Here is a 57,671-nt window from a genome sequence, read left to right as displayed (position 1 = left end):
CTTGTTTGGCATCGCTGCGTAAAGTGTCACGTAGCGCCAATAAACCAATAAACTTCTCATCTTCCAAAACTGCGACGGCTGTTTTGCCACCGCTTTCCAACTGGTCAAGCTGTGTTTGCCATTCGTCAGACAATAAGGTGGGTGACAACTTACTGGGCGCACTGACGCGGACGGTCAGACCGTTAACCACACCTTCAACGCCCACTCCCGCCAACGCGCGACGCTCACCCGCCAGTGGTAACATTGGGGTGTTCTGTTGTGCGCGTTGCATAATAGCAACCGCCAGCGGATGGTGTGATCCTACCTCGACCGCTGCTGCCAAGGTTAACAGGCGGATTTCACTCACGCCGGATACGGGCAGAATATCGGTAACTTTCGGTTTACCTTCCGTCAGGGTACCGGTTTTGTCGAAGGCGACAGTCTGAATGCGGCCAAGTTGTTCAAGTGCCGCGCCACCTTTAATCAGTGCACCGCGTCGTGTTGCAGCGGCCAACGCCGAAGTAATTGCTGCTGGCGTGGAAATGACTAATGCACACGGGCAACCAATCAACAGTAGTGTCAGACCCCGGTAAATCCAGCTTTCCCAAGGTTCGGCGAAAACTAAAGGCGGTACCAATATGACCAGCGCCGAGAGAAACATGATCGCCGGAGTATACACACGACTGAAACGATCAATGAAACGTTCAATAGGCGCGCGACGCTCTTCTGCTAATTCAATGAGTTGCAGAATACGGTCGATGGCATTATTGCCGGGTTCCGAGATCACCCGCATTTCAATGGCGCGATCGACCGACAAGCACCCAGCCGCCACTTTTTCGCCTTTCAGACGCTCAACAGGGATTGATTCCCCGGTAAGGGCACTTTCATCGAAACTGGCAAAAGGGGCCATTAATTCGGCATCTGCAGGCAGGCGGGCACCCGGTGCAATTTCAATAGTATCGCCAGGGCGCAAACTGGCGACAGGAACCTGTCTGCGCTCACCCTCTTTTAACAGCAAGGCTTCTTCCGGCACCAATGCCATCAATGCCGTTATCCCACGGCGCGCACGGTTTGCGGCATAGGATTCGAGCAATTCGCCGATCATAAACAGCAGCAATACCATCGCCGCTTCAGCGGTTGCGCCGATAAACACCGCGCCGATAGCGGCCACGCTCATCAAGGTTTCGATGGCAAAAGGTGTACCGGTGCGGATAAGTTTCCAGGCTTTGGTCGTAACGGGGATCAGCCCGACAAGTGTTGTTGCGGTGAATGCAAACTCACTTAGTGCAGGGCTAAATAATGAAATCCCCCAACTGATAAGCATCAGTGTGGTTAATAATGCTATTGGTAAATATTCACGAAAGCGCGATTCTGGCTCAGTGACTTTGTTTTCAGAAGTTGATTGGGTATCTATCAGGCTGAATCCAGCCTGTAGCACGGCCTGCTGAACTTGGACGCGAATATCCGAGCGCGCATCCACGACCAATTTTTGCGTAGCAAATAGCACTTTTGCCTTTTCAATGCCGGCCAGACCACTGAGGGCATTTTCAATCTTGCGAGCACAGCTTGGGCAGTCCATCCCCTTGACCTGCCAGCTAAATCGCGGGTTGCCAGAAGGCATAGCTGCCGTAAGTATGTCGCTTTCGTCATCATCCTCATTAGTGTGATTCTGACTACAACTCTCATTATTATGTGAGTGTTCACTTACTGAATTTGAGCTGTCATTGCTGGCGCTAGCCTTTTGTTGGCTGCTACAACCGGTTTGTTGTTTGGCATGAGTATGACCACAGCCGCAATTGCTGTGTGTATCAGTTGAATTCTTATGTTCAGAATGTGAATGCATGGTGCCTCCTGGTCAGGATTTAACAGGTATGGCAGCACTCTACACCTTGGAGTCAACTCCAGAGTCAAGGGGTGAATGAGAAGACTTACTAAACAGGCTGTTATGATTCGGAGGAAAGTCATCACTAAAGGAAAGCATCTTGTACTTGAGGTACCAACTCCGTCCCTGGAGCTGTCAAGCACATCAATCGGTTAAATAATGTGTTACCGCACTCACTTAATTACAAATACAGCGATCTGACAATCAGGAAGTGGCCAACAAAATAGCATCCAGCGACGATTGCGTCAGAAGCCCGAAAAGAAAAACGGTAGCGGTTCAACAGCCAGATAGTATGTGAAACCAACAATAACACCGTGCCTGCCAGCAATGAGAAGCTCAGATCCGTGCTACGGGCAAAGTACTGTTCACCGGCCATCCACACCATCAATAACGTCATGCCAATAAGGGCGATCACTGGCCAGCGCATCTCTTCCAACTGTGTCCAGATTGTCGCCAACAGCAATACACCGACGATGATCAAAACCAAGGGAAGTGGCCAGAACAGCGTGAATGTCATCTGGCTGGCAAAACTGAGGGTATACAGCAAATGAGAGAGGAAGAAAGCACCCAGAGCATAAAGTAAGCGCTCACTGGGTAGCAGCAATAGTGCATCAGCAACCAGCGTTGCCAGCAAGCCCAATACAATCAGATAGCCCGCAGGGCCAAGGATAGGTGCTTGCCAGGCAAGGAGCAGTAACAGTAACAGTGTGACAGGTTTGAATACCCAACGCTGCCAGCGTGGGCCCCGGTAAGTTGCATCAACAAACAACCAACCAGAAAAGAATACAGCAAGGAATGGCCAGCTCATTATTTATCCTTTTTCTATACAGGTTTTAGCAAAAGTACCTGTGTTGTAATGATAATCCGCAACGCTAATGACTCTGGGTATAGATCTGTTAAGTGTAAGGGATGGAAGCAAAGAGTGATAGCTAAGCGACAGTGATCAGCATAATTTGTGCCACTTAATGCGTAACAGTCCGCATAATCAGATTTAGGCGCAGAATCGGTTTGCGGAGGTCTTGGTCTTGTCTGGCCCGCATGTTATGTTAATGCCGATTTCCTTTCGCTAAATCAAAGGATAGAGGCAGTAACATCATGGCCAATGAACAATTACTTTATCGTATCCAGTTTATAAATAACGGTAAGAATTATCAGCTTTATGTCCGTGAGGTTGGCCCAAGTACTTTATTTGGGTTTATTGAAATTGCTGATTTTGTCTTCGATAGCCAATCAACATTGCTGGTCGATCCTTCAACCGAAAAACTGAAAACAGAATTTTCGGGTGTTAACCGTAGCTATATCCCCCTTCATTCGGTGATTCGTATCGATGCTGTGACCGAAAAGGGTAGCGCCCGGATCTCTGAATTAGGCAGTAACGTGATGAGCTTCCCCTATCTACCGGGTCATAAATCCTGAGTGATAGTCTTTCGACTCCATGTTTATTGATGGTAAATTATTTTGTAACTAATTGTATAAAAACAATTATCAATTTAAAAGCCAAATGGTCGCGTATGAGTAAACTGCCGTTATTATTTATTGCCGTGGTGGTATTGATAGCAGTGCTGGCAACTCGTCAGTACTGGCAAAAAAAACGGCAGGATGCAGCAAATGACCGCGCTCCAGTGCGTAGTTTGCAAGTTGAAGTTTTTGATAAAAAACAGCTATTATTTCCGGATCGTCGCTCACGCCAGCGTGAGGAGATTGTGGCTGAAGAAAAACGCTATGAAGTGTATTTTCGGCCACTTCTCAGTGAGATAGAGATAAAAAATGACAGTAAAATCAAAATGATACTGCCAAAGAAGGAATATAACCGTATTGAACTCGGTGTACAGGGAAGGCTACGTTTACAAGGTACCCGCTATATTAGTTTTACCCCAAATTCAGTCACCCAATAAATAACCTGCCGCTATGATAACTTGCAAAGTAATACGGTGGCGGATGGCACTACTTTTTAGGTAATGGCGGTTGTTTTTTTTGCCAAGCCAGTAATTCGAAAACGCCAAATACGAAAATTTTAAATTGTTGTAACCCACTGATGGGTTGGTCTTTGGGTTGGGTGGATCTAAGCAATACCAGTTGTAGGCCATGCATCAAAACCATAAATATCATAGCAACATTAATAAAATATTTTAAAGGCGTAGGGAACGGTTGAAGCAGGTTTAACAGTAAGAAAAACCATATTCCTAACATCAATAACCGGCCAAGATTAATCCACATGGTATTGCTCCTGTTATTTAATTGATTCCGCGTCTTGGTGCGTCTCTTTGCTACGAATATAGAGGCGATAGGAAACCTGGCCAGCAATTTTCTCCCGATGTAACTGCCAACTAGCAGGGACATCGGCCGCCGCGCTTTCTGCCTCCGCTTCAACATAAATCCAGGCATCAGCTTTCAGCCAGTTAAATTGCTCCAGTAAATTGATGGTTTCAGCCAATAAACCTTTACGAAAAGGGGGGTCAAGGAATACCAGATCGAAAGGTTGCCCCGGTTGAGCCAGCCATTGTAAAGAATTGGTATGCACTACTTGCCCATTTTCGGCACTCAGTAACGTCAGGTTGTTGCTTAATTGCTTAGCGACATGCCGATCAGCCTCCAACAGCACGGCCGTACCGGCATAACGGGACAGCGCTTCCAGCCCCAACGCGCCACTGCCCGCAAAGCAATCCAGGCATCGGGCACCTTGAATCATGGGTGCAAGCCAGTTAAACAATGTTTCCCTGACCCGATCGGTGGTAGGACGTAGCCCCGGGCTATCGGGCACTGGCAATTTGCGCCCTCGCCATTTACCGCCAATGATGCGGATTTGCCCTGCGGACTGTTGTGGCGCTTGTTTGACTATCGGTCGCTTTGCTGTAGGTCGCTTTGCCATGGTTCGCTTTACTTGAAAATTGGCCAGTATTGCAGCGCTGAATAAAAGAGTTAGCTGCTATTCTACCTATGTGTGCAGTGTGGGGGAAACGTTAAACCTTTGTTGATTGAATTCACAATAGAAACCAGCATCGTGTGCGTGTTGCTGTTCAGGGGAAAGTGATAGACTTGCGAACTATGATCTTATTTATGCAAACCCAACGTAATTAGAGTCCAAAATGGCAAAAGAAAAAAAACGTGGATTTTTTTCCTGGCTGGGTCTTGGCCGTCAGAATGAAGAATCAACAACAGGGCCATTGGCTACTGAAAAAGAAGCTGTCGCTGAGCCAATCGAAGAGCCGGCCATCAGCGAAAAACAGGCTGAAATCGTACCTGAAAGCACGCCCGCCGAGGTAGAACCACACCAACAGGTGGCTGAGCATCCTGCTGCAACTCCAGGTGAGTGGGATAGCGCTGCTGTCAGTGAGGCTGCTGTTGAAATACTGCCTGAAGTGGATACTGAACCCACGGCGCAGAGAGTTGAAGATCCCATCGATTTCTCTGCGGACCCTCAGTATTTACAACATCATTTCTCACAACGTCTGAGTGATGACGATAATATTACTGAATGGGATGAAGGCACCGTTAATGCGCCAGAGCTGCCGTTGATGGAAGATAACATCGTTATCGATACACCGGCGCGGCAGGAGCCAGTGGAAGAATTGCAGACTGAGATCGTCAAGGAATCTGCTGCCGTTAAAGAAGTCATTGTTGTTGAAGAAGAAATTACAGTTGAAGACGACATTGAGCTTGAAACTCAAGAAGAAATCGTACCGGTAGCCGCTCAGGAGCAAGAGCGACCCACCAAAGAAGGCTTTTTCGCCCGCTTAAAACGCAGCTTAATCAAAACCAAGCAGAATCTTGGTTCCGGTTTTATGGGGCTGTTCAGTGGTAAGAAAATTGACGACGATCTGTTTGAAGAGTTAGAAGAACAACTCCTGATCGCCGACGTTGGTGTCGAAACCACCCGTAAAATCATTACCTCTCTGACTGAGCATGCCAGCCGTAAGCAGCTAAAAGATGCGGAAGCGCTGTATGGCAAGCTCAAAGAGGAAATGTCTGAAATTCTGTCTAAAGTAGACAAACCATTGGATGTCAGTGGTAAAAGTCCATTTGTCATTTTAATGGTTGGCGTGAATGGCGTGGGTAAAACCACCACTATCGGTAAACTGGCGCGTCAATTCCAGGCTGAGGGCAAATCTGTCATGCTGGCAGCGGGTGATACTTTCCGTGCCGCTGCGGTAGAACAACTGCAAGTCTGGGGTGATCGCAACAAGATAGCTGTCGTGGCTCAGCATACCGGTGCAGACTCCGCTTCGGTGATTTTCGATGCTATTCAGGCCGCTAAAGCCCGTGGCATTGACGTACTGTTGGCAGATACTGCCGGGCGTCTGCAAAACAAAGCCCACCTGATGGAAGAGCTGAAGAAGATTGTCCGAGTGATGAAAAAGCTGGACGGCGACGCCCCTCATGAGGTTATGCTGACGTTGGATGCCAGTACCGGACAAAATGCGGTTAGTCAGGCGAAACTGTTTAATGAAGCTGTCGGTCTGACCGGAATTACGCTGACTAAGCTGGATGGTACCGCCAAGGGCGGAGTGATTTTTGCCATCGCAGACCAGTTCGGTATCCCAATCCGTTATATCGGTGTTGGGGAAGGTATAGAAGATTTGCGGCCATTTAAGGCTGACGATTTTATTGAGGCTCTTTTTGCCCGAGAGGATTAATACGGATGATTCGCTTTGAACAGGTCAGTAAAGCTTATCTGGGCGGTCGGCAGGCGCTGCAAGGGGTAGATTTTCATCTGCGTCCGGCGGAAATGGCGTTTCTGACTGGCCACTCTGGCGCAGGGAAAAGTACCCTGCTGAAACTGATTTGTGGTATCGAGCGCCCCAGTGCCGGCCATATTTGGTTTGGTGGTCATGATATCAGCCGCTTGAAAAGCCGTGAAGTGCCGTTCCTGCGCCGCCAGATCGGAATGATCTTCCAGGATCACCATCTGTTGTTGGACAGAACGGTCTATGACAATGTTGCCATGCCATTGATTATCGCCGGAGCCAGTACTGAAGACATCCGCCGCAGGGTGTCCGCAGCACTGGATAAAGTGGGGTTGTTGGATAAGGCGAAGAACTTCCCTATTCAACTTTCTGGTGGTGAACAACAGCGCGTTGGTATTGCCAGGGCGGTGGTGAATAAGCCCACAGTATTACTGGCAGATGAGCCAACCGGTAACCTGGATGATGCATTATCTGAAGGCATTTTACGTTTGTTTGAAGAATTTAACCGTGTGGGTGTCACCGTGTTGATGGCAACTCACGATACGTCGTTGATTGCCCGGCGGCGCTACCCGATTCTGACGCTGAGTCAGGGGCGGATGTCAGGAGCGCATGATGGCGAATAACGCGCAGAAAGCAAAAACCAAAGCGCTGAAAGGCGGTTGGCGCGAGCAGTGGCGCTATTCGTGGGTTAATGCTATTGCCGATATGATGCGGCAACCACTGGCGACGCTGCTAACTGTGATGGTGATTGCCATCTCACTGACACTGCCAAGTGTGTGCTATATCGTGTGGAAGAATGTCACTCAGGCAGCAGACCAATGGTATCCGACCCCACAGCTGACGGTCTATCTGGATAAAGCTCTGGATGATAATGCGGCTGAAAATGTGGTGACCACACTAAAAGCGGAAGCCGGTGTCGAGAAAGTTAACTACTTGTCGCGGGAAGAAGCGATGGGTGAGTTCCGCAACTGGTCCGGTTTTGGTGGTGCATTGGATATGCTGGAAGAAAACCCACTGCCAGCCGTTGCCATCATTACACCTAAGTTGGATTTCCAAAGCTCGGGGGCATTGGATACCCTGCGTGATCGGGTCAGCAAGGTGGAAGGCGTTGCTGAAGTTCGTATGGATGACAGCTGGTTTGCCCGTTTGGCAGCACTGACTGGCCTGGTGGGGCAGGTTGCAGCCATGATTGGCGTGTTGATGGTGGTCGCTGTGTTTCTGGTCATTGGTAATAGTGTGCGCCTGAGCATTTTCAGTCGTCGGGATACCATTAATGTAATGAAGCTGATTGGTGCTACCGATGGGTTTATCCTCCGGCCTTTCTTGAACGGCGGGGCGATGCTGGGCTTCGGTGGTGCAGTGTTATCGCTGATTCTATCTGAAGGGTTGGTGTGGAAGCTTGGTTCGGTTGTTACGCAGGTGGCAACGGTGTTCGGTACCCGTTTTACATTGCATGGTTTGAGCTGGGATGAGTGCCTACTGTTGGTTCTGGTCTCCACCATGATCGGCTGGATCGCTGCCTGGCTGGCGACGGTTCAACATTTACGCCGATTTACACCGCAGTAATGAATGTTTGTTATACTCTTTTCCTATAGTGTTCGGTTAAAGCAGGGAAAGAGGTGTTGTTCTCAGTCAATTCCATCTATTCTGCCTGATACGCATGATGGATTGCCTGCTAAGGATCTATACTCAAAAAGTGTGATCCAGGATGAACTTTTACGGCAATAATTAGTCATAGAACACAGTGAAATATTAAGGTGTCCGGCGCTTGAATCTGTTTAAACAGATGCTAAAATATTGGCGCTGGGATAAACCGCACTATTACCCAATAGATTTCAAGGTGCAGGAAGGTGGCAAGTAAGAGCCGCCAATACACCCGCAGTTTGAAAAATGACAGGTATAAACAAGCAATGAGAGGGTTTTGAATGACCAAAGAAATGCAAACTTTAGCCTTAGTACCCCAAGGTAGTCTGGAAGCCTATATTCGGGCTGCCAACACCTATCCGATGCTGACTGCAGAGGAAGAGCGGGAGCTGGCTGAACGGCTGCATTACCAGGGCGATCTGGAGGCGGCTAAACAGCTTATCCTGTCTCACCTGCGCTTTGTCGCTCATGTTGCCCGCAACTATTCCGGGTATGGTTTGCCGCAGGCTGACCTTATTCAGGAAGGTAATATTGGCTTGATGAAAGCGGTTCGTCGTTTTAACCCTGAAGTCGGGGTACGTCTGGTGTCCTTCGCTGTACACTGGATCAAAGCAGAAATTCACGAATATGTTCTGCGTAACTGGCGGATTGTAAAAGTTGCGACCACAAAAGCTCAGCGTAAATTGTTCTTCAATCTGCGTAAAACCAAGCAGCGTCTGGGTTGGTTTAATCAGGATGAAGTGGAGCTGGTTGCCAAAGAACTGGGTGTGACCAGTAAAGATGTTCGCGAGATGGAATCACGCATGTCCGCGCAGGATATGACATTCGATCCATCTCCAGATGACGAAGCTCGTGATGGCCAATCTATGGCACCCGTCCTGTATTTGCAGGATAAAACCTCTGACTTTGCCGACGGCATCGAAGAGGATAACTGGGATAACCACGCGGCAGATAAACTGTCTTATGCGATGGAAGGGTTGGACGAACGTAGCCAGCATATTATTCGTGCTCGTTGGCTGGACGATGACAACAAGTCAACATTGCAGGAACTGGCAGATCAGTATGGCGTATCTGCTGAACGTGTTCGTCAGCTTGAAAAGAATGCGATGAAAAAATTACGAATGGCGATTGAGGCCTAATACAGCGATACAAATGCTGTATGACTGATAAAAAGGGCGATATTATTATCGCCCTTTTGCTTTTCTGGCATTCGCGTTGGTGAAACCAGCGCTGTTATTATCGCTGCCAGCCCCGCGTGCCGCGGCTAAAACCACAGGCGCGCATAAAGCCATCCATTGCTTCACTGTTTGCCGCGGTCACCTGCGTATCCTGCAATTGCCAATATTGCACTACTGGTAGCTGGCGCAGCGTTTCTTCAATTAGATATAATCCCACACCGCGACGGCGCGTCACTTCTCTGACACACAAATCCTGCAGCTCCCCCTGCAGACCGTCAACAGTAACTTTAACCGCACCTAACAGACGTTCATTAAAACGCGCAGCAAACAGCGGCTTACCTTCGGTGATCCACTGTTGCCAGGCTGTGGGCTGTTGCTCAGGCCAAATCTTCGCTAAATCGATAAGATCCTGATGAGTAAGGGTTGTTAATCGTTCAATTGTCAATTTCATCGTCGATAGACCACAAAAATATAAGGGGAATAAGGCTGTGGTTTATTGTACTAGATCACCGGCCAGAGAGTTGTGTAAGTTTTTCTGTACGTTCATGGGTGAAAATGTTTTTTCACTACTGCATTTTCCGAGTTTTACCCGAGTAAAAGTTCACATAACCAGCACAACTCACTAGCAATTGCCTAAAACCCATTCAATTTAATCCTAATTTTATGCTGTTTACACCGCTTGTTTCTGCTTGTCTCAGTTGATTTGCAGCATAAAACTCCTGTTTAATGGCATGAAAAATAAAGTCTTATTAGAAAAAATATCACTTTTCAGACTAAATCATTATTACATATGAATAAAACGTTAAGACCAACACAATAAGCACGTTCACAATGACAGATGGGGAATTCGCGGATGAAATTAACAAAAGGTAAAATGTTGCTGGCTGGGTGTATCGCTATGGCAATGAGCCATTCTGTACTGGCGAAAGACATTAAAGTCGCCATTGTTGGCGCGATGTCTGGTCCAGTTGCCCAATATGGTGACATGGAATTTACCGGTGCACGTCAGGCTATTGCTGATATTAACGCCAAAGGTGGCATCAACGGCGATAAACTGGTTGGTGTGGAATACGATGACGCCTGCGATCCGAAACAAGCGGTAGCTGTTGCTAACAAGGTGATTAACGACGGTATCCGTTATGTTATCGGCCACCTGTGTTCTTCTTCAACTCAGCCTGCTTCAGATATTTATGAAGATGAAGGCGTGATCATGATTACCCCTGCGGCGACAAACGCTGATCTGACCACTCGTGGTTACAAAATGATCATGCGCACCACCGGTTTGGATTCCGATCAAGGCCCAACCGCGGCCAAATATATCCTTGAAACTATTAAACCTAAACGTATCGCGGTGGTACACGATAAACAGCAATACGGTGAAGGTTTGGCGCGATCGGTCCGTGACAGCCTGAAAAAGCAAGGTACAGAACCGGTGTTGTTTGAGGGTGTGACTGCGGGTGATAAAGATTTCTCCACCTTGGTTGCTCGTCTGAAGAAAGAGAACGTTGATTTCGTCTATTTCGGTGGTTACTACCCAGAGATGGGGCAAATTCTACGCCAGGCTAAGCAAGCGGGCCTGACAGCACGCTTTATGGGTCCTGAGGGAGTGGGTAACTCCTCACTGTCTAACATCGCCGGTGACGCTTCTGAAGGTATGCTGGTGACACTGCCTAAACGTTATGATCAGGTTCCTGCTAACCAACCTATTGTTGATGCGTTGAAAGCGAAAAAACTGGACCCGACTGGCCCATTCGTCTGGACTACCTATGCGGCACTGCAATCGCTGACCACGGCTATGGAACGTAGCGGCAGTCAGGAACCCGCTGATTTGGTCAAAGATCTGAAAACCGGTAAGCCGGTTGAAACAGTGATGGGGCCATTGAGCTGGGATGATAAAGGCGATCTGAAAGGGTTTGAGTTCGGTATTTTTGAATGGCATGCGGACGGTTCTTCTACCGCAGTCAAATAACAATAATATTAGAATTATCAAGTTTTAGGGTTGCTGTTGCAGCAATCCGGCCCCTTTTACCAACTGCATCCCCCCAGCTTTCGGGGGGACTTCCTCTCTGCACACAGTAGATAAGGCGCAGTTGTCTAGGGCAGCCAGACAAGTGAATCAAAGGGTTAGGGTATGTCAGAGCAGTTTCTTTATTTTCTGCAACAGATGTTCAACGGGGTTACGTTGGGCAGCACGTATGCGCTGATCGCCATTGGTTACACCATGGTGTACGGCATTATCGGCATGATCAACTTCGCTCACGGCGAAGTGTATATGATCAGCAGCTACGTTTCATTTATCGTGATCGCCGCATTGATGATGGTGGGGATCGACGCCAGTTGGTTATTGATCGGATCTGCTTTTCTCGTCTCGATAGTGATCGCCAGTACTTATGGCTGGAGTATTGAACGGGTGGCCTATAAACCGGTTCGTAGCTCCAAACGTTTGATCGCACTGATCTCAGCGATCGGGATGTCTATATTCCTACAAAACTACGTCAGCCTGACGCAAGGCTCGCGTGATCTGGCGCTCCCGAGTTTGGTGACTGGTCAGTGGACCTTAGCCGAAACCAACGGTTTTGCTGCGACCATCAGCACCATGCAACTGACTATTTGGATAGTCACCTTCTTGGCGATGCTGGCCTTAACACTGTTTATCCGCTATTCCCGTATGGGGCGGGCGTGCCGGGCCTGTGCTGAAGATTTGAAAATGGCCAGCCTGCTGGGCATTAATACTGACCGGGTTATCTCGCTGACCTTTGTTATCGGGGCACTAATGGCCGCGGTGGCGGGCGTATTGCTTGGCCAGTTCTATGGTGTGATTAACCCATATATCGGCTTTATGGCCGGTATGAAAGCCTTCACTGCAGCAGTATTGGGCGGTATCGGCAGTATTCCAGGCGCGATGATCGGTGGTTTGATTCTGGGTGTGGCTGAAGCCCTGACTTCTGCTTATTTCAGTACAGAATACAAAGATGCAGTCTCATTCGGACTTCTGATTGTTGTGCTGTTAGTCATGCCTACGGGGATCTTAGGCCGTCCGGAGGTTGAAAAAGTATGAAACAACTCAACTTCGTTAACGCCATTATTTCCAGTTTTGTTCTGCTCGTCCTGGCCTCGTTTGTGATGGGATTGCAGTTGCAGTTAGATGGCACCAAACTTATCGTACAAGGTGCGGCAGAAGTTCGCTGGCTGTGGATTGGCGCGGGTTGTCTTGTGGTCTTTTGCTTCCAACTGGTGCGTCCGCTCATACAGCAAAGTATAAAAAAAATCTCTGGTCCTGCATGGGTATTACCTAGCTTTGATGGCACCACACCTCGGCAGAAGTTATTAGCCGCAGCAATTATTATTGCCGCTATCGCCTGGCCGTTTCTGGTCTCTCGAGGTTCGGTAGATATCGCCACCCTGACACTGATTTACGTCATGCTGGGGCTAGGTTTGAATGTCGTTGTTGGGCTATCGGGCCTGCTAGTACTGGGGTACGGTGGGTTTTATGCCATTGGCGCTTATACCTATGCTCTGTTGAATCACTATTACGGTTTTGGCTTTTGGGAGAGTTTACCACTGGCGGGGATAGTCGCGGCACTGTCTGGTTTCTTACTGGGTTTCCCGGTATTACGGCTACGTGGTGATTATCTGGCTATCGTGACACTGGGTTTCGGTGAAATTGTCCGTATTTTGCTGCTCAACAATACGGAAATTACTGGCGGCCCGAACGGTATCAGCCAAATTCCTAAACCAACATTATTTGGTTTGGAGTTCAACCGCACTGCGAAAGGCGAGGGTTGGGATACCTTCCACAATTTCTTTGGCTTGGCTTATGATCCTAGTGACCGCATTATTTTCCTCTATCTGGTCGCGTTATTATTGGTGATTCTGACCCTGTTTGTGATTAACCGGTTGCTACGTATGCCGTTGGGACGGGCATGGGAAGCACTACGCGAAGATGAAATAGCCTGCCGTTCACTGGGCCTCAGCCCAACCAAAATCAAGCTGACAGCGTTTACCATCAGTGCTGCATTTGCCGGTTTTGCTGGCACATTATTCGCCGCCCGACAGGGTTTTGTCAGCCCGGAGTCCTTCACCTTTGTTGAGTCGGCTTTCGTGCTGGCGATTGTGGTATTAGGCGGGATGGGGTCGCAATTCGCTGTCATTTTGGCTGCTGTAATCTTGGTGGTTTCGCGCGAATTAATGCGTGATCTTAATGCTTACAGTATGTTGCTGTTGGGTGCATTGATGGTATTGATGATGATATGGCGTCCACAAGGTTTGCTGCCAATGAAACGGCCACAGTTGAAGCTAAAAGTGGCAGATATTAAGGCTAAGCAGGGGGATCAAGCATGAGTGCGCAACCTTTGTTAGCCGTTGAGGGACTGTCGATGCGCTTTGGTGGGTTACTGGCGGTGAACAACGTTGGTTTAACCCTCAATCAAGGCGAGATTGTTTCGCTGATTGGCCCGAACGGGGCTGGCAAAACCACCATTTTTAACTGTCTGACCGGTTTTTATCGTCCAACTGGCGGCACCATTAAGTTACGTGATCGTCATCTTGAAGGGCTTCCTGGTCAGATGATTGCTCGTATGGGCGTGGTTCGGACTTTCCAGCACGTGCGGTTGTTCCGTGAGATGACGGTGGTGGAGAATCTGCTGGTAGCTCAGCATCAGCATCTCAAAAGTGGTGTTTTTGCTGGCTTGCTGAAAACGCCGGGCTTTAGGCGTGCAGAGGCTGATGCGTTGGAACGGTCGGCAACCTGGTTGGAGCGTGTCGGGCTATTGGACTTGGCCAATCGACAGGCAGGGAATCTGTCCTATGGTCAGCAACGGCGCTTGGAAATTGCTCGTTGTATGGTGACCCGTCCTGAGTTATTGATGTTAGATGAACCGGCGGCAGGCTTGAATCCGAAAGAAACTGATGAACTGAATCGGTTGATTATGGAGTTGCGTGATCAACATCAGGTATCGGTGCTGTTAATTGAGCATGATATGAAACTGGTGATGGGGATTTCTGATCGTATCTATGTGGTGAATCAGGGAACACCGTTAGCACAAGGCATACCCGCAGAAATTCGCAATAACCCGGATGTGATTCGGGCCTACTTGGGTGAGTAACCTTATTTTAGCTAAATGGAAAATGGGCGAGGGATAAACATAGTATGTTGTCATTTAATAAAGTTTCAGCCCATTACGGCAAAATTCAGGCATTGCACCAGGTTAGTCTACATATTCAACAAGGTGAGATAGTTACGCTGATTGGTGCCAACGGTGCGGGTAAAACTACACTATTGGGAACATTATGTGGCGAGCCACGCGCGACTGAGGGCAGTATTGTTTTCGGTGAGCAGGATATTACTGACTGGCAGACTGCGCGCATTATGCGTGAGGCGATTGCTATTGTGCCGGAAGGCCGCCGAGTATTTGCGCGTATGACCGTTGAAGAGAATCTGGCGATGGGGGGATTTTTTGCCGATCGTCAGCAATACCAGCAGCGTATTGAACGGGTTTATGATTTGTTCCCACGGTTGTTTGAACGGCGTGTTCAGCGCGCCGGAACCATGTCAGGTGGTGAGCAACAGATGTTGGCGATAGGCCGTGCGCTGATGAGCCAGCCAAAATTGCTGCTGTTGGATGAACCTTCATTAGGATTAGCACCGATCATCATTCTGCAAATATTTGATACGATTCAACAATTGCGGGAAGAGGGGATGACCATTTTCCTGGTTGAGCAGAACGCAAATCAGGCTTTGAAATTGGCAGACCGTGGTTATGTGCTGGAGAATGGCCGCATTGTCCTGGAAGATACGGGTGCTGCTTTGCTGGCGAATGAAGCGGTACGCTCCGCTTATTTGGGCGGTTAAGTATTCGGTTGTTTTAATGTTGGATGGTAAGGTAAGGCCCGTTATCGGGCCTTATTTATTATGAGTCCCCAGTTATCGGATAAGCTTTATGATAAAGGCGTAATGGTAAAATTCAATGTGTCGCTATAGCTGCCTTTATCAGTTGTCTCCGTGCTAAAGAGGTTAATTTCGGCACTGAAGCAAATATTTTCATTTACTGACTGCTCTGGTATTTGGTGCAGGGTTGCTAATTCCATCATGCGACCGTAACTATTGGGGAATTGATCGACGGAACCATCGTAGTTGAACTGCTCTATCTGGTAATGAATAACTTTATCACCATCTTTTAATTGGAAGTAATTACTATTTGGGGATAACCCATTCAAATTGTTGATCTGTATATTATACTTAGCCGTCTCTCGTATCCCCCTTGTTTGGTAATTAATACAAAACTCAACCTGTTCGTGATTTATTGAATGGGTATCTGTATTGAGTAGTTCATCCAGTTGAATCGCCCCTAATTGCCATGTTGCTGGTGATAGACTGAATTTAGGGTCAATTGTCATCTCATCGGGTGCCCCGCTAGTCTGGGGATAGAAATGTGCGCATTGTTTACCTGATGAGCCAAAAGAGACACCATTTGATGAAAATAAAGAATACTGCTGTTCACCTATATTAAGTACGCCACCCACTGTTGCACCTATTCTGATAGATTGAAGAGCATTAGCAGCAATTCTGAACGACACATCATAGTATGTATTGCTAAATACATCTGAGCCTCCATCAAATTTTATGTTTTGAGTATTATTGTTCGTACTGATGGGGTTAATTCCATTGAGATAAATATCACTAATAGCATGAGATGGAATGCTTAAATCTGGCGTACCATCAGTTTTATAAACATAAATAGAGAGCATGGCTTGATTTGGGGTCAATGTAATGGCTTCGCTATTAGGGATGTTACCCCTACCCTGATTATATTGTATTTTATGAGGGTCAAATGGTGTGTCCGCATGATGAGCGCGAAAAGAAACCTGCACGCTATTATCTTCTAATACTGTTATAGAACAGTTAGAATATCGCTGGATATAGGGATAGAAGTAGGGGTTGGCTATCGCTATTGGTTGTATTATCAACCACAATAACCCCATAAAGAATAGTTTATTTTTAACCTTCACTTGATTGTCTCTCCATGACTGTCAGTTATTTTTTTCAGCTATTTGTTTCAAACAATAATGTCAATTGCCCGTGATATTTTCCCGCAGTATTTTTCCCGCGAGGTGCCTGTGCGGAAATCTGCAATAAATAGTGAGTGCTGGTTTGACGGCTTGTACTGTTATCGACATAAAATGTTTCGGGGATGGCCGACAATAGGCGTAGATTGGTGTGATCACTTCCCCAGCGTATTTCAGCAGGAGAGAACTCTTGATGATCCTGAATGTTAGACACCATTGGATGACCCTGCTGAGTAACGCCACGCAAAATAATTGCGTGGCGGGTGAGTATCAGCGGGTTTTTCACTGAGATACGATATCCATCTTGCTCGTGTAATTTTACGGTTATCGGGACTTCCGTCTGATAAATCGAGGGATTTTCTACATTACTTTTTAGTTGGATACGGTTGTACCAACCACCCCCTGGTTTTTCGACCTTAATTAGAGGTTGTGTAATCACATCTAATTTGACTTCAATACCTCCCAATGGAATAGCATCTGCCTTAACCTGCAAGGGAAGTAATAGGGATAGGACGACTATTTTGATTATGTTCATCATGTTCCTTATCTTTAACCCGCTGAGCATCGCAAGTTAAACGTTTTATCCTCAACCATCCCGTTAATATGCCTGGCTGCCAGTTGCCGATGCTGATCGGGATAAAGATTAAAATCATTGATAATCTGCCCTTGGGCCGCTAATTGGTGCCACTGTAGACGGATATTGCCGGTATTGTGTAATTCCACGGCTCCGTTAATACAGCGGTGCGACCATTGGGGTTGCAGGGCGTCAGGTAGGTGCCTAACCAGCCCCATATAACTTAGTTGCACACCCAATACAGCACCATTACCGTTGACGTTCCGGTTATGCACCGGAGTCACCGCTAATCGATAAACCTGCTCTTTATCAGGTGTGCTAAGTGCTTTCAGAAATATTTTCCCGCTCTGTTTTGGCCCAAGAGTCAGTTTTGCTGGAGCAGCAAACAGCGTGGGTTGCGGTTGCTCGCCGACCGGGGTTAGTGACTCCAGCTCAGGTAACTCACCTGGGTTATTGAGTCGATACAGTTGCACCGTGACGTACTGAGGTTCTGAACCATGATTGATTACCGTGACCACCGTACTCTCCTGTTGGATTTCCAGGACATGTGGCTGAATATCTATTGCGGCCAAAGTACCGAGTGGCAGAAGACTAGTCGCAACGAACAGTAAAGGTTTCATTATCGGCTTCACCGCTAAGTTGTTTGGCTGACAGGCTGACAGGCTGACTGGTATGCCGGGATACAGATTCAGGCTGTCGGTTAGGGTTGGGTTATTACTTGATTTCAATTGCGTAAATTTGCTATGGACTGTGCCGATGGAGGTCAGCGTGAGAGTACCGCTCGGCAAGCATTGATGTTGCCAGTGACGAGTTTGAGCGGCCAAGGGCGGCACATGATGAACCAATACTCCATAACCAATACTGATGGTCATTGGTGTGTGGATTTTGTTTTTGTCTTCACTATTCCCGACAGCTTTAATATCAACGACTGGATTGATATAAAGGCGATATAGGGTTTCTTGAGCCGGAGATTTTAAAGGCAATAACTTAATGTCACGTTTCTGCTTTGGCCCTAAGGTGATCCGGTTAGGGTTAAAAATCATTTCAGGTTGGCTGATATCACTTATTAGTGTCTTTTGTTCCGGGGTTACTCCGGGGTTATCCACTCGTTGTAACGTGATATCCAGATAAAGCGGTTTATCACCACTGTTATAAACCTGCACGGTTCGATGCTGATCCAACGCTTCGACTGTGGTGCGGGTAGGGATAGCCATTAATTGCCCATAGGTTGCGGTAATTGAGGCCAGCAGTAAGGCGATAGTGGAGAATAAATAAGCGTATTTCATAACTATTCCTGTCGGTATTAATCCAAATGACAAAGGTAAATGTGATCGTGTTGCTGGCGCATATCGCAGCGGTAACGGGTGAATTGGCCTTGGACAGTGATGTTTTTTAGCATGACATCTGAGTTAATGGAGAACAGGCCATTAGGGTGAACGGTGTCGCCCGTTTCATGGATAACTCCGCTAACAGGTTGCCCGTGCGGGTCTTTGAAAAAACCGCTGTAAAGCAGGTTCAGTGTGATATTGGCTTTGCTCGAAAATACTTGTCCAGGGTGAGCGCGGACGATGCTGACCGGCAACTGAATATTCATATCTATGTCACTACGGTCATTATGAGTCCGAACAAAGAAACGGTCTTGGTAGCGGGGAACCGGTATTACATAAATACCGTTACCCGTTATCGGATGACCTTCGGCGCGGAAGCTGTAGGGCGTGTCGGCTAAGTTGGGTGTCTCTATCAGTAATGCGGTTCCGCTGTAGCTGCTGCGGCCTAATGCTATCCCTTGCGGGCTGATGGCTAGCATACTGTTATAGTTGATGCCACCGTTGGCTATTTTGTTATCAACCCCCATTCGTACAGAGACGTCTCCTCTGCTGCCGCTGCGATTAGCAAAACTGCCGAAACTGTTTGTTTTACCGCTGGTACTGCCATCAACACCGAAGGCGCTGGTGCCATAGTTATCGCTAAACTCTTTTTGATAACTGGCACTGGTAGTCAGCGTCTGCTGGGCATAGGCACTATTGATACTGGCGCTACTTTTGAGCAGGGATAGGCTGGTATTGAGGAAGATTCCGTAATTATTTTGGCTGCTCCATTGCCCCCCTTTTTGTACCCCGAGGGATAGGGCCAGCCCAAATTGTGGTTGCCGCCAGTCCCAGCGACTTTGGATACGATGTTGTTTGCTATTTTTATATTGATTGAATTGATAACTCAGTTGGGTTGGCCCAAAACGACGGCTATAAGAAGCCGATGTGCTGCCATCATTAGGCGCGTATATTGATACATCCGGTGTTTGGTAACGGGCTACGGATGCATACCCCAGACCAGAATTCCCACCCGTCAGGCGCAAATATCCCCCACTGTGTTTTTCGCCAGACATCAGACCCAACGTGGGGGTGAGATCAACATCAAACAGGTTCCAAGGGCGAGATGCATTACCCTCGACGGCCCAGTGTTTGGCGGTGTCTTTAAGTAGCGTAATAGTGGTTTGCAGGCTGTTAAGATTCATGCTGCGGCCAAATTGCATCAGGTGAGGGTGATTATTGCTACGCATCGCGCCGTTACCTAGGGTAAGGAACCAACCATTATTAGTTTGTGTACCGATATTGCTGATGGTTTGGCTGTCCTGATTGATCACTTTCCCGGTGCGATCCACTAAACGAATCTCAACGTTGTAATAGCCGCCCGGCAGTTGGCTGTAATCAATTTCATTGCGCCCCAGTTGCGCGGGAATACGGCGGATGAGTTGGTTATCACGGTAAATTTCAAAATCACCATCGCTGGTGGCATATAGCACTAAACTACCTGCCGAGGGCTTATCAATGGCCAAATAGTTTTGGCTACCCAGTGTTATGAATTGGTCTAAGGCTGGATTGATCAGGGTATGAATACTACCCGCGCTATTATCCAGGTTGTTTTGCCGGCCAGCCCGTAAATAGTGTGCCTGAAAGTTCTTTTGCAGATACCAACTGCCAATGCCCATTTGGGTCTGTTGCCAGTATTGCGGTTGATTTGCGAATGAGCCATTATTCTTCATGCGAGTGGTATTATAAAACCAATTGGCAGAGCCAAAAGATTGGAAGGGCAGACCGAGGTATCCTTGCCCTCTGGCTGAAACTGCGCGGTAATTTTTTGCTGTTATGCGCAGGTCAACGAATTGATTATGTACCACCCCCCAGGAGGTTACCGGCATTAGATAGTGATTGCTGTTATTGGTTATTGTTACCACATGATTAACTTTATCTACGGTAATTCGATGGCCTGATAAGATATAGTCACAGCCATTTTGGCACTGTAAATAAGGTATTTGAGGTAGAATACGCTCTAATAATATAATGGATTGTTCATCAATATGGTTATCACGATATTGCTGTTGGTCGAAGCTTAACTGTTGCTTTTTATCTGAAAAGAATAATGGGCTAGGTAAGGTTACTCCGTCTAATATACCGAGCAATTGCAGGGTGTTATGTTCTTCCACGGCGGAAAACCCGGCGGGAACTAAATGTTCAAAAGTTATATCTTCGGCGTGAGCTACATTAAATGCTGCAACCGATAAAATAAACAGAGTGGCCTGGTTTATTATTGTTTTTTTTGTCATTGGATTCCATTCCATTGATAACTATGGCGACATGCTTACTCCCTTGGATGATATATTTTTTATTTTAATGGCTCTGGTTACACCATTGCGTTATATATTTTTCAAAAGGAGCATGCAGTCAGGATGTTACCTCCTGACTGTATGTATTAAATATAAGGAAGTTATGATGTTTTACTTAATTAGATATGTTCTTCAATAACAAACTTGGCAATGCCTGAATATATTTCTCCAGCGACAGCACCTTGAGGTTCCTTAGCGCTTATTTTTAGTTCAAGAATGGCTTCATTGTTAATTAAATCAAAGAATTGATTTAATTGTCGCGCACCGCCAAGGATATTAACCGGAGACTGTAATTGTTTACCATCTATTGTTATTAGGTGATGGGTAAACGTATCATTTTTCCCATTTTTCAAGGAAAAGTCTTCCAGAAGTGCAATTTTAACCTTGTTAGCGCCGCTGGCTTTTATTTTAATGTTTTCTTGGTGAGTATGTGTTCCGTCGTTATTATTAGTATCATAACTAAGTGTGATATTATTGAGTTCACTGTCGTTAGCCTTGCTCAAGCTTACTTTTGAGTGGATTTCAGTCTCAACATGAATATCTTTATTTAGCGGTTGAGCATAGGCGCTGCTACTAGAAAATACAGCCATGGTTATAATGGAAAGTAGAGTTTTTTTCATCACAGATACCTGATAGTCCGTTATATAAAATCCTTGCCAGAATGGAAAGGTGTTGATGATTCTTGTGGCTTATATGTTGTATGTAGCAATGATAACGAGGGCGTTAAATAATGCGTAAATATAACATTCCTCACAAGCCGGGCAGAACACTAACATGCTTACCAACATTAATTCAATAATGATTAACGCGAATTAATTAAAGAAAAGTAATTTATATTTATTTATTGAATGAACAACTGATGAGTATATTTAATTATTGTTGTCTGCGTGCGTAAATAGGAATATTACTAACCTGCTTTCGTCACGGACCTGTCATTTTTCTGTCATATCAATCGTATATTTCTGTCATGAAATAGTGTCATGTTTGCTTGCGAACAAAAAATGATTTATTTCGCTCACTTGTTGCGATTAATTGATGTGAGCCAGACCGATTTATTCAGGGGCCAGATATGTTTAACAATACTATTCGTAAAACGTCGATTTTTAGCGCACTGAGTTTGGCATTGAGTGCCAATGCTATGGCGGTGACCGAGATTCCTTTTTGGCATTCAATGGAGGGGGAGCTAGGTGTCGAAGTTAATTCATTAGCTGACCGCTTTAACCAGTCTCATACCGATTATAAAATCGTGCCGGTTTATAAAGGCAACTACGAGCAGAGTCTGGCTGCGGGAATTGCCGCTTTCCGCTCCGGTAAAGCCCCGGCGATTTTGCAAGTGTATGAAGTGGGTACTGCCACCATGATGGCCAGCAAGGCAATTAAGCCGGTATATCAGGTATTTAAAGACGCCGATATCAAATTTGATGAGTCTGTTTTTGTCCCTACGGTGGCAGGCTATTACACTGATGCCAAAACCGGCCATTTATTGTCTCAGCCATTTAACAGCTCCACACCAGTGCTGTATTACAACAAAGATGCGTTCAAAAAAGCGGGTCTGAACCCGGATCAACCGCCTAAAACCTGGCAAGAACTTGCCGCAGATACCGCCAAATTACGGGCTGTGGGATCACCCTGTGGTTACGCCAGCGGCTGGCAAGGCTGGATTCAAATTGAGAACTTCAGTGCATGGCATGGTCAACCCATTGCCAGCCGTAACAATGGTTTTGATGGTACCGATGCGGTACTGGAATTTAATAAGCCAGTACAGGTTAAGCACATCCAGTTGCTGTCAGATATGAATAAAAAAGGTGATTTCACCTATTTTGGCCGTAAAGATGAATCGACTGCCAAGTTCTATAACGGTGATTGTGCCATTACCACCGCCTCTTCCGGTTCGCTGGCTGATATCCGCCATTACGCCAAATTTAACTATGGTGTTGGCATGATGCCTTACGACGCTGACGAGAAAAATGCGCCACAAAACGCCATTATCGGCGGTGCCAGCCTGTGGGTGATGGAGGGCAAAGATAAAGACACTTACCAAGGCGTAGCTGAATTCCTGCAATACTTGGCTCAGCCAGAAATTGCTGCCGAATGGCACCAAAAGACGGGCTATCTGCCAATCACTACTGCCGCCTACGAGCTAACCCGGCAGCAAGGTTTCTATGAGAAGAACCCAGGTGCTGATGTCGCCACTCGCCAGATGCTGAACAAGCCGCCATTGCCTTACACCAAAGGCTTACGTTTGGGCAATATGCCGCAAATTCGTACGGTGGTGGATGAAGAGTTGGAAGGCGTGTGGACCGGTAAGAAAACGGCTCAGGAAGCGTTGGATAACGCGGTGAAGCGGGGTGATGTGCTGTTGCGCCGTTTCGAGCAAGCAAACAAGTAACGTTATTTGGCTACTTTACTTGTCAGTTTGGGATTGGGTAGTGCTCGGGCTTCTCACGTACGATATGCACGCTACGGAGCCTGTGCGCTGGCCGCACCCAAACTGGAAAATCAACGAGTTATATTGTGTCGTAAGTAACACCACGTTAGATAAACGGTTAATTCTATGTCATCTTCCCGTCCCGGTTTCTCCTGTAGTTGGTTACCTTACCTGTTGGTATTGCCTCAACTGGCGATAACGGCTGTTTTCTTCCTATGGCCTGCGGGGGAAGCGCTGTGGTACTCAGTGCAAATGCTGGATCCATTTGGCCTCTCCAGCGAATTTGTCGGCCTGAACAATTTTATTCAGCTATTTCAGGATGAATATTATTTAGCCTCGTTTTACACCACGCTGATTTTCAGTGCGCTGGTGGCGGGCATTGGCCTGATTGTTTCGTTATTTTTGGCCGCGATGGTGGATTATGTCGTGCGTGGCAGCCGTATCTATCAAACATTAATGATTTTGCCTTATGCCGTGGCCCCTGCGGTGGCAGCGGTGTTGTGGATCTTTTTGTTTAGTCCGGGGCTGGGTTTGATAACCCATTTTCTGGCCACGCTCGGTTACAACTGGAATCACGCACAAAACAGTGGGCAGGCGATGTTTCTGGTGGTTCTGGCCTCGGTGTGGAAGCAAATCAGTTACAACTTTTTGTTCTTTTTGGCCGCACTACAATCCATTCCTCGCTCATTAGTTGAGGCTGCGGCTATTGATGGGGCGGGTCCGATACGCCGTTTCTTCAATCTGGTATTGCCACTGATCTCGCCGGTTAGCTTCTTCCTGCTGGTGGTGAATCTGGTCTATGCCTTCTTCGACACGTTCCCGGTTATTGATGCGGCGACCGGCGGTGGCCCGATGCAGGCAACCACGACCCTCATTTATAAAATTTACCGCGAAGGTTTTGCCGGACTGGATTTATCCAGCTCTGCCGCCCAGTCGGTGGTGCTGATGTTACTGGTGATTGGTTTGACGGTTATCCAGTTCCGCTTTATTGAGCGTAAGGTGCGTTACCAATGATTGAGAATCGTCGCGGACTGGATGTTTTTTGTCATGTCATGCTGATTATCGGCGTGCTGCTGATCTTGTTCCCGCTGTATGTGGCTTTTGTGGCCGCCTCGCTGGATGACACTCAAGTGTTTCAGGTGCCAATGACCCTGATCCCTGGGCCATATTTGTGGCAGAACATCAGTCACATTTGGCACACCGGCGTGGGTAATAACAGCGCACCCTTCGGGCTAATGCTGTTTAACAGTTTTGTGATGGCTTTTGCGATTACCGTCGGCAAAATCACGGTATCGATGCTGTCTGCTTATGCCATCGTCTATTTCCGCTTCCCGCTACGCAATCTATTCTTCTGGCTAATTTTTCTCACGCTGATGCTACCGGTAGAAGTGCGTATTTTCCCGACTATTCAGGTGATTGCGAACCTGAATATGTTAGACAGCTACACCGGTCTGACCTTGCCACTGATGGCGTCGGCCACCGCAACGTTCTTATTCCGTCAGTTTTTTATGACCTTGCCGGATGAGTTATTGGAAGCGGCGCGAATTGATGGCGCAGGCGCGATGCGCTTTTTCTGGGACATCGTATTGCCGCTGTCAAAAACTAATTTGGCCGCGCTGTTTGTTATCACTTTTATCTATGGCTGGAACCAATATCTCTGGCCAATCCTGATTACCAGCGATGCCTCTATGGGCACGGCAGTAGCGGGGATTAGAAGCATGATTTCTAGCTCGGGTGCGCCAACCCAGTGGAATCAGGTGATGGCAGCGATGATCCTAACTTTAATTCCACCGGTCGCGGTGGTCCTTCTGATGCAGCGTTGGTTTGTACGCGGCCTGGTAGACAGTGAGAAGTAATCTGATATGGCATGTTTAAAGCTTCAGGCAGTAACCAAATCTTATGACGGCGTGACGCCGGTGATTAAACACATTGATTTAGATGTCGCTGATGGCGAATTCATCGTCATGGTTGGCCCCTCTGGTTGTGGTAAATCGACACTACTGCGTATGGTTGCGGGGCTAGAGCGCACTACCAGCGGGGATATCTATATTGATAACCAGCGGGTAACGGATCTGGAGCCTAAAGACCGCGGCATCGCCATGGTCTTTCAGAACTACGCGCTGTATCCCCACATGAGTGTGTTTGACAACATGGCCTATGGCCTGAAAATCCGTGGTTTTGGCAAAGAGCAGATCCGTCAACGAGTCGATGAAGCTGCGCGTATTCTGGAACTGCAACCACTGCTCAAACGCAAGCCGCGTGAGCTCTCCGGTGGCCAGCGGCAAAGGGTGGCGATGGGGCGCGCCATTGTGCGTGAACCCGCGGTTTTCCTGTTCGATGAGCCACTTTCCAATCTGGATGCTAAGTTACGGGTACAGATGCGCCTTGAACTGCAACAATTGCACCGCCGGCTAAAAACCACCAGCTTGTATGTTACGCATGATCAGGTTGAGGCGATGACACTGGCACAACGGGTGATCGTGATGAACAAAGGTGTGGCGGAGCAAATTGGTACGCCAAGTGATGTGTATCAACGGCCTGCATCACTGTTTGTCGCCAGTTTTATCGGCTCTCCCGCCATGAATCTGTTAGCCGGAACCGTTAGCCCGGATGGGCGGTCATTTATTTTATCTGATGGGCTGATTTTGCCGCTGGACGTTCCACGGCCACAATGGGCTGATCGCCGCTTGACCCTGGGGATCCGCCCGGAGCATATTCAACAAACAACCTCAGCACAGGGGGTGCCGATGGTGTTATTGAACCTAGAATTGTTAGGCGCGGATAATCTGGCGCACGGTCTATGGGGCGGGCAGAGTGTTATTGCGCGTTTATCCCACGAGGAAATGCCTGCTGCGGGCAGTACACTGCATTTATACTTACCGCCAACAGCGCTGCACTTTTTTGATTCAGATAGCGGACTACGGATGGAATTATGACTAAAGACTGGCCTTATCCTTCGATTGTTGCCCATCGCGGTGGCGGTTCACTTGCGCCGGAAAATACCTTGGTCGCCATCGATGTCGGTGCTCGCCATGGCCACAAGATGATTGAGTTTGATGCCAAATTATCGCAAGACGGCCAGATATTTCTCCTGCATGACGACACACTGGAGCGAACCAGCAATGGCTGGGGTGTGGCCGGAGATTTACCCTGGGAAAAGCTGATTCAGTTGGATGCAGGTGATTGGTACAGCCCCACATTTCAGGGGGAGCGCTTGCCTCTGCTCTCGGAGGTAGCTGCCCGCTGTATTCAGCACGGCATGGCGGCTAATATTGAAATTAAACCGACCACCGGTGTTGAAATTCCTACCGGTCGGGCCATTGCTTTGGCGGCGCGCCTATTGTGGCAAGATCAGGCGATCCCACCCTTGTTGTCGTCATTTTCGATTGAGGCACTGGCAGCGGCACAGCTTGCGGCACCTGAGTTACCCCGAGGCTTGCTGCTGGATAAATGGGACGACAACTGGCCGGCACTCACCCGTCAGTTGGATTGTGTTTCTTTGCATATTAATCATAAACAACTGACAACAGAGCGGGTGGCGTTACTCAAAGCGGCTGGGTTACGTCTTTTGGCCTATACCGTGAATCAACCGGCTCGTGCGCAGGAATTGTTAAATTGGGGCGTTGACTGTATCTGTACTGACCGTATAGATTTGATTGGTACGGACTTTATCGGCTGCTGACCTCATCCTATAAGTTATTCCTGCCCGCCATAATAAACAGGTCAGCCATTCTTACCTTTTCGGGCTGACCTGGCCCGGTTTGACAGGAAGTGAACCATGCCCGTTTTTGTTATTTCGCTCTGGCACCAGATTGTCTTATCTTCACCGTTGTTTGTTCTACTCGCGCTGGGTTACTGCTTGGTGCGATTTGGTCAATGGCCGTCTACCATTACCGATGGTCTGACCCGCTTTGTTTTCTCCCTCGCGTTGCCTGCTATGTTGTTCCGCATGATGTGTGATTTCTCAACGCGCCCAGCAGTTGACGCCCGTTTGTTGATTGCCTTTTTTGGCAGTTGCCTGGTGGTGTTTGTTATTGGGCGGATTATTGCCAACCGAGTATTTCATCTGGATGGTGTGTCCGGTTCAGTATTTGCCCTCGGTGGGATTTTTTCCAACAACGTCATGTTAGGGCTGCCGATCGCCACTATTATGCTGGGGGAAAAATCTATCCCGGCGGTGGCATTGGTCTTGGTGTTTAACGGCCTGATTTTGTGGACATTGGTGACGATTTCGGTGGAATGGGCGCGCAATGGTTCACCAACAATGGCAGGCTTTGTGAAAACGGCCCGCAGCGTACTGACCAACCCACTGATTATCGGTATTATTTCCGGCACATTATTCAGCCTGACCGGTTTGCAATTGCCGCAGTTTATCGACCAACCGGTAACGATGCTGGGTCAGGTAGCTCCGCCGCTGTCACTGATCGTATTAGGGATGGGGTTGGCGGAATACCGCGTGACCGAAGGCTGGCAAATTAGCAGCGCGATCTGTTTTCTCAAATTGATTGTGCAGCCAATGGTGATTTGGGTACTGGCATGGGCGATGGGCTTGCCAGCGCTGGAAACCCAAGTGGTGGTATTACTGGGATCGATGGCAACTGGTGTGAATGTTTATCTGATGTCACGTCAGTTTAATGTGCTGACCGGCCCTGCGGCTGCCAGCTTGGTGATGTCTACGGTGCTGGCCGCCGTTACCACGCCGCTGATCCTGACGATTATCGGGGCGGGAATGTAACTACCGAGCGGCTCAATAAATCATTTGGGGCAGTGCCAGAGATAAAAATCGCTCAAATGGGTTAAATATAAGCAGATGTAAACCGGGTTCGTGTAAAACTTGTGTTCCACTTCCGCTACAATTGCACTTTATCATCTCAATAAGTCAATTTATCGTGTTGCTACTGGTTGTTACCACCATCTTATGGGCATTTTCTTTTAGCCTGATTGGCGAATATTTGGCAGGGCAGGTGGATAGTTGGTTCTCTGTGCTGATGCGCGTCGGGCTGGCCGCGTTGGTCTTTTTACCGTTCCTGCGCTGGCGAAACATCAACTGGCGGGTGATCCTGCTGTATATGGCTGTGGGGGCAATCCAGTTAGGTATCATGTACTTGTTCAGCTTCCGTGCGTATCTCTACCTGACCGTACCGGAATTTTTGCTGTTCACCGTGATGACCCCGCTGTATGTCACTTTGATCTATGATGTGCTGCGACGCCAGCGCCTGCGTTGGAGCTATGCCTTAAGCGCATTACTGGCGGTATTGGGGGCGGGCATTATTCGCTATGACCACCTGAGCGAACACTTTTGGTGGGGATTGCTGCTGGTACAGGCGGCAAATATCTGCTTTGCCATTGGGCAAGTGGGTTATAAGCGGCTAATGGAAGTCCATCCGATCCCGCAGCATGTGGCATTTTCATGGTTTTATGTCGGCGCTTTGGTCGTCGCTGTCATCGCCTGGTTTGCCTTCGGTAACCCACAAAAATTGCCTACCACATCATTGCAATGGGGCGTGCTGGTCTGGCTTGGTATCGGTGCCTCGGCATTGGGCTACTTTATGTGGAACTATGGCGCGACACAAGTTGATGCCGGTACCTTGGGTATTATGAATAACGTGCATGTGCCGGCTGGGTTACTGGTGAATCTGGCTCTTTGGCAAGAAAAGCCCCATTGGCCCAGCTTTATCATTGGAGCGACGGTGATAATGGCTTCGTTATGGGTACACCGGCGTTGGATCGCTCCGCATTCTTTACAAACGGCAGACTCTCGCAGGCGTGCTGCCGGGCCGAACGAATAAAAGCCTCAGTGACCGGTTGACGCTGTTCTCCATCACGGACTGCGGCGTATAACCGGCTCCATAAACCCTTTCCCAGTGTTTTCGTCACCACCAATCCCTGACGTTCAAAACTCTCCACCACCCAGTGTGGCAGGGCAGCGATCCCCATTCTTGCTGACACCATTTGAATAAGCAGCAAAGTATTATCCACGTTTTTCAACTGCGGAGTAATGCCCGCCGGTTGCAGGAAATGCCGCCAGATATCTAACCGCTGCCGCTGAACCGGGTAAATCATCAATACTTCTGGTGCTAAATCTTCTGGTTCGATACGGGCTTTATTCGCCAATGGGTGGTCCGGTGCCAGGACTAAACGCACCTCAAAATCAAACATTGGCGAATAGTGCAAACCACTGCGCGGCAGAATATCTGATGTCAGAACCAGATCCAGCTCCCCTTGCTGCAACGCAGGTTGTGGATCGAAAGTTACGCCTGATCGGAAGTCCATCGCCACTTGCGGCCAACTTTGGTGGAAACTATCCAACGCCGGTGTCAGCCACTGAATACAGCTATGGCACTCAATTGCGATGCGCAGCGCGGTTTGGTGCGGCTCGTTACAAGTTTGGAGTGCCTGTTTGATCTGTGGCAGCACTTGCTCTGCCAGTTGCAACAAGATCTCACCCTGGGTGGTGAAACGCAGCGGCTGGCTTTTACGTACAAACAGACGAAATCCCAGACGTTGCTCCAGATCGCTGAATTGATGGGACAAGGCCGATTGGGTCTGATGAAGTTGTGTCGCCGCCGCAGCCAGTGAGCCGGTATTACGCAAAGCTTGCAGGGTGCGTAAGTGTTTCAGTTCGATCATGAGAGTCCTTCACAGTGACAGTGAACAAAATGCGCTTGTGGAATATACAGTACCTGCGGATTATGGATGTGTAAACATCTGGATGGCTAAATGGGAAATATGACGATGACAATTTTAAATCACACACTGGGTTTTCCGCGTGTAGGTCTGAAACGTGAACTGAAAAAAGCACAAGAAAGTTACTGGGCAGGCAACTCCACGCAAGAGGAATTGCTCAATGTGGGTCGTGAATTGCGCGCCCGCCATTGGCAACAGCAACAGCAAGCTGGCATTGACTTACTGCCAGTCGGTGACTTTGCATGGTATGACCATGTACTGACCACCAGTTTACTGCTAGGTAACATCCCTGAGCGCCATCAAAATGCTGATGGTTCTATCGATTTGGATACCCTCTTCCGTATTGGCCGTGGCCGTGCTCCAACCGGTAAACCGGCGGCGGCGGCAGAAATGACCAAATGGTTTAATACCAACTATCACTACATGGTGCCAGAGTTCCAACAAGGCCAGCAGTTCAAACTGGGCTGGACTCAATTACTGGATGAAGTAGACGAAGCGCTGGCGTTGGGCCATAAAATCAAGCCGGTACTGCTTGGCCCGGTTACTTATCTGTGGCTGGGTAAAGTTAAGGGTGAGCCGTTCGACCGCCTCTCCTTACTGAAAGATATTCTACCGGTTTACCAGCAAGTGTTGGCTAAGCTGGCGAAACGCGGTATCGAGTGGGTACAAATTGACGAGCCGGCATTGGTACTGGAGTTACCACCAGAGTGGCTGGCAGCTTTCCAACCGGCCTACCAGGCGCTGCAAGGTCAGGTCAAATTATTGCTGACCACCTATTTCGACAGCATCGGCCATAACCTCGACACTGTCCGTGCACTGCCAGTGCAAGGTCTGCATGTCGATGTGGTTGCGGGTCAGGATGATATTGCTGATCTCAATGCAAAACTACCAAAAGAGTGGCTGTTATCACTGGGTGTTATCAATGGCCGTAACGTATGGCGTGCTGATCTGAGTCACTGGTTCGAACGCTTGCAACCGCAGGTTAATAGCCGCCCGTTGTGGCTTGGCAGCTCTTGTTCCTTATTACATAGTCCAATTGATTTAAGTGAAGAAACACGCCTTGATGCAGAAGTGAAGAGCTGGTTTGCTTTTGCACTGCAAAAATGTGCTGAACTGGCTTTGTTAACACAAGCGTTGAATGCACCGAGTGAAGCCAAACTGGCTGAACTGGCAGCATACAGTGCACCGATCCGTGCCCGTCGTGCTTCCAGCCGTGTACATAATGCGCAAGTTGCACAACGTCTGGCGGCAATTACTGCGCAAGATATTGAACGTCAATTGCCTTATGAAGCGCGGGCAACCACTCAGCGTAAACGTTTTAACTTACCTGCCTGGCCGACGACGACTATTGGTTCATTCCCGCAAACTACTGAAATCCGTGGCCTACGTCTGGACTTCAAACAAGGTCGTTTAGACGGAAAAAACTACCGTATCGGTATCAGCGAGCATATCAAGCAAGCTATTGCAGAGCAGGAGCGTCTAGGTCTGGACGTGCTGGTTCATGGTGAAGCTGAACGTAATGATATGGTTGAATATTTTGGCGAGCATCTGGATGGTTTTGTCTTTACCCAAAATGGGTGGGTACAAAGCTATGGTTCACGCTGCGTCAAACCGCCAGTCATTATTGGTGATATCAGCCGCCCAGCAGCGATTACGGTTGAATGGGCCAAATATGCCCAATCCCTGACGGACAAACCAGTAAAAGGCATGTTGACCGGCCCGGTCACTATCCTCTGCTGGTCGTTCCCGCGCGAGGATGTCAGCCGTGAAACCATTGCCAAACAAATTGCTCTGGCACTGCGTGACGAAGTAGAAGATCTGGAAAAAGCCGGTATTGGCATCATCCAGATTGATGAGCCTGCCTTACGTGAAGGCTTACCTCTGCGTCGCGCTGATTGGCAAGCCTATCTGCAATGGGCAGTCGATGCCTTTAAACTGAATGCGGCGATTGCGCAAAACGATACACAAATCCACACCCATATGTGTTATTGCGAGTTCAATGACATCATGGATTCCATTGCTGCGCTGGATGCTGATGTGATTACCATCGAAACTTCTCGCTCAGATATGGAGCTGTTGGAATCATTTGAAGATTTCGCTTATCCGAATGAAATTGGCCCCGGCGTTTATGATATTCACTCACCGAATGTGCCAAGTGTAGAATGGATTGAAGCTTTGTTACGTAAAGCCGCGCAGCGCATCCCGGCAGAACGTTTGTGGGTTAACCCTGACTGTGGTTTGAAAACCCGTGGCTGGCCGGAAACCCGTCAGGCACTGGCAAACATGGTCCTGGCAGCGCAACGTCTGCGTGAAGAACAGATTGAATAGCGGTTTACTCTGTCGCTGTATTCTTTACCTTATATTGTGAGACGTTGGGCGCATTTTGCGCCCTTTTTTATGTCTGTTATGTATCTTCTTCCGTTACCGGATTGGCGGCGATCCCATGCTGAGCAAACCAGTTAAGCATCCGCTGCCAGCCATCCAACGCAGACTCCGCATGATAACTTGGGCGGTAGTCAGCATTAAATGCATGCCCTGCATCCGGATAAACAATGATTTCTGCATCGGCATTTGCTGCGCGTAACGCCTGGCGCATGGTATCGATATGTTCTTGCGTGATACTACCGTCTTTACCGCCATACAGCCCTAGTACTGGAGCGCAGAGATCGACCGCAACATCAACCGGATATTTCGGTAACAGTAATGTTTTTTCACCTACCAGTTTGCCGTACCAAGCCACCGCTGCTTTTAACTGTGGATTATGGGCGGCATACAGCCATGCAATCCGCCCACCCCAGCAAAAACCAGTAATTGCCAGTTTACTGGCGTCCCCACCATGACGGAATGCCCAATGCGCGGCATGATCAAGATCGACCATAACCTGACGGTCAGGTACTTTGTTCACCAGATTTTTCACTAACGCATTGATATCATCATATTCTTTGGCATCACCCTGACGGAAATACAACTCCGGTGCGATTGCCAGATACCCCTGTTTCGCCAGTCTGCGGCAGATATCCTGAATGTGTTCATGCACACCAAAGATTTCTTGCACGACAATGACCACCGGATACGGCCCCGCGTGTTGGGCTGGTTTGGCAATATAAGCGGGTAATTCATCCCCCTGAGAAGGGATCGTGGTTTCTCCGCACTGAATACCTTGTTGATCGGTATGGTGGGTCGTCGAGGCCAGTGGATCAACCGCAGGAGTGAAACCGCCTGCCGCCTGCTTGAGAGTTATAAGTTGATCAGTTTTCACTGTGGTCTCCTTGCGATATGAAGAAAGAATTACCGGGTTGAATGGCCAATTACCCTCTGATTTTTGCTGTTGCCGAGTTTAACTATAGGTAATCTTTGAGATTAATGAGATCAGGTTTTTCTGTAATTATTGTTTTGCTGATACACATTGTGAATTTGATAAGTCAGACTGATAGTTGATAGCGGCAAACGATGGACAGATATTGGTCTATCATCTCTGTTTACGGAGAGAGTCATTGCTACTCAGCACCGCATTTGTTTAAAAAATAGCCTTAATTGCTTTAAGTTGTGACTTGATTCACATTTAAAATGTATTCGTATAACTCATTTCTTTTATCAAAGTGACTGTCATCACGAAATAAGGTGACAATTTTGAGTAAAGTATTTATTTGCATCTCCCTACAACATCTCTCATGAAAGAGGAGTCTCACACATGGCTAAATCCGACGTTTTTCACTTGGGCCTGACTAAAAATGCTCTGCAAGGGGCGACTCTGGCTATTGTTCCGGGTGATCCACAGCGTGTTGAGAAAATCGCTAAATTGATGGATAACCCCGTACATCTGGCTTCTCATCGTGAATTTACCTCATGGCGCGCAGAATTAGATGGCAAAGCAGTGATCGTGTGCTCAACCGGTATCGGTGGCCCATCGACCTCTATTGCAGTTGAAGAATTAGCGCAGCTTGGTGTCCGGACTTTCCTGCGTATTGGTACCACGGGTGCTATTCAGCCAAATATTAATGTAGGTGATGTGTTGGTCACCACCGCAGCAGTGCGTTTAGACGGCGCGAGCCTGCATTTTGCACCAATGGAATTCCCTGCGGTAGCTGATTTTGCCTGTACAACAGCATTAGTTAATGCCGCAAAATCAGTGGGTGCGACCACTCATATTGGTATAACCGCGTCTTCCGATACCTTCTATCCGGGGCAGGAGCGTTACGACACCTTCTCTGGCCGTGTTGTCAGCCGTTTTAAAGGCTCCATGGAAGAATGGCAAGCGATGGGCGTGATGAATTATGAAATGGAATCTGCAACCTTGCTGACCATGTGTGCCAGTCAGGGCTTGCGTGCCGGTATGGTTGCAGGGGTGATTGTTAACCGCACCCAGCAAGAGATCCCGAACGAAGAAACCATGAAAGCGACTGAAAGCCATGCGGTAAAAATCGTGGTAGAAGCGGCGCGTCACTTGATCTAATTCCGGCAATTAGTGAGTCAACAAAGCATCTGTTATCGGGTCAGTTTTCTGGCCCGTTTTTTATTTCAGTGGTTTATCTGGTAAGGTCATTCCTCTTATAAGGAACAATAATAAGAGGAAAACATGACGACATCTGCTCTCTCTCATCCTTCCCTGCTGCCACTGGACGGTGGTATCAACTTTCGAGATCTTGGTGGTAACCTCGTTGCTGATGGGCGGCGTATCAAACGCGGATTATTATTCCGTTCAGGTTCCCTCGATCGTTTAAGTGCTAAAGATTGTGATTTTCTCAGCCGTAGCTCTGTTGCTCAAATTATTGATTATCGTGATGCTGATGAAGTCCAGGCCAAACCAGATATTGTGTGGCCAGGGGCCAATTATCATAATATTCCGGCCAATCCGCTTAGTAATGAAGTCAACGCCAATTTGGAAAAGCTGACTAACGAAACATTAGCGACATTTGATGCCCGCGCCTTTATGTTAGCGCTTTATCGCCGTCTACCTTTTAATAATCAGGCTTACAAGCAACTGGTTGGTTTGTTGCAAAATTGCGCCTCACCGGAGCATGGTGCTGCGGGTTTATTACAGCATTGTGCCGTTGGCAAAGATCGTACCGGTGTTGGTTCTGCGTTGGTACTGTTTGCTTTAGGTGCTGATGAGCCGACCGTATTGGAAGATTACCTGCTGACTGAAACCACCCTTGCTCCCTTCCGTGAGCATATGCTGGCTGAACTGGCACTAAAACTAGATCACCAAGCGTTAGATCAATTTGCTTTTGTACTGTCAGCCAAAGAAGAGTTTATTCAAACGGCACTGCGTAGCATTCAGGAACGTTATGGCAGCCACGAACATTGGTTGCAGCAAGAGTTCGGTCTTGGCAGTATCGAGCGTGAAAAGTTACAGTCCTATTTTTTAGAGTAATTGCTTATCTACAGGCGGCTTCTCTGATCTCTATTGTATTGAGCCGCCACTGGGTGGCTCTTTTTAACCGCTTAATGATACAAACTACCGCTTAACCAGATCACTGATATTTCTCTTTGGGGCCAGGAGTATGTTAACGCCTGACAAATTCCCTGGAGAGAATGCTCATGCAACATGCGATTACCTTTGTTATCGCTTCAGCGTGTATCCTTACAATCTGCTACCGTTTATACGGTATCTTTTTTGTTCGTAAGGTACTGCGCGTCGATGACAGTGAAGTAACACCTTCCCACACCTTTGAAGATGGCAAAGATTACGTTCCGACTAAAAAATGGGTGAACTTTGGTAGCCACTTTGCCGCAATCGCTGCGGCTGGCCCCTTGGTTGGCCCGGTGCTGGCAGCCCAATATGGTTATTTACCTGGCTTCCTGTGGTTACTAATCGGTTGTGTTATCGGCGGTGCCGTTCACGATACGGTGGTTCTGTTTGCTTCGATGAAACATCAGGGAAAATCCCTGTCTGAAGTTGCTAAAGCAGAACTTGGCCCAGTTGCAGGTTGGTGTACCGGTCTAGCAATGCTGTTTATTATCACTATTACCATGGCTGGGTTATCTATGGTTGTGGTGCATGCGCTGGAACGTAACCCTTGGGGTACTTTCGCGGTATTTATGACAATCCCTATCGCTATTTGCGTGGGCTTATGGGAGCGCATGACCGGCAGCATGAAAGGGGCTTCTTATGTTGGTATCGCCGCAATCATGGTGTGCGTATTTGTCGGCCCTCATATTGAAGGAACTTGGCTCGGTGATTGGTTAATGCTGAAAGCCAATACCGTCAGCATTATTCTGCCGATGTATGCTTTCTTTGCGACCGCACTACCTGTTTGGATGTTATTAACGCCTCGCGGTTACCTTTCTAGTTTTATGAAAATCGGGGTATTCGGTGCACTGATTGTTGGTGTTGTATTTATTAACCCTGAAATTCAATTCCCGGCATTAACAGAATTTATTCATGGTGGTGGCCCGGTTCTGGCAGGCCCAGTCTGGCCGTTTATCTCTATTACCATTGCTTGTGGTGCTATTTCTGGTTTCCATGCCTTTATTGGCTCAGGGACGACACCAAAACAGATCGACAAATGGAGTGATATCTTACCCGTTGGTTTTGGTGCCATGCTGGCCGAATGTATGGTTGGGGTTATGGCCCTGATCGCTGCAACCTCGTTGCATCCTGCCGATTACTTCGCGATTAACTCTTCCGCTGAGGCTTGGAGCATGCTCGGTATGGAAGTGGTTAACCTGCCAAAATTGAGCCAGGAAATTGGCCTGGATCTGTATGGGCGTACCGGTGGTGCTGTGACCTTGGCCGTCGGTATGACAGATATCTTCATCCGTGTGCCATGGTTCAGTAGCATGGCAGCCTACTTCTTCCAATTTGTTGTTATGTTTGAAGCCGTGTTTATCCTGACAGCAGTGGATTCCGGTACTCGTGTTGCTCGTTACCTGTTGCAAGATTTCCTGGGTGATATCTGGGCACCACTGAAGCGTACTGATTGGTTACCGGGCACATTGGCATGCAGTGTTATCGCCTGCGCGTTGTGGGGTTATCTCCTTAACTCGGGTGATATTAACTCGGTCTGGGCGTTATTCGGCGTATCAAACCAGTTAATGGCTTCTGTTGGTTTAATCATTGGTGCCACTATTATTCTCCGCTTGGCAACCAAACGTGTTTACATGCTGACCTGTGTGATCCCGCTGGCCTATCTGTTTGTTACTGTCAACTATGCGGGTTATTGGATGATCACGCATGTGTACTTCAACTCAGCAGCGAAGGGTTACAACCTGTTCAATGGCATCATCTCTATTATCATGATGACTCTGGGTGTCATTATCCTGATATCAGCACTGAAAAAATGGCGTGAGCTATGGCTCCGCAGATCTGCCGAGATGGTTGGCAATAAAGTAGTTACCGCCAACGCCTGATATCTTTGAGCCACGTTATTAACCTGTATAAACGGCCGGAATCTTCCAGCCGTTTATTTTTTGTTGAGCCAAGATGGCAGCACATTGAGTATGCTAATAGCCACTTTTATCAAAAACAGGGCAATGCGCGTGACTCTGAATGATGTCATTACTACCATTATTGATTTTGTTCGCGAACATGAAACATGGGCCATGCCTATTGTCTTTATTCTCGCGTTTGGCGAGTCGCTAGCCTTTATTTCCCTATTATTGCCAGCCACGGTTATCTTGCTCGGATTAGGGGCATTAATCGGTGAAAGTGGTATTTCTTTCTGGCCGATTTGGGCCGCAGCCGTAGCGGGTGCTTTCTTTGGTGACTGGCTATCCTATTGGGTTGGTGTCCATTACAAAGACCGTGTCGGCACCCTGTGGCCACTGTCCCGCAATCCTCAGCTACTCGTTCGTGGCCATGCTTTCTTTGAACGCTGGGGGTTCTTCGGCGCTTTTATTGGCCGCTTCTTTGGCCCGTTACGTGCAGTCGTTCCTTTGGTCGCCGGTATCTGTGCCATGCCAAAGTATTATTTCCAGTTGGCTAATATCACTTCTGCTTTAATTTGGGCATTCGGCATTCTGGCTCCTGGGGCGTTCGGTATCCAATGGTTTTCTCAGTGGATAGATTAAGCACATGCATGGTACCTCGATGGCTAACGGGTGACAGTTTTAGCCTAATCGCCTATAGCAATGCGAGTGCTTTTTGAGTTGCTTGTTATTTATGCGCACAGCTTCGCAAGATGGCATGTAACGGAAAAACACTCTGGACATCCATACAGTATCCCCTTACCTTGACTGGCAATAGGTTAATGGAGGGATAACCGTGGATATCAGTTTATTTTATGGGCTCGGCGGTTGCTTGGTGGGTGGGCTGATCGGTTGGTTAATTGCCAGCTTGTATCTGCAGCGAGCCAAAGCACAACAAGATATCGAGCGGCGGCTACTGGAGCAGGCATTGCAGCAGGCTCAACAGAATGCTGCGGAATTACGAGCGCTTCAGCAGCGTAATGAACAACAATTACGGCAAAATGAATTAGAACAGCGCAATTTGCACAGTCAGCTAGCGGCAAATGCTGAAAAACTGCAGCAGTTAGCGCATTGGCGTAACGAATGTGACCAGCTTAATCAGGAATTACGTGCGCAGCGGGAAGTCAATAGCGCCCAAGAGGCGGAACTGCGTGAGGTGACTATCCGTTTGGAAGAGACACGACTGGCTGCCGAAGAAAAGCAGCGTTTGCTATTGAATAGTGAGCAGCGTCTGACTACTCAGTTCGAGAATCTGGCTAATCGCATCTTTGAACAAACCGGTCGCCGTGCGGACGAACAGAATAAGCAAAGTCTGGATCGCTTATTGTTGCCTCTGCGGGAACAGCTAGATGGTTTCCGCCGTCAGGTTCAGGACAGTTTCGGGCAAGAAGCCCGTGAACGGCACACCTTGACGCATGAAATCCGTAGCCTGCAACAGTTGAATGCTCAAATGGCACGAGAAGCACTGAACCTGACCAAAGCCTTGAAAGGCGATAATAAAACACAGGGTAATTGGGGCGAAGTCGTGCTGGCTAAAGTGTTGGAAGCCTCCGGTCTGCGTGAAGGTCATGAGTATCAAACCCAGGTTAGCGTAAAAATTGATAGTAATAGCCGTATGCAGCCGGATGTTATTGTGCGATTACCACAGGGCAAAGATGTCGTTATTGACGCTAAGATGTCACTGGTAGCTTATGAACGCTATTTTAATAGCGAAGATGATGCAGAGCGGGAAATGGCACTGAATGAGCATCTCTCCTCTTTGCGTGGCCATATAAGAATGTTAGGTCGCAAGGATTATCAGCAACTTCCTGGTCTGCGTTCTCTCGACTATGTATTAATGTTTATTCCGGTAGAACCGGCATTTTTGGTGGCAATTGACCGCCAGCCAGAATTGATAAGTGAAGCACTACAGCACAATATTATGTTGGTTAGCCCAACAACACTGCTGGTGGCTTTACGGACTATCACCAATTTATGGCGCTATGAGCACCAAAGCCAAAATGCGCAACGTATCGCTGACAGAGCCGCTAAGCTCTATGACAAGTTGCGCTTATTTGTTGATGATATGGAATCATTAGGGCAAAGCCTCGATAAAGCGCAATTAAGTTATCGTCAGGCAATGAACAAACTGTCGCAAGGCCGTGGTAACCTGATTGGGCAAGTAGAAGGTTTTCGTACTTTGGGGGTTGAGGTAAAACGGCCTATTAGCCCATTACTGGCAGAAAAGGCCAGTGCGGAGCATCAACCAGAGGGCGATTTAGCGCTACCCGATGATGTAGAATCCGGTGATCCTGCATCGCTGAAGTATCCGGGTTAGTTGCACGTTCCTCTTCTGTATGATGTTGAGAATACTGTTATTACGCAGTGACCTTAGTACTAGGTGAGGTGGGGCTTTCATCGGAGTTCTGGTACACTTCCTCGAAAAATTGACTGAAAAGCAGGCATAGAAAATGGTAGATCAGGAGAAGGAAACCACTCATTTTGGTTTTCGCACCGTAGCCAAAGAACAGAAAGAAGGCATGGTGGCAGAAGTTTTTCATTCTGTAGCCGCCAAATACGATCTAATGAATGACCTGATGTCGTTCGGTGTTCACCGTATTTGGAAGCGTTTCACCATCGACTGTAGTGGTGTTCGTCGCGGTCAACGGGTATTGGATCTCGCGGGCGGTACCGGAGATTTAACGGCTAAGTTTTCTCGCCTTGTAGGTGAGCAGGGCGAAGTGGTTCTGGCTGATATCAATGAATCTATGTTGCGTATGGGCCGTGAAAAGCTACGTGATAAAGGCATTATAGGTAATGTCAGTTATGTGCAGGCCAATGCCGAGGCTCTACCTTTCCCTGATAATTACTTTGATTGTATTACCATTTCATTTGGTTTGCGGAATGTAACCGAAAAAGAAAAAGCCCTACGTTCTATGTTTCGGGTATTAAAGCCCGGAGGCCGCTTATTGGTTCTCGAGTTTTCCAAACCACTTTTTACGCCTTTGAGTAAAGCCTATGATGCTTACTCCTTCCATATTTTGCCTAAAATCGGTGAACTTGTGGCTCAGGACTCTGACAGTTACCGGTATTTAGCGGAGTCTATTCGGATGCACCCCGATCAAGAAACACTTAAAAGCATGATGATAGATGCTGGTTTTGAAAACGTAACCTATTCCAATTTAACCGGTGGCATTGTTGCGTTACATCGGGGTTTCAAGTTTTAACAGGAATATGGCTATGCCGCTAAACACACTGATATTGAAATCCTTTTCACAGAAGCCAACATTGTTGTCATCGCTAATTACTGCCGCTATAGAAACATCATTAAATAGTGTGCTATTTCGCGATAACAGCATGAAAGCTGCGCGTCTACGTCTGGTGGGGAAAGTCCTGCGTATCGAGCTGCGCGAGATGAGTTTTCCTTTGCTGCTAGTATTCAGCGAACGGCAGATCGATGTGTTAAGTCAATGGGATGGTGATGCGAATTGCATAGTGAAAACGGAAGTTGCTGTGCTGGCAAAACTGCGTGATCGCCAGCAACTTTCATCTTTGATGCGCAGTGGTGAGTTGATCGTTGAAGGCGATATTCAAGTCATTCAGCAACTTGTTGCACTTTTGGATCTTGCTGAATGGGACCCTACTGAATGGCTTGCACCTTACATTGGTGATATCGCAGCGGAAACTATTGGGCAAGCCGTGCATAAAAGTAGCCGTTTTCTCAGTAAACAATTGCAACAACAGCAACACTATCTGGCTGAAGCAATAACTGAAGAGTGGAAAATGGCCCCGGCACCGTTGGAAGTGGTGTGGTTTAACGAAGAAGTTGATGCCACTGACCGTGCAACTGAGGCTTTGAGTATCAGATTGGCAACCATGGAGACAAAACAATGACGCCAGGAGAACTTCGGCGGCTGTATCTGATTATTCGGGTTTTCCTAAGCTACGGGCTGGATGAATTAATCCCGAATATCCGTTTGACGCTACCGCTACGTATTGGCCGTCATCTATTTTTCTGGTTGCCAAACCGTCATAAAAATAAGCCATTGGGTGAGCGTTTGCGCCTTGCCTTGCAGACGTTAGGACCCGTCTGGATCAAATTTGGTCAGATGATGTCTACTCGTCGTGATCTCTTCCCACCGACAATTGCCGATCAACTTGCCATGTTGCAGGACCGGGTGGCCCCATTTGATGGCGCACTTGCACGAAAGTACATTGAAATAGCGATGGGCGGCCCATTAGAAACGTGGTTTGACGATTTTGATCAACAAGCTCTGGCCTCCGCTTCAATTGCTCAGGTACATACGGCGCGTTTAAAAGAAAACGGCAAGGAAGTGGTACTCAAAGTTATTCGGCCTGATATCTTGCCAATTATCAAAGCAGACGTACGCTTGATGTATCGTCTGGCGCGCTGGGTACCCAAGCTTTTACCTGATGGCCGTAGATTGCGCCCACGTGAAGTGGTGCGTGAATACGAAAAAACACTGCTTGATGAGCTGAACCTGCTGCGTGAAGCGGCTAATGCTATTCAATTACGGCGTAATTTTGAAGATAGCCCAATGCTCTATATTCCCGAGGTGTATTCGGATTATTGCCGGGAAAGTGTTTTGGTTATGGAGCGAATTTACGGCATACCGGTATCTGATATTGCAGCGTTAGAAGATCAAGGCACCAATATGAAGCTGCTGGCCGAGCGCGGAGTTCAAGTTTTCTTCACTCAGGTTTTTCGCGACAGTTTCTTCCACGCAGATATGCATCCTGGGAATATCTTTGTTAGTTATGAGCATCCCAATGACCCACTTTACATCGGCATTGACTGCGGTATTGTTGGCTCATTAAACAAAGCTGACAAGCGCTATCTTGCTGAAAATTTTATAGCTTTCTTTAACCGAGATTACCGGCGTGTTGCTGAGTTACATGTCGATTCCGGTTGGGTTCCTCGTGATACCAATGTTGAAGATTTTGAATTTGCTATCCGTACCGTTTGTGAGCCTATTTTTGAAAAACCTCTGGCTGAGATATCATTCGGGCATGTGTTGTTGAATCTTTTTAACACTGCACGCCGCTTTAATATGGAAGTACAGCCACAACTGGTATTACTACAGAAAACCTTGTTATATGTCGAAGGCTTGGGGCGTCAGTTATACCCTCAGCTTGATCTCTGGACGACAGCCAAACCATTCCTTGAAAGCTGGTTACGGGATCAAGTCGGCCTGCCAGCGGTGATCCGTGCCTTAAAAGAGAAAGCGCCTTTCTGGGCAGAAAAGTTTCCGGAGCTGCCCGAACTGGTTTACGACAGCTTACAACAGCACAAATTATTACAGCAAAGTGTTGATAAGCTCAGTATGCAGATGCAAGGCCAGCAGCAACTTCAGGGTCAATCACGGTATTTGTTCGGTGTTGGCGCTACACTATTAATCAGTGGCACTATTTTATTCTTGGCTGATGCGGTAGAGATCTCTACGGGGTTCATTGTCGCTGGTGTATTGGCTTGGCTTATTGGTTGGCGGCGAACCAGTTAGTTTTTTTATTTTTTAGAGCCGGAGTTGATGGGCTATTGTATGGTTTGTTGGTTATGTAAAAGTGATTCAAAAGATCATTTATTTAGTCAAAAAGTCATTTATTTGTTCAAAAAGCTAGGCGCGAGTTCAAAATACGGTAAGTTAGATAGGTATCCATAGAGACTGTATGACGTATAATGCGGCCCTCTGTGGAATAACCCCTGTAATATAGAGGTGAATGTAATGGGTGGTATAAGTATTTGGCAGTTGTTAATCATTGCCGTGATCGTTGTTCTGCTGTTTGGCACTAACAAACTGCGGACTCTAGGGTCAGATCTCGGTGCATCAATCAAAGGCTTTAAAAAAGCGATTGGTGATGACACACAAACCCCGCGAACTGATACTGATAAAACCAGCAACGATGCTGATTTTGCAAAAACACTTACTGAAAAGCAGCAGCCGGTAGTTAAAGCTGAAGAATCTAAGAGCCACGACAAAGAGCAGGGATAAGCTGTGTTCGACATTGGGTTTAGTGAGCTGCTGTTAGTACTCGTGATCGGCCTGGTCGTTCTTGGGCCGGAAAGGCTACCAGTTGCTGTTAGAACGGTAGCTGGTTGGATCCGTACATTGCGTTCGCTTGCGGCAACGGTACAAAGCGAGTTGGCGCAAGAGCTTAAGATACAAGAGTTGCAAGACAGCCTGAAAAAAGCAGAACAGGCTGGCTTGCAGAACCTGACTCCAGAGCTGAAAGCTTCGATGGATGAACTCAAAGAGGCGGCGGAAGAGCTGAAACGCTCTTATCATTCCGACATTAGCTCGCAAGCTCCGCATACTATCCATAATCCGTTGGTGACTGAGCCGGAAGCTATTCATGATGGTGTTACGCCTGCTGAGTCAGTAACTCAAGTGTCGGCATCGCCGCAAGTTCCAGAGGTTAATCAATCGGAAACGCTGGCAACGGTTAATCCAGTTGTTGAAACGGTACCTGCCAGCGCGGAGAAACCCGTAGTTCAGGTTGAGGCATTGGCTACTAAGTCTATTTCTTCTGTAGACGGGGGACTTGTGCCTGTTACGAACGCACCCGAACCCAAAGTACAAACGGCCACAATTGACACCCATAGCACCGACTCACTCAGTGCTGACAAACCTAGAATTAACCAACCTGGCGGCGATCGGTAAACATGGCTGTTGATGATACCCAACCCCTAATCACTCATTTAATAGAACTGCGTAAGCGGCTATTGAATTGCATAATCACTATTTTAGTGGTTTTTCTAGTATTGGTATTTTTTGCCAATGATATTTATCAGCTGGTATCTGCACCGTTAATTAAACAGATGCCAGCGGGCGCCAGTATGATCGCAACAAATGTTGCGTCGCCTTTCTTTACCCCGATTAAATTGACCATGATGGTCTCGGTATTTGTTTCAGCCCCGATGATCCTCTACCAGGTTTGGGCGTTTATTGCCCCTGCGTTGTACAAACATGAACGCCGTCTAATGGTCCCGTTGTTGATATCCAGCAGCCTCTTATTTTATCTGGGTATGGCGTTTGCTTACTTTGTCGTTTTCCCACTGGCATTTGGTTTTTTCGCCAAAACAGCACCGGAAAACGTGCTGTTTGCACCCGATATCACCACGTATCTTGATTTTGTTATGGCACTTTTTATGGCTTTTGGTATTTCTTTTGAAGTCCCGATTGCGATAATTCTATTGTGCTGGACAGGGGTGACAACTCCTGAAGCATTGAAGAAAAAACGCCCTTATGTGTTTGTCGGTGCTTTTATTGTTGGAATGCTTCTCACCCCGCCAGATGTGGTATCACAGACATTACTGGCGATCCCGATGTATCTGTTATTTGAAGTAGGTGTGTTTTTTGCCCGTTTTTATACGGGTAAACAACGTCGTACAGATATTGAGGAAGAGGATGAAGAGGTAGATAACCATCCAAAAGTGCCTTAAACCCCATAGATTTCAAGATGCAGGAAGGCAGCAATCAAGATAGTCCCCATGAACATACACCAATATGTGATTTAGGTGACAAATCTATCGGGAGCAGCCAACACACCAGCAACTTGAAAGATGGCTGGTATATGCTTTGATATTTTAGCCGCCTTCTGAGGCGGCTTCTGTTTTGGAACACTCATGTTTGATATCGGTGTGAATCTAACGAGTTCTCAATTTACTAAAGATTATTCTCAGGTCGTTGCCCGTGCAAAAAATGCCGGGGTTACCGGTATGCTTATTACGGGTACTGATGCAGAGGAAAGTCGGGCAGCACTTGAGTTTGCGCAGATCTACCCTGGTTATTGCTGGTCAACCGCAGGTGTTCATCCCCATAACGCCAGCAGTTGGCAAACCAATGTTGAGCAGCAAATCAGAATATTAGCAGCCAATACCTCCGTAGTTGCTATTGGTGAATGTGGGCTGGATTTTAACCGTAATTTCTCCACTCCGACGCAACAAGAAATCGCATTTACCGCACAATTGGCACTGGCTGCCGAACTTTATTTGCCGGTATTTCTACATTGCCGCGATGCTCATGAACGTTTCATTACTTTGCTTTCGCCTTGGCTAGATAAAATTCCCTCGGCTGTTGTGCATTGCTTTACCGGTACTGCGGATGAATTGGATTCCTGCCTGGCATTGGGCTTATCTATCGGTATCACCGGCTGGGTTTGCGATGAGCGTCGTGGCCTTGAACTGAGAGCTTTACTGCCACGTATCCCTGCCCAGCAATTACTGCTAGAAACAGATGCACCCTATTTATTGCCAAGGGATATATATCCTAAACCTGCATCCCGTCGCAATGAACCTTGCTTTCTGCCTCATATCGTCCAGCAGGTTGCTGTCTGGCGACAAGAAGACCCTAAATGGCTGGGGCAGAAAACTAATGAAAACGCCCGCCGGATTTTCCGGTTGGTTTGAGTTAGGAGAACAATATGAGCTATGCATTCCCTGGCACCTTTCCGGGACGCCGTATGCGTCGTGTGCGCCGTCATGATTTCAGTCGTCGCTTGGTCGCTGAGAATCAACTGACAGTCAATGATTTGATCTATCCGGTATTTGTTATGGAGGGGACCAATCATCAGCAATCAGTTCCGTCTATGCCTGGCGTATCGCGTATGACAATTGATCGGTTGGTGAAAGAAGCAGAGCTAATTGCAAAGCTTGGTGTTCCGGTCATATCGTTGTTCCCGGTCATTGAGCCTGGTGTTAAATCCTTACATGCAGAAGAAGCCTATAACCCGAATGGTTTAGTACAACGAACTGTACGTGCGTTAAAAGATGCAGTACCAGAGTTGGGTATTCTTACGGATGTTGCTCTCGATCCTTACACGACCCACGGGCAAGATGGGGTAATTGATGCAGATGGCTATGTCATTAATGACATTACTAAAGAGATTTTGGTTCGTCAGGCATTGTCACATGCAGAGGCTGGCGCAGAGATTGTTGCTCCAAGCGATATGATGGATGGCCGTATTGGTGCAATTCGCGATCAATTAGAACTGCAAGGGCTGGTTGATACCCAAATAATGGCGTACTCAGCGAAATATGCTTCTTGTTACTACGGTCCATTCCGCGATGCCATTGGCTCCAGTAGTAATTTGAAAGGTGGAAATAAGAAAACCTATCAGATGGATCCGGCTAACAGTGATGAAGCTTTACAAGAAATAGCTCAGGACTTGCAGGAAGGCGCAGACATGGTCATGGTCAAGCCTGGAATGCCATATTTGGATGTGGTACGTCGGGTGAAGGATACTTTTGGTGTACCAACCTTCGCCTATCAGGTCTCAGGTGAATATGCCATGCACATGGCTGCGTTCCAGAATGGCTGGCTGCAAGAGAAACCGACTGTTATGGAGTCTCTGTTGTGCTTTAAGCGAGCCGGTGCTGATGGGGTATTAACCTATTTCGCGAAGCAGGTCGCGCAATGGTTACATGACGATCATATGCAACGTTAAGTTACGGAAATCAACGTTAGCAAGGTAGGTACCGAGTGGCCTACCTTGGGTAATATTAACTTGCTAATTAATATTCTATTCATTATATGTAAACATATTATTGTTTTTCGAACTGACGATTATCCAGACTCTGTATTACTTGGCTATTGAGCATATTCAGTAACAGCATTGAGCGTGCTTCACCATCTGGTTCAGTATAAATCGCCTGTAATCCGGCAAAAACACCTGCTGTAATCGTCACGATATCGCCAGGGGTGGGCACTTCAGGCGCAATGATTTTATCCGCGGTATGGGTTTGCATCTCGGTAATAACGATTTCCGGGATCACCGCAGGCTGTGCACCAAAGCGGACGAAATGGCTAACCCCTCGGGTAGCGCTGATCGTTGTGGTATGAATATATTCGGGATCAAACTCCACAAACAGATAATTAGGGAATAGAGCTTCAGTCGCCTCAGCACGTTTCCCACGCACTATCTTTTCGATAGTCACTATTGGTGTCCAGCAGTTCACAGCTTGCCGCTCTAAATGCTCTTTAGCGCGTAACAGCTGACCACGTTTACAATATAATAAATGCCAGTGTTTCATAATTTCACATGCCTTTGGCTACTATTTGGCAGCATATCAAAAGTAGAGGAGTATATAGTTAGGAAGAACTTATCACTAGGGCATATAGCTTGTTATACAAAGAGGTAGCTGATTTTATAGCGATTAAATCATGTCTGTATCGATGAAAGTTAGCGATAAATCGCAGTAAGGTATTTTTTCGTGTGGGCCTGTATGCATTTTTAACAAAAAAACAGCAACAGCTATAAAGACAGCTTATAATGGCGCATTACATAGCCGCCGAAATGATCAGCATGAAATACCGTGACTTACGTGACTTCCTCTTGTTGCTGGAACAGAGGGGCGAACTTAAACGTATTAGCCAGCCCATTGATCCCTATTTGGAAATGACAGAAATTGCCGACCGCACCTTGCGTGCTGGTGGGCCTGCATTGCTTTTTGAGAATCCGAAGGGTTACAACATGCCCGTACTGTGCAACTTGTTTGGCACGGCCAAACGTGTCGCTATGGGCATGGGGCAAGAAGATGTTAGTGCACTGCGGGATATAGGTAAACTGTTGGCCTTTCTGAAAGAACCTGATCCTCCGAAAGGTTTCCGTGATCTATTCGATAAACTGCCTAAATTTAAGCAGGTATTGAATATGCCGACGAAATGCTTAAGCTCGGCTCCGTGTCAGGAGCAAGTTTGGCAAGGTGATGATGTCGACCTGAGCCGGATCCCCATTATGCACTGCTGGCCGGAGGATGCAGCGCCATTAGTCTCTTGGGGGCTGACTGTTACTCGAGGCCCGCATAAAGAGCGCCAAAACCTGGGTATCTATCGTCAGCAGGTGCTGGGTAAAAACAAATTAATTATGCGTTGGTTATCCCACCGCGGCGGTGCTCTGGACTATCAAGAGTGGTGCGAAGCACACCCCGGTGAACGTTTCCCGGTAGCTGTTGCCTTGGGAGCCGATCCGGCAACTATTTTGGCTGCAGTAACTCCGGTACCAGACACGCTATCTGAATATGCTTTTGCTGGCTTGTTGCGTGGGCATAAAACGGAAGTAGTGAAGTGTCTTTCTAACTCACTTGAAGTTCCTGCAAGTGCCGAAATTGTATTGGAAGGATATATTGAGCAGGGTGATATGGCGCCGGAAGGTCCTTATGGTGACCATACTGGTTATTACAATGAGATAGACAGCTTCCCTGTCTTCACCGTTACGCATATTACCCAACGTAAAGACGCTATTTACCATTCAACCTATACTGGCCGCCCTCCGGATGAGCCGGCGGTGATGGGGGCTGCGCTGAATGAAGTATTTGTGCCTATTTTGCAAAAGCAATTCCCAGAGATTGTTGATTTCTATCTACCACCAGAAGGGTGTTCATATCGGCTGGCGGTAGTGACCATCAAGAAACAGTATGCAGGGCATGCAAAACGCGTGATGATGGGCGTTTGGTCGTTTTTACGTCAGTTTATGTATACAAAATTTGTTATTGTTTGTGATGATGATATTAATGCCCGTGATTGGAATGATGTCATTTGGGCGATTACGACCCGGATGGACCCATCCCGCGATACGGTATTGATTGAAAATACACCAATAGATTATTTGGATTTCGCTTCACCGGTTTCCGGTTTAGGATCGAAAATGGGGTTGGATGCCACTAACAAATGGCCTGCTGAGACTCCGCGTGAATGGGGGCGTCCAATTAAAATGGATGAAAACGTTCGTGCCCGTATTGATGCTATTTGGAATGAGCTCGCTATTTTCAGTGACAAAGATACGAAACGCTAACCGGCGTCGATTTTGTCCTTAGTTTTGCATTTGATGACCCGACAGAGGGAAGGCATGACAACTTTAAGCTGTAAAGTAACCTCCGTAGAGGCCATTACCGATACGGTGTACCGGGTGCAATTGGTGCCTGCATCTGCGTTTTCTTTCCGTGCTGGGCAGTATTTGATGGTAGTAATGGACGAGCGTGATAAACGACCATTTTCTATGGCATCAACGCCATTACAGCAAGACTTCATTGAGCTGCATATCGGGGCTTCGGAGCTGAATCTGTATGCTATGGCAGTGATGGACAGGATCCTGAAAGAGAAAACCCTGGATGTGGATATCCCTCATGGTGATGCGTGGTTCCGGGAAGGCAGTGAACGTCCGTTGGTGTTGATTGCTGGCGGTACTGGTTTTTCCTATGTGCGTTCAATCTTGTTGGCCGCTTTGGCGGAGCAACCTGATCGTGAAGTGTCGATCTATTGGGGGGGACGTGAAGCTGTACATCTATATGATCTCAACGAGCTGGAAGCGCTGTCGATCAAGTATCCACAGCTGAAAGTTATCCCTGTGGTGGAGCAGCCAGAAGAGGGTTGGCGTGGCCGTACCGGGACGGTACTTAGTGCGGTGTTGCAAGATTACGGCTCACTCGCTGAGCAGGATATCTATATCGCAGGTCGTTTTGAAATGGCGAAGATTGCCCGTGAGCGTTTTTGTGCAGAACGCGGCGCGCTGGAATCCCATATCTATGGCGATGCCTTTGCCTTTATCTGATTAGAATGCCTTTATCTGTGTTGTAGCAAGTGTAGCTGTAGCTATCAGTAGAAAAAAACCGCCCCAGATAGGCGGGAAAACGGCAACTAAACACCAGGTGCAGCGGTTATTAGGGCCTGTATTCAGGCCCTTAATGATTTATTCGAAAGTTATATGCGTTCAAAGATGGTAGCGATGCCTTGGCCTAAGCCGATACACATGGTTGCCAGGCCGAATTGCACATCACGGCGTTCCATTAGATTGAGCAATGTGGTAGAGATCCGCGCACCTGAACATCCCAATGGATGGCCTAATGCAATTGCTCCTCCATTCAGGTTTACTTTGTCATCTATGTTCTCCAGCAGACCCAAACCTTTCAGACAAGCCAGCGATTGAGCGGCAAACGCCTCATTTAATTCAAATAAACCAATATCTTCCAACGCTAACCCAGCACGCTTTAATGCTAATTTGCTGGCGGGTACTGGGCCATAGCCCATAATCGATGGATCACAACCGATGACGGCCATCGAGCGAATGCGTGCGCGTGGTGTTAAGCCCAATGATTTAGCTCGGGATTCACTCATGATAAGCATGGCAGAAGCACCATCGGAAAGTGCCGATGATGTCCCAGCCGTCACTGTGCCGTTTACCGGATCAAAGGCCGGGCGTAGCGCCGACAGACTCGCCAGATTGGTTTCCGGGCGAATAACTTCATCAAAATCAAAGCGTTTTAATACACCGTCTGCATCGTGGCCATTGGTGGCGACAATCTCGTTGGCGAAGTGGCCCGCCTGAGTAGCAGCATAAGCGCGCTGATGGGAACGAACCGCAAATTCATCTTGTGACTGGCGGCTGATGTTGTGGATTTTAGCCAGCATTTCAGCGGTTAATCCCATCATTCCGGCGGCTTTAGCCACCGTGCGGCCCATGCCCGGATGAAAGTCCACACCATGATTCATTGGCACGTGGCCCATATGTTCCACGCCACCAATCAAACTGACCTGCGCATCACCCACCATGATAGCTCTTGCACCATCATGCAGTGCCTGCATCGATGAACCACACAGGCGGTTAACCGTAACAGCTGGCACGCTATGCGGAATTTCTGCCAGTAAAGAAGCATTTCGGGCGATATTAAAGCCCTGTTCCAGAGTCTGTTGCACACAGCCCCAATAAATATCGTCGATTTCGGCGGTATTCAGCCCAGGATTGCGGCTTAGAACCTCTCGCATTAAATGAGCGGAGAGATCTTCAGCCCGTACCTGACGAAAAGCGCCCCCTTTGGAGCGGCCCATCGGGGTACGGACAGCATCAATAATGACTACATTTTCCATGTTTTCAGACCTCATGCCGGTTGACGGGTAGAAACATCAAGCAGCGCTGCTGCCACAGGATAATAGCTTTCGTTAAGTTCAGCTTTGGCTCTCAGGCCCGCAGGAACGTGGTACAGCGCGCCAAGGTGGGCATAACGCTGGGCCATTTCGACATAATTTGCACTACCGATAGTATCGAGATAACGGAACACGCCGCCGTGGAATGGAGGGAAGCCAAGCCCATAAACCAGTGCCATGTCACCTTCGGCCGGGCTGGCAATAATGCCTTCTTCCAGGCATCGCACCACTTCATTAATCATCGGGATCATGGTGCGGGCGATAATATCGTCGTCGCTAAATTTCTGAATGGGTTGGCTGACTTGTGCCAGCAACGTATCGACTTGTTCGTCATTCTCTTTACGCGGTTTACCTTTTGCATCCTGACTATAACGATAGAAACCCTGGCCATTCTTCTGACCAAATCGTTGGTTATCGAACATCACATCAACCGCATCACGATAATCTTTATTCATACGATCAGGGAAGCCAACGGCCATCACAGCTTGTGCATGGTGTGCGGTATCAATACCAACCACATCTAACAGATAAGCCGGGCCCATTGGCCAGCCGAACTGTTTTTCCATCACTTTATCAATTTGGTGGAAGTCGGCACCATCTCTGACCAACATGCCAAACCCAGCCAGGTAAGGGAATAAGACACGGTTAACAAAGAAGCCTGGGCAATCATTTACCACAATCGGGGTTTTACCCATTTGCGTGGCGTATGCCACAACGGCAGCAATTGTTTTCTCTGATGTCTTCGCGCCACGAATAATCTCAACCAACGGCATGCGGTGGACAGGATTAAAAAAGTGCATGCCACAGAAGTTTTCCGGGCGTTTAAGTGATTTCGCTAACTGGTCGATTGGGATCGTAGAAGTATTAGAGGCAAGAACAGTGTCCTCGCTGATCAGAGCTTCTGTTTCTGCCAGAACGGCGGCTTTGATTTTTGGGTTTTCCACCACGGCTTCAACAATAAGTTGGGCGCGTTCAATGCCGGTGTAATCTAGCGTAGGCTGGATGGTAGCTAAAATGTTTGCCATTTTAAGACCGTTCACTTTGCCGCGCTCCAACTGCTTATTCAGCAATTTAGCGGCTTCGTTCATTCCAAGGGCCAGCGATTTTTCATTAATGTCTTTCATAATCACAGGTACGCCTTTCAGCGCAGATTGATAAGCAATCCCTCCGCCCATAATCCCGGCTCCCAGCACTGCGGCCTGTTTTGGTGCGCTGACACCTTTGGACAATTTTTTAGCCTTGCCTTTGACATATTGGTCGTTCAGGAAGATCCCGACTAAAGCGCGGGCTTCATTGGAGCCTGCCAATGGTACAAAGCTATTGGTTTCGAGTTTTAATGCTTCGGCTCGCTTACATGTCGCTGCGGCTTCGATGGTTTTTACTGCGGTCAATGGCGCAGGATAGTGCTTCCCGGCCACTTGCATAACCATACCTTTGGCCGTGGTAAAGCACATGGCGGCTTCTATTGGGTTGAGCTTCAGTGGTTCTAGTTTGGGGCGTCGAGCCGCTTGCCAGTCGAGCTTGCCGTCAATCGCTTGTTGCAACATGGTTAAAGCCGCATTGGTCAGTTTTTCGGGGGCGACAATGGCATCAACCAAACCAACTTTTAGTGCATCTTTAGCAATAATATCTTTGCCAGCCGCGATAATTTCCAGCGCACTATCAGCGCCTAATAAACGTGGCAAACGTACTGAACCGCCAAAACCTGGCATGATGCCTAACTTGGTTTCTGGCAAACCGATACGGGTTTCCGGAGAGGCAACGCGGAAATCCGTGGACAGAATACATTCACAGCCACCACCGAGTGCATATCCATTGATTGCAGAAATGGTTGGTACTGGTAAGTCTTCCAAACGGTTGAAAATATCATTGGCGAAAACCAGCCATTGGTGCAACTTTTCTGGTGGGGCATTAAACAGGGATAGAAACTCAGTGATGTCGGCACCGACAATAAAAGCCGCCTTGGCGGAACGAAGCAGCAACCCTTTGAGTTTGCTTTGTTTTTCTAAAACAGCTAAGGCTTCCCCCAGATTGGCTACAGTTTTGGTATCCAGCTTATTAACTGAACCCGGTGCATCAAACACCAACTCGGCAATGCCGTTTTCCAGCCAGTGAAGCTGTAATGTTTCGCTTTGGTAGAGCATATCTATCTCCTAAATAAGCGCATGTGATCTGGTATGACCAGATATTCAGGAAGTGTGGATATTTTGTTAATAAATTGCAAATAAGAGATTATTTTTTTGCGGCGAAGATCACAATCAATCCGATGGCATAATTGATTTTCATCAATTTTATTCGAGGCGTCTCGAGGGGCTGAAAACGGGTTTATTGCCTACTTGCGAGCAGACTGTTACGTCAGTTATTTTGGATGTCGTTGTTATCACATCATGGAATGAGTTCCGGCGGAACATGGCCTCGGTGACTATGATAAGATAAAAAAATTAAGTTCTAATAGCGAGGGTACTGTGATGGAAACGCTGGCTTCTTTATATAACGAACATTTATCCACCCTACAACAACGCACCCGCGATGTACTGGAGCGGCATCAATTAGACGCTTTACTGATTCATTCCGGTGAATTACAACGCATTTTCCTTGATGATCGTGATTATCCGTTTAAAGTTAATGCACAATTCAAAGCTTGGGTGCCCGTTACTCAAGTCCCAAACTGCTGGTTATGGGTAGATGGGGTTAATACACCGAAGTTATGGTTCTACTCCCCGGTAGATTACTGGCACAGTGTTGAACCATTACCGGACAGCTTCTGGACAAAAGCCATTGATATTCAACCATTGGCAAACGCTAATGATATAGCACAATTATTGCCTGAACAGCGCAAACGCGTGGCGTACATTGGCTATGCTCAGCAGCGCGCCCAGGCTCTGGGATTCAGTGCCGAAAATATTAACCCACAACCGGTATTAGATTACCTTCATTTCTACCGTTCTTATAAAACGGATTATGAGCTGGCGTGCATGCGGGAAGCACAAAAGACCGCAGTTGTTGGGCATCTGGCTGCTCATGAAGCCTTTCAGTCCGGTATGAGTGAGTTTGATATCAATCTGGCGTATCTGATGGCGACGGGTCATCGTGATACTGATGTGCCTTACGATAACATCGTTGCGTTGAATGAACATTCAGCAGTACTTCATTATACCACGCTACAACATCAGCCCCCGGCAGAAATGCGGAGTTTCCTGATGGACGCGGGCGCTGAATACAATGGTTATGCTGCTGACCTAACCCGCACTTATGCCGCAGACAGCGATAGCGATTTTGCCGCGTTGGTTAAAGACCTTAATACTGAGCAATTAGCCCTGATTGATACCATTAAAAGTGGCGTGAGCTATACCGATTATCATATCCAGATGCACCAGCGCATTGCGAAACTATTGCATACGCATCAACTGGTTACCGGGATCAGTGAAGAGACGATGGTCGAACAAGGTATTACCTGCCCATTCCTGCCACATGGATTGGGTCATCCGCTTGGGTTGCAAGTGCATGATACTGCTGGATTTATGCAAGACGATAAAGGCACCCACCTAAGTGCGCCATCGAAGTACCCTTACCTGCGTTGTACGCGTATTCTGCAACCACGTATGGTACTGACCATTGAGCCGGGCCTCTATTTTATCGAATCTCTGTTGGCACCTTGGCGCTCTGGGGAATTTAGTAAGCATTTCAATTGGGATCGTATTGATGCACTGAAACCTTATGGCGGTATTCGTATAGAAGACAATATCGTTATTCACGATAATCGGGTTGAGAACATGACACGTGACCTGAAGCTGGCCTGATGCAGCCTTATCTGATACCTGCGGCTCCGGTGACTATCAGCGAAGAAATCAAAAAAAGTCGTTTCATCACCTTGCTGGCTCATACCAACGGGGTGAAGGAAGCGAAAGATTTGATTCAGCAGATCAAACAGCAACATCCAACAGCCCGGCATCATTGCTGGGCTTTTGTTGCTGGTATACCCACAGATTCACAGCAATTAGGTTTTTCCGATGATGGTGAACCTTCAGGTACGGCGGGTAAACCCATTCTGGCACAGCTAATGGGGAGCGGTGTTGGTGAAATAACCGCAGTGGTTGTGCGCTATTATGGTGGCATCAAGCTGGGTACTGGCGGGTTAGTCAGGGCTTATGGCAGTGGTGTTCAACAGGCGTTAAAGCAGATTGAAGTAAAATATAAAGTCCCACAGGTTGAATATACTTTGCAGTGTGACTACGCGCAGTTGTCCATAGTAGAAACATTATTAAAGCAGGTTGAAGGCCAGATTTTACGGAGTGAATACGCGGAACTTGTAACACTTCATCTCTCTTTGCCAGCAACTCAAGCCAGTCAGGTCGGGGATAAATTGCGTGATCTCAGTCGTGGTACGTTGCAATTGACGCCCATTTCGCAATAATCCCCATCCAAGTGAATTGCTAAGGAACGTGCCGGAATGCATTTTCGTGCCATAACCCGTATTGTTGGTCTGCTGGTCATCTTATTCTCCGGAACAATGTTTATTCCCGGACTGGTGGCGTTGATCTATCGTGATGGTGCTGGCCGTGCCTTCAGCGAAACCTTTTTTGTTGCTCTGGCGATAGGCCTCTTTCTATGGTTACCGAACCGAAAACAAAAGCATGAACTGAAGCCCCGTGAGGGCTTTCTTATTGTAGTGCTATTCTGGACGGTGCTAGGCAGTGTCGGGGCATTACCTTTCTTATTCTCCGAGCGACCCAACCTTTCGCTAACTGATGCATTCTTTGAATCATTCTCCGGGCTGACTACCACAGGGGCGACCACATTAGTGGGGCTGGATTCATTGCCCAAAGCCATTTTATTTTATCGGCAAATGCTGCAATGGCTCGGTGGTATGGGGATAATTGTACTGGCTGTGGCTATCCTGCCTATTTTGGGGGTCGGGGGAATGCAGCTCTATCGGGCGGAAATGCCCGGCCCGCTGAAAGACAATAAAATGCGGCCCCGGATTGCCGAAACGGCTAAGACGTTGTGGCTTATCTATGTATTACTGACTATTGCCTGTGCGCTTTCTCTATGGGGGGCAGGGATGTCGGTATTTGATGCTATCTCCCACAGCTTCTCGACAATAGCGATTGGTGGCTTCTCTACCCATGACGCCAGTATTGGTTATTTCAACAGCCCGACCATCAACACGATTATCGCTATCTTCTTACTGATTTCCGGTTGTAACTTTGGCCTACACTTTGCTGTTCTAAGTGGGCGAAGTTTAAAAGTTTATTGGCGTGACCCTGAATTCCGTATGTTCATCTTTGTGCAATTGACGCTGGTTGCCGTTTGTACCTTGGTGCTCTGGTATCATAATGTGTATAAAACCGGTATGGAGACAGTGAATCAGGCATTTTTCCAAGTGGTATCAATGGCCACCACCGCAGGTTTCACCACCGATGGTATTTCCAAGTGGCCGTTGTTCCTACCGATACTCTTATTATGTTCTGCTTTTATCGGTGGCTGTGCGGGATCGACTGGCGGCGGTCTGAAAGTTATCCGTATCCTGCTGCTCTATCTACAAGGTTCGCGTGAATTAAAACGGCTAGTCCACCCAAACGCGGTTTATACCATCAAACTGGGGAGGCGGGCATTGCCAGAACGGATATTGGAAGCGGTCTGGGGGTTCTTTTCTGCTTATGCGCTGGTTTTCATTATTAGTATGTTGGCGATTATCGCGACTGGGGTCGATGAATTCTCTGCCTTCGCCGCGGTGACGGCGACGCTGAACAACCTTGGCCCTGGTTTGGGCGTGGTCGCCGATAACTTCACGTCGATGAACCCAGCCGCTAAGTGGATATTGGTTATCACCATGCTATTTGGCCGGTTGGAAGTATTCACCTTGCTGGTTCTGTTCACCCCCACATTCTGGCGTGAATAATTCTGCATAAGGAACATTGCAATGAAAGTACTGATTCTTTACTCCAGCCGAGATGGCCAAACACAAACTATTGCTTCTTATATAGCTAAACAATTATCGGCGGCGGTCACCTGTGAAATACAGGACCTATCGCAGGTAGGGCAAATCGATCTAAGTCAATACCAACAAGTCATGATTGGTGCGTCTGTACGTTATGGGCACTTCAATTCAGTATTGAGTAAATTCGTTAACAAACACGTTGAACAGCTAAATCAGATGCCGAATGCGTTCTTTGCCGTGAACCTGACAGCGCGTAAGCCGGAAAAGCGTTCTCCACAAACCAATTCCTATGTGCGTAAATTCTTGCTCAGCACACCGTGGCAGCCAGTGTTATGCACGGTATTCGCGGGTGCTCTACGTTATCCCCGCTATCGCTGGATAGATCGGGTGATGATTCAACTAATTATGCGTATGACAGGCGGAGAAACGGATACCAGTAAAGAAGTTGAATATACAGATTGGCAACAGGTAAGCAGTTTTGCTCAGGATTTCTTAGCGCTACAGTACAAAAAACAGCAATAATGCTGGTTATCACGGCAAATCGTTGAAATAAAGCGCGGTTGAAAAGTTTTTTCAAATTAGGGGTTGCAGGCTGTCAGGAACTCCCTATAATGCGCCTCC

Annotated in this window: 53 protein-coding genes and 1 pseudogene (1 of these 54 running past the window's edge); 38 read left to right on the top strand and 16 right to left on the bottom strand. The window is 47.7% G+C overall.

Annotated elements, in window-relative coordinates:
• On the bottom strand, positions 1-1,822 hold the 5' portion of the coding sequence (locus AEP37_RS03755; RefSeq protein WP_049610095.1) for a zinc/cadmium/mercury/lead-transporting ATPase. It extends 503 nt beyond the left edge of the window; the window shows 1,822 of its 2,325 coding nt (coding positions 1-1,822); it begins with the start codon at positions 1,820-1,822; its stop codon lies off the left edge, out of view.
• Between the two features lie 220 nt (positions 1,823-2,042).
• Positions 2,043-2,669 carry a lysoplasmalogenase gene (locus tag AEP37_RS03750; protein ID WP_049610090.1) on the bottom strand — a complete coding sequence of 209 codons (627 nt, stop codon included), beginning with the start codon at positions 2,667-2,669 and terminating at the stop codon, positions 2,043-2,045.
• 287 nt (positions 2,670-2,956) lie between these two features.
• Here AEP37_RS03750 and AEP37_RS03745 point away from each other — a divergent pair, with 287 nt between their 5' ends.
• A complete protein-coding gene (locus AEP37_RS03745) occupies positions 2,957-3,277 on the top strand; it encodes a DUF1820 family protein (protein ID WP_049610087.1) in 321 nt (106 codons plus the stop codon).
• A 95-nt stretch (positions 3,278-3,372) separates the two neighbouring features.
• Positions 3,373-3,756, top strand: coding sequence for a DUF2500 domain-containing protein (locus tag AEP37_RS03740; protein ID WP_049610084.1), 384 nt, complete (start codon positions 3,373-3,375; stop codon positions 3,754-3,756).
• A gap of 49 nt (positions 3,757-3,805) precedes the next feature.
• Here the strand turns inward: AEP37_RS03740 and AEP37_RS03735 are convergent, their stop codons facing one another.
• Together AEP37_RS03735 and rsmD are read right to left on the bottom strand one after the other, a co-directional pair.
• Complete coding sequence (locus AEP37_RS03735) at positions 3,806-4,078, bottom strand: DUF1145 family protein (RefSeq protein WP_049610083.1); 273 nt, start codon at positions 4,076-4,078, stop codon at positions 3,806-3,808.
• A 13-nt stretch (positions 4,079-4,091) separates the two neighbouring features.
• Positions 4,092-4,730 (bottom strand): 16S rRNA (guanine(966)-N(2))-methyltransferase, encoded by a 639-nt coding sequence (gene rsmD, locus AEP37_RS03730; RefSeq protein WP_049610081.1) that lies wholly within the window; start codon positions 4,728-4,730, stop codon positions 4,092-4,094.
• Between the two features lie 217 nt (positions 4,731-4,947).
• Between rsmD and ftsY the strand changes: the two genes are divergently transcribed.
• From ftsY to rpoH, 4 genes are all read left to right on the top strand, one after another.
• Entirely contained in the window at positions 4,948-6,495 is a 1,548-nt protein-coding gene (gene ftsY / locus AEP37_RS03725) for a signal recognition particle-docking protein FtsY (protein WP_049610079.1), read from the top strand.
• 5 nt (positions 6,496-6,500) lie between these two features.
• Positions 6,501-7,169: a cell division ATP-binding protein FtsE gene (ftsE, locus tag AEP37_RS03720; RefSeq protein WP_049610078.1), complete on the top strand. Its 669-nt coding sequence runs from the start codon at positions 6,501-6,503 to the stop codon at positions 7,167-7,169.
• Entirely contained in the window at positions 7,159-8,112 is a 954-nt protein-coding gene (gene ftsX / locus AEP37_RS03715) for a permease-like cell division protein FtsX (RefSeq protein ID WP_049610076.1), read from the top strand. The genes ftsE and ftsX overlap by 11 nt, the downstream gene beginning before the upstream one ends.
• Before the next feature lie 359 nt (positions 8,113-8,471).
• Positions 8,472-9,329: an RNA polymerase sigma factor RpoH gene (gene rpoH, locus AEP37_RS03710; RefSeq protein WP_049610075.1), complete on the top strand. Its 858-nt coding sequence runs from the start codon at positions 8,472-8,474 to the stop codon at positions 9,327-9,329.
• A gap of 97 nt (positions 9,330-9,426) precedes the next feature.
• On the opposite strand, the gene panM is transcribed toward rpoH, so the two are convergent.
• Positions 9,427-9,819: an aspartate 1-decarboxylase autocleavage activator PanM gene (gene panM / locus AEP37_RS03705; RefSeq protein WP_049610072.1), complete on the bottom strand. Its 393-nt coding sequence runs from the start codon at positions 9,817-9,819 to the stop codon at positions 9,427-9,429.
• A 402-nt stretch (positions 9,820-10,221) separates the two neighbouring features.
• Here panM and AEP37_RS03700 point away from each other — a divergent pair, with 402 nt between their 5' ends.
• The 5 genes from AEP37_RS03700 to livF all read left to right on the top strand — a co-directional run bounded on the left by AEP37_RS03700 (position 10,222) and on the right by livF (position 15,219).
• Entirely contained in the window at positions 10,222-11,337 is a 1,116-nt protein-coding gene (locus AEP37_RS03700; protein ID WP_049610070.1) for a branched-chain amino acid ABC transporter substrate-binding protein, read from the top strand.
• 162 nt (positions 11,338-11,499) lie between these two features.
• A complete protein-coding gene (gene livH / locus AEP37_RS03695) occupies positions 11,500-12,426 on the top strand; it encodes a high-affinity branched-chain amino acid ABC transporter permease LivH (protein WP_049610069.1) in 927 nt (308 codons plus the stop codon).
• Complete coding sequence (locus tag AEP37_RS03690; protein ID WP_049610065.1) at positions 12,423-13,709, top strand: high-affinity branched-chain amino acid ABC transporter permease LivM; 1,287 nt, start codon at positions 12,423-12,425, stop codon at positions 13,707-13,709. The genes livH and AEP37_RS03690 overlap by 4 nt, the downstream gene beginning before the upstream one ends.
• Positions 13,706-14,473 (top strand): high-affinity branched-chain amino acid ABC transporter ATP-binding protein LivG, encoded by a 768-nt coding sequence (gene livG, locus AEP37_RS03685; RefSeq protein WP_049610060.1) that lies wholly within the window; start codon positions 13,706-13,708, stop codon positions 14,471-14,473. Before AEP37_RS03690 ends, livG begins: the two co-directional genes overlap by 4 nt.
• A gap of 44 nt (positions 14,474-14,517) precedes the next feature.
• Positions 14,518-15,219 carry a high-affinity branched-chain amino acid ABC transporter ATP-binding protein LivF gene (gene livF / locus AEP37_RS03680; protein ID WP_049610057.1) on the top strand — a complete coding sequence of 234 codons (702 nt, stop codon included), beginning with the start codon at positions 14,518-14,520 and terminating at the stop codon, positions 15,217-15,219.
• Between the two features lie 86 nt (positions 15,220-15,305).
• Here livF and AEP37_RS03675 read toward each other — a convergent pair whose 3' ends face one another.
• The 6 genes and pseudogenes from AEP37_RS03675 to AEP37_RS03650 form a co-directional block, all read right to left on the bottom strand.
• Positions 15,306-16,376 (bottom strand): hypothetical protein, encoded by a 1,071-nt coding sequence (locus AEP37_RS03675; RefSeq protein ID WP_049610052.1) that lies wholly within the window; start codon positions 16,374-16,376, stop codon positions 15,306-15,308.
• Positions 16,377-16,410: 34 nt separating this feature from the next.
• The gene (locus tag AEP37_RS03670) at positions 16,411-16,968 is read right to left on the bottom strand and encodes a hypothetical protein (protein WP_049610049.1); all 558 of its coding nucleotides are present in this window, start codon (positions 16,966-16,968) and stop codon (positions 16,411-16,413) included.
• 14 nt (positions 16,969-16,982) lie between these two features.
• Complete coding sequence (locus tag AEP37_RS03665) at positions 16,983-17,627, bottom strand: hypothetical protein (RefSeq protein ID WP_049610341.1); 645 nt, start codon at positions 17,625-17,627, stop codon at positions 16,983-16,985.
• Positions 17,599-18,293: pseudogene (locus tag AEP37_RS03660) on the bottom strand (pilus assembly protein). The gene AEP37_RS03665 and the pseudogene AEP37_RS03660 overlap by 29 nt, the downstream one beginning before the upstream one ends.
• 17 nt (positions 18,294-18,310) lie before the next feature.
• Complete coding sequence (locus AEP37_RS03655; protein ID WP_082170673.1) at positions 18,311-20,623, bottom strand: TcfC E-set like domain-containing protein; 2,313 nt, start codon at positions 20,621-20,623, stop codon at positions 18,311-18,313.
• A gap of 164 nt (positions 20,624-20,787) precedes the next feature.
• Entirely contained in the window at positions 20,788-21,288 is a 501-nt protein-coding gene (locus tag AEP37_RS03650; RefSeq protein WP_049610046.1) for a CS1 type fimbrial major subunit, read from the bottom strand.
• A gap of 449 nt (positions 21,289-21,737) precedes the next feature.
• Between AEP37_RS03650 and ugpB the strand changes: the two genes are divergently transcribed.
• The 7 genes from ugpB (at position 21,738) to AEP37_RS03615 (ending at position 28,885) form a co-directional block, all read left to right on the top strand.
• Positions 21,738-23,057 (top strand): sn-glycerol-3-phosphate ABC transporter substrate-binding protein UgpB, encoded by a 1,320-nt coding sequence (gene ugpB, locus AEP37_RS03645; protein ID WP_049610043.1) that lies wholly within the window; start codon positions 21,738-21,740, stop codon positions 23,055-23,057.
• Between the two features lie 165 nt (positions 23,058-23,222).
• Complete coding sequence (gene ugpA / locus AEP37_RS03640) at positions 23,223-24,110, top strand: sn-glycerol-3-phosphate ABC transporter permease UgpA (protein WP_049610040.1); 888 nt, start codon at positions 23,223-23,225, stop codon at positions 24,108-24,110.
• Positions 24,107-24,952, top strand: coding sequence for a sn-glycerol-3-phosphate ABC transporter permease UgpE (ugpE, locus tag AEP37_RS03635; protein ID WP_049610038.1), 846 nt, complete (start codon positions 24,107-24,109; stop codon positions 24,950-24,952). The genes ugpA and ugpE overlap by 4 nt, the downstream gene beginning before the upstream one ends.
• Positions 24,953-24,958: 6 nt before the next feature.
• On the top strand, positions 24,959-26,032 hold the full coding sequence (locus AEP37_RS03630; protein WP_049610033.1) for a sn-glycerol-3-phosphate import ATP-binding protein UgpC: 1,074 nt from the start codon (positions 24,959-24,961) through the stop codon (positions 26,030-26,032).
• Positions 26,029-26,778, top strand: a complete 750-nt coding sequence (gene ugpQ / locus AEP37_RS03625; RefSeq protein WP_049610030.1) for a glycerophosphodiester phosphodiesterase — start codon at positions 26,029-26,031, stop codon at positions 26,776-26,778. Before AEP37_RS03630 ends, ugpQ begins: the two co-directional genes overlap by 4 nt.
• Before the next feature lie 96 nt (positions 26,779-26,874).
• The gene (locus AEP37_RS03620) at positions 26,875-27,831 is read left to right on the top strand and encodes an AEC family transporter (protein ID WP_049610026.1); all 957 of its coding nucleotides are present in this window, start codon (positions 26,875-26,877) and stop codon (positions 27,829-27,831) included.
• 154 nt (positions 27,832-27,985) lie between these two features.
• Positions 27,986-28,885 carry a carboxylate/amino acid/amine transporter gene (locus tag AEP37_RS03615; protein ID WP_049610023.1) on the top strand — a complete coding sequence of 300 codons (900 nt, stop codon included), beginning with the start codon at positions 27,986-27,988 and terminating at the stop codon, positions 28,883-28,885.
• On the opposite strand, the gene metR is transcribed toward AEP37_RS03615, so the two are convergent.
• Complete coding sequence (metR, locus tag AEP37_RS24185) at positions 28,773-29,726, bottom strand: HTH-type transcriptional regulator MetR (RefSeq protein WP_053101936.1); 954 nt, start codon at positions 29,724-29,726, stop codon at positions 28,773-28,775. The genes AEP37_RS03615 and metR overlap by 113 nt on opposite strands.
• Before the next feature lie 105 nt (positions 29,727-29,831).
• Here metR and metE point away from each other — a divergent pair, with 105 nt between their 5' ends.
• On the top strand, positions 29,832-32,111 hold the full coding sequence (gene metE, locus AEP37_RS03600) for a 5-methyltetrahydropteroyltriglutamate--homocysteine S-methyltransferase (RefSeq protein WP_082170681.1): 2,280 nt from the start codon (positions 29,832-29,834) through the stop codon (positions 32,109-32,111).
• A 76-nt stretch (positions 32,112-32,187) separates the two neighbouring features.
• Here metE and AEP37_RS03595 read toward each other — a convergent pair whose 3' ends face one another.
• A complete protein-coding gene (locus AEP37_RS03595) occupies positions 32,188-33,042 on the bottom strand; it encodes a dienelactone hydrolase family protein (RefSeq protein ID WP_049610012.1) in 855 nt (284 codons plus the stop codon).
• A 432-nt stretch (positions 33,043-33,474) separates the two neighbouring features.
• Between AEP37_RS03595 and udp the strand changes: the two genes are divergently transcribed.
• The 13 genes from udp (at position 33,475) to hemB (ending at position 46,637) form a co-directional block, all read left to right on the top strand.
• A complete protein-coding gene (udp, locus tag AEP37_RS03590) occupies positions 33,475-34,236 on the top strand; it encodes a uridine phosphorylase (RefSeq protein ID WP_049610009.1) in 762 nt (253 codons plus the stop codon).
• A gap of 123 nt (positions 34,237-34,359) precedes the next feature.
• Complete coding sequence (locus AEP37_RS03585) at positions 34,360-35,157, top strand: tyrosine-protein phosphatase (protein WP_049610006.1); 798 nt, start codon at positions 34,360-34,362, stop codon at positions 35,155-35,157.
• 167 nt (positions 35,158-35,324) lie between these two features.
• A complete protein-coding gene (locus AEP37_RS03580) occupies positions 35,325-37,136 on the top strand; it encodes a carbon starvation CstA family protein (protein WP_049610003.1) in 1,812 nt (603 codons plus the stop codon).
• 129 nt (positions 37,137-37,265) lie between these two features.
• A complete protein-coding gene (locus AEP37_RS03575) occupies positions 37,266-37,796 on the top strand; it encodes a DedA family protein (RefSeq protein WP_049610334.1) in 531 nt (176 codons plus the stop codon).
• A 193-nt stretch (positions 37,797-37,989) separates the two neighbouring features.
• Entirely contained in the window at positions 37,990-39,510 is a 1,521-nt protein-coding gene (gene rmuC, locus AEP37_RS03570) for a DNA recombination protein RmuC (protein ID WP_049609998.1), read from the top strand.
• A 133-nt stretch (positions 39,511-39,643) separates the two neighbouring features.
• Positions 39,644-40,399, top strand: a complete 756-nt coding sequence (gene ubiE / locus AEP37_RS03565) for a bifunctional demethylmenaquinone methyltransferase/2-methoxy-6-polyprenyl-1,4-benzoquinol methylase UbiE (protein ID WP_049609993.1) — start codon at positions 39,644-39,646, stop codon at positions 40,397-40,399.
• 13 nt (positions 40,400-40,412) lie between these two features.
• On the top strand, positions 40,413-41,066 hold the full coding sequence (gene ubiJ / locus AEP37_RS03560; RefSeq protein ID WP_049609990.1) for a ubiquinone biosynthesis protein UbiJ: 654 nt from the start codon (positions 40,413-40,415) through the stop codon (positions 41,064-41,066).
• A complete protein-coding gene (ubiB, locus tag AEP37_RS03555) occupies positions 41,063-42,694 on the top strand; it encodes a ubiquinone biosynthesis regulatory protein kinase UbiB (protein WP_049609986.1) in 1,632 nt (543 codons plus the stop codon). The genes ubiJ and ubiB overlap by 4 nt, the downstream gene beginning before the upstream one ends.
• A 222-nt stretch (positions 42,695-42,916) precedes the next feature.
• Positions 42,917-43,183, top strand: coding sequence for a Sec-independent protein translocase subunit TatA (gene tatA, locus AEP37_RS03550; RefSeq protein ID WP_049609983.1), 267 nt, complete (start codon positions 42,917-42,919; stop codon positions 43,181-43,183).
• A gap of 3 nt (positions 43,184-43,186) precedes the next feature.
• Positions 43,187-43,852, top strand: coding sequence for a Sec-independent protein translocase protein TatB (tatB, locus tag AEP37_RS03545; RefSeq protein WP_049609980.1), 666 nt, complete (start codon positions 43,187-43,189; stop codon positions 43,850-43,852).
• A gap of 2 nt (positions 43,853-43,854) precedes the next feature.
• Positions 43,855-44,634 carry a Sec-independent protein translocase subunit TatC gene (gene tatC / locus AEP37_RS03540; RefSeq protein ID WP_049609977.1) on the top strand — a complete coding sequence of 260 codons (780 nt, stop codon included), beginning with the start codon at positions 43,855-43,857 and terminating at the stop codon, positions 44,632-44,634.
• A 183-nt stretch (positions 44,635-44,817) separates the two neighbouring features.
• Positions 44,818-45,600, top strand: coding sequence for a 3'-5' ssDNA/RNA exonuclease TatD (gene tatD, locus AEP37_RS03535; RefSeq protein ID WP_049609974.1), 783 nt, complete (start codon positions 44,818-44,820; stop codon positions 45,598-45,600).
• 14 nt (positions 45,601-45,614) lie between these two features.
• Entirely contained in the window at positions 45,615-46,637 is a 1,023-nt protein-coding gene (gene hemB, locus AEP37_RS03530) for a porphobilinogen synthase (protein WP_049609972.1), read from the top strand.
• 97 nt (positions 46,638-46,734) lie between these two features.
• Here hemB and rfaH read toward each other — a convergent pair whose 3' ends face one another.
• A complete protein-coding gene (gene rfaH, locus AEP37_RS03525; RefSeq protein ID WP_049609968.1) occupies positions 46,735-47,223 on the bottom strand; it encodes a transcription/translation regulatory transformer protein RfaH in 489 nt (162 codons plus the stop codon).
• Between the two features lie 263 nt (positions 47,224-47,486).
• Here rfaH and ubiD point away from each other — a divergent pair, with 263 nt between their 5' ends.
• Complete coding sequence (ubiD, locus tag AEP37_RS03520) at positions 47,487-48,983, top strand: 4-hydroxy-3-polyprenylbenzoate decarboxylase (RefSeq protein WP_049610330.1); 1,497 nt, start codon at positions 47,487-47,489, stop codon at positions 48,981-48,983.
• A gap of 54 nt (positions 48,984-49,037) precedes the next feature.
• The gene (gene fre, locus AEP37_RS03515) at positions 49,038-49,739 is read left to right on the top strand and encodes an NAD(P)H-flavin reductase (RefSeq protein WP_049609965.1); all 702 of its coding nucleotides are present in this window, start codon (positions 49,038-49,040) and stop codon (positions 49,737-49,739) included.
• Between the two features lie 149 nt (positions 49,740-49,888).
• On the opposite strand, the gene fadA is transcribed toward fre, so the two are convergent.
• Positions 49,889-51,052: an acetyl-CoA C-acyltransferase FadA gene (gene fadA / locus AEP37_RS03510; RefSeq protein ID WP_049609962.1), complete on the bottom strand. Its 1,164-nt coding sequence runs from the start codon at positions 51,050-51,052 to the stop codon at positions 49,889-49,891.
• An 11-nt stretch (positions 51,053-51,063) separates the two neighbouring features.
• Positions 51,064-53,253 carry a fatty acid oxidation complex subunit alpha FadB gene (gene fadB, locus AEP37_RS03505; protein ID WP_049609959.1) on the bottom strand — a complete coding sequence of 730 codons (2,190 nt, stop codon included), beginning with the start codon at positions 53,251-53,253 and terminating at the stop codon, positions 51,064-51,066.
• 324 nt (positions 53,254-53,577) lie between these two features.
• Between fadB and pepQ the strand changes: the two genes are divergently transcribed.
• Genes pepQ through hemG form a run of 4 tightly spaced genes read left to right on the top strand, consistent with a single transcriptional unit; the run spans position 53,578 to position 57,572 of the window.
• The gene (gene pepQ / locus AEP37_RS03500; RefSeq protein ID WP_049609957.1) at positions 53,578-54,909 is read left to right on the top strand and encodes a Xaa-Pro dipeptidase; all 1,332 of its coding nucleotides are present in this window, start codon (positions 53,578-53,580) and stop codon (positions 54,907-54,909) included.
• A complete protein-coding gene (locus AEP37_RS03495) occupies positions 54,909-55,523 on the top strand; it encodes an IMPACT family protein (protein ID WP_049609953.1) in 615 nt (204 codons plus the stop codon). Before pepQ ends, AEP37_RS03495 begins: the two co-directional genes overlap by 1 nt.
• Positions 55,524-55,559: 36 nt before the next feature.
• Entirely contained in the window at positions 55,560-57,011 is a 1,452-nt protein-coding gene (gene trkH, locus AEP37_RS03490; protein WP_049609950.1) for a Trk system potassium transporter TrkH, read from the top strand.
• A gap of 21 nt (positions 57,012-57,032) precedes the next feature.
• On the top strand, positions 57,033-57,572 hold the full coding sequence (hemG, locus tag AEP37_RS03485; protein WP_049609947.1) for a menaquinone-dependent protoporphyrinogen IX dehydrogenase: 540 nt from the start codon (positions 57,033-57,035) through the stop codon (positions 57,570-57,572).
• Positions 57,573-57,671 lie beyond the last annotated feature (99 nt).

This window comes from Yersinia pekkanenii, from assembly GCF_001152565.1.
In the GTDB taxonomy this organism is placed as follows: domain Bacteria; phylum Pseudomonadota; class Gammaproteobacteria; order Enterobacterales; family Enterobacteriaceae; genus Yersinia; species Yersinia pekkanenii.
The sequence above is the reverse complement of the archived record's forward strand: the minus strand, read 5'-3'. Positions and strand labels throughout refer to the sequence as shown.

Bases quoted from the DNA above. Each gene is read 5' to 3' on its own strand.
- AEP37_RS03750 (WP_049610090.1), bottom strand. From the start codon at position 2,669: ATGAGCTGGCCATTCCTTGCTGTATTCTTTTCTGGTTGGTTGTTTGTT.
- AEP37_RS03745 (WP_049610087.1), top strand. From the start codon at position 2,957: ATGGCCAATGAACAATTACTTTATCGTATCCAGTTTATAAATAACGGT.
- AEP37_RS03740 (WP_049610084.1), top strand. From the start codon at position 3,373: ATGAGTAAACTGCCGTTATTATTTATTGCCGTGGTGGTATTGATAGCA.
- AEP37_RS03735 (WP_049610083.1), bottom strand. From the start codon at position 4,078: ATGTGGATTAATCTTGGCCGGTTATTGATGTTAGGAATATGGTTTTTC.
- rsmD (WP_049610081.1), bottom strand. From the start codon at position 4,730: ATGGCAAAGCGACCTACAGCAAAGCGACCGATAGTCAAACAAGCGCCA.
- ftsY (WP_049610079.1), top strand. From the start codon at position 4,948: ATGGCAAAAGAAAAAAAACGTGGATTTTTTTCCTGGCTGGGTCTTGGC.
- ftsE (WP_049610078.1), top strand. From the start codon at position 6,501: ATGATTCGCTTTGAACAGGTCAGTAAAGCTTATCTGGGCGGTCGGCAG.
- ftsX (WP_049610076.1), top strand. From the start codon at position 7,159: ATGGCGAATAACGCGCAGAAAGCAAAAACCAAAGCGCTGAAAGGCGGT.
- rpoH (WP_049610075.1), top strand. From the start codon at position 8,472: ATGACCAAAGAAATGCAAACTTTAGCCTTAGTACCCCAAGGTAGTCTG.
- panM (WP_049610072.1), bottom strand. From the start codon at position 9,819: ATGAAATTGACAATTGAACGATTAACAACCCTTACTCATCAGGATCTT.
- AEP37_RS03700 (WP_049610070.1), top strand. From the start codon at position 10,222: ATGAAATTAACAAAAGGTAAAATGTTGCTGGCTGGGTGTATCGCTATG.
- livH (WP_049610069.1), top strand. From the start codon at position 11,500: ATGTCAGAGCAGTTTCTTTATTTTCTGCAACAGATGTTCAACGGGGTT.
- AEP37_RS03690 (WP_049610065.1), top strand. From the start codon at position 12,423: ATGAAACAACTCAACTTCGTTAACGCCATTATTTCCAGTTTTGTTCTG.
- livG (WP_049610060.1), top strand. From the start codon at position 13,706: ATGAGTGCGCAACCTTTGTTAGCCGTTGAGGGACTGTCGATGCGCTTT.
- livF (WP_049610057.1), top strand. From the start codon at position 14,518: ATGTTGTCATTTAATAAAGTTTCAGCCCATTACGGCAAAATTCAGGCA.
- AEP37_RS03670 (WP_049610049.1), bottom strand. From the start codon at position 16,968: ATGAACATAATCAAAATAGTCGTCCTATCCCTATTACTTCCCTTGCAG.
- AEP37_RS03665 (WP_049610341.1), bottom strand. From the start codon at position 17,627: ATGAAACCTTTACTGTTCGTTGCGACTAGTCTTCTGCCACTCGGTACT.
- AEP37_RS03655 (WP_082170673.1), bottom strand. From the start codon at position 20,623: ATGGAATGGAATCCAATGACAAAAAAAACAATAATAAACCAGGCCACT.
- AEP37_RS03650 (WP_049610046.1), bottom strand. From the start codon at position 21,288: ATGAAAAAAACTCTACTTTCCATTATAACCATGGCTGTATTTTCTAGT.
- ugpB (WP_049610043.1), top strand. From the start codon at position 21,738: ATGTTTAACAATACTATTCGTAAAACGTCGATTTTTAGCGCACTGAGT.
- ugpA (WP_049610040.1), top strand. From the start codon at position 23,223: ATGTCATCTTCCCGTCCCGGTTTCTCCTGTAGTTGGTTACCTTACCTG.
- ugpE (WP_049610038.1), top strand. From the start codon at position 24,107: ATGATTGAGAATCGTCGCGGACTGGATGTTTTTTGTCATGTCATGCTG.
- AEP37_RS03630 (WP_049610033.1), top strand. From the start codon at position 24,959: ATGGCATGTTTAAAGCTTCAGGCAGTAACCAAATCTTATGACGGCGTG.
- ugpQ (WP_049610030.1), top strand. From the start codon at position 26,029: ATGACTAAAGACTGGCCTTATCCTTCGATTGTTGCCCATCGCGGTGGC.
- AEP37_RS03620 (WP_049610026.1), top strand. From the start codon at position 26,875: ATGCCCGTTTTTGTTATTTCGCTCTGGCACCAGATTGTCTTATCTTCA.
- metR (WP_053101936.1), bottom strand. From the start codon at position 29,726: ATGATCGAACTGAAACACTTACGCACCCTGCAAGCTTTGCGTAATACC.
- metE (WP_082170681.1), top strand. From the start codon at position 29,832: ATGACAATTTTAAATCACACACTGGGTTTTCCGCGTGTAGGTCTGAAA.
- udp (WP_049610009.1), top strand. From the start codon at position 33,475: ATGGCTAAATCCGACGTTTTTCACTTGGGCCTGACTAAAAATGCTCTG.
- AEP37_RS03585 (WP_049610006.1), top strand. From the start codon at position 34,360: ATGACGACATCTGCTCTCTCTCATCCTTCCCTGCTGCCACTGGACGGT.
- AEP37_RS03580 (WP_049610003.1), top strand. From the start codon at position 35,325: ATGCAACATGCGATTACCTTTGTTATCGCTTCAGCGTGTATCCTTACA.
- ubiE (WP_049609993.1), top strand. From the start codon at position 39,644: ATGGTAGATCAGGAGAAGGAAACCACTCATTTTGGTTTTCGCACCGTA.
- ubiJ (WP_049609990.1), top strand. From the start codon at position 40,413: ATGCCGCTAAACACACTGATATTGAAATCCTTTTCACAGAAGCCAACA.
- ubiB (WP_049609986.1), top strand. From the start codon at position 41,063: ATGACGCCAGGAGAACTTCGGCGGCTGTATCTGATTATTCGGGTTTTC.
- tatA (WP_049609983.1), top strand. From the start codon at position 42,917: ATGGGTGGTATAAGTATTTGGCAGTTGTTAATCATTGCCGTGATCGTT.
- tatC (WP_049609977.1), top strand. From the start codon at position 43,855: ATGGCTGTTGATGATACCCAACCCCTAATCACTCATTTAATAGAACTG.
- tatD (WP_049609974.1), top strand. From the start codon at position 44,818: ATGTTTGATATCGGTGTGAATCTAACGAGTTCTCAATTTACTAAAGAT.
- hemB (WP_049609972.1), top strand. From the start codon at position 45,615: ATGAGCTATGCATTCCCTGGCACCTTTCCGGGACGCCGTATGCGTCGT.
- rfaH (WP_049609968.1), bottom strand. From the start codon at position 47,223: ATGAAACACTGGCATTTATTATATTGTAAACGTGGTCAGCTGTTACGC.
- ubiD (WP_049610330.1), top strand. From the start codon at position 47,487: ATGATCAGCATGAAATACCGTGACTTACGTGACTTCCTCTTGTTGCTG.
- fre (WP_049609965.1), top strand. From the start codon at position 49,038: ATGACAACTTTAAGCTGTAAAGTAACCTCCGTAGAGGCCATTACCGAT.
- fadA (WP_049609962.1), bottom strand. From the start codon at position 51,052: ATGGAAAATGTAGTCATTATTGATGCTGTCCGTACCCCGATGGGCCGC.
- fadB (WP_049609959.1), bottom strand. From the start codon at position 53,253: ATGCTCTACCAAAGCGAAACATTACAGCTTCACTGGCTGGAAAACGGC.
- pepQ (WP_049609957.1), top strand. From the start codon at position 53,578: ATGGAAACGCTGGCTTCTTTATATAACGAACATTTATCCACCCTACAA.
- AEP37_RS03495 (WP_049609953.1), top strand. From the start codon at position 54,909: ATGCAGCCTTATCTGATACCTGCGGCTCCGGTGACTATCAGCGAAGAA.
- trkH (WP_049609950.1), top strand. From the start codon at position 55,560: ATGCATTTTCGTGCCATAACCCGTATTGTTGGTCTGCTGGTCATCTTA.
- hemG (WP_049609947.1), top strand. From the start codon at position 57,033: ATGAAAGTACTGATTCTTTACTCCAGCCGAGATGGCCAAACACAAACT.